A 56715-nucleotide genomic window follows, 5' to 3' on the forward strand; every position below is an offset into this window, starting at 1 on the left:
TCCAAGTCATAAAAAGCTCCGCCAGGGGCTTCCGTAACCCAAAAAACTGGCGAATCGCCATCCTCTTCCATATGGGTAAATTACATCTCTCCCCTTATCATCCTCACCTCTCTTCCCAAGCCGTTTGACGAAGAGGCAGAAGTATTCCCTAGCCAAATTACTGAAGCAATATCCGGGAGATCTCTTGAGGCAGATCAAGGAATTGAAGATCGAGACCGGTGTCTCGGCCTGGGCTGATCCGAGAACTTCACTTTTGATGACGATTTCCGGCATCCCCCGTAGGATCGGCTTTGATCATCAGGCGCAGAATTACTTCGGTTCCGAACGACCTTGGCGTGCGGCAGGACTCAAGAAAGCTCAGATGCTGCAAGGTATCATGCGAGTTCTAGGCAAACCACTGCTTACGGAATGCCTCAAGCGGAATAATTATCTTCAGCATCATGTGGAAGATTGCGCCCAGTTTTACAGGCATCTCGGGGTGGAATGGAAACCCGAATATCCTTGGCTCACACAACCTGCAGCCCTGTTGCCTGAGGAAATACAAAGTTTCGTTCAGGAACATCATGAAGCAGGACGACCGGTGGGAATCGTACATGGTGATGAGCGGACGGAGGCAAAAAGATGGCCTGCTGAGAGATTCCAGGAGTTGGTGGAGCGATATCTCATTCCAAACAATCTCCCCGTCATTCTGCTTGAACTTAAAAGAATTTCATCCCCCGGAGATTCATCATCCGCTAGTGTTTACTTTCAGACCCGAATCTCTGGCTGCCTATGTGGCCCTTTCCGAACTTTGCGACTACGCTATCTACAATGACACCGGTTCAGCTCATGTCAGTAGTGCCACGGGAAAAATCAGTAGTGACGATCTTTAGCAATAGCCGGCCGGAATGGTTCTCTCCCTATGGGAATGAGCAATTTATTGTGCCCGGGGCAGAATGCCCGCATAAGCCATGTCTCGAGCATTGCATGATGCAAAGTTTCATCTGCCGAGATGGGGTGACGGTTAAGTCAGTTGTGGAGAAGCTTAGAAGTTGTCTGCGCGAACTAAATATACAAAAAACAGGATGCGATGAGTGATGTTCTGATTGTCCGCCTAGATCACTTGGGTGATTTGGTTCTGACTACGCCCTTATTTCGCGCCCTTAGCAAGGCGGGGCACCGTGTCACTGTCGTTGCCCGTCAATCCTCACTACCTGTCTTGGAGGGGAACCCTTATATATACAATCTGTTGGCCTCGGAGGATTTAGCGCCCGATTTTCCAAGGGGCTTACTGGCTCTGGGCGGGGCGATTCGCAGGCTCCAACCTGAAGTCGTGATGCTGCCTCACGCGAAGCCGCGAAGGTTGCTCTTTGCTGTGCGGTCTAGTTTTTTCGGGAGAATGATTGTGATGTGGGGTGGCATTCCATCGAGGCTTCTTCTCTGTAACTCCTTGCGTTCAGGATTGCCTGAACGTGTAAGGCACTATTCTGACATTATGCTCGATATGGCAAGGGCATTGAATGTTCCTCCGGATGGAGTGAATCCAGAAATCTTTCTTTCCGATATTGAAAAGAAGAACGCAAGGAATCTGCTCCGCGAGAGGTTCGGTGATCGGAAGGTGTTGGTAATTCATCCCGGATGCGCGGGGAATACCTGCAATCTTCCGATTGATTCCTACACTGCTCTGGCGAGGAGGTTGCTTAGTTCAACAGATGTTGGGATTGTTTTTTCTGGCATTTCACCAGAGAGGGAGGTGTTTGTTGGCAAGCTTTCTGAGTTTGAGGGTAATGAACGCGTCTGGAATACGATGGGTGAGTTTTCATTGCGAAAATATTGCGGCATTATCGAAGCATCTGATCTTGTTGTCACACCTAGCACGGGACCACTTCATCTGGCTAGTGCCTTAGGGAGAAGTACGCTATCCCCCTTTTGCTGCAGAGCAGGTCTAAGCAAGGAAGTATGGGGAAACCTGAGCGCTAAAAGTATTGTGCTTGAGCCTCCAAGTCGTGTTTGTGCAGGACGAAACAAAGGAAAATACTGTGATTTTCAAGGATGTATCAATGTCGAAAAGCTTCTTCAGTCTTGTATCGATCTTCTTGCTATCGCTTGATTCTGATGGCGACAGCAGTTTCTTTAAGTAATTAGGGAGAGCAAAAGGTCTGCAACTTTCTTTGTTGTGGCTTGATCGAGATGGGAGTTTTGTTCTTTAGGAGGAAGAAATTCCATATCAGGGCCTAGGTCGTATTCCGAGTCGGGGCAATAGACCCCGGCTTCCATTCTGGAGAACCACGGATTGCGCACAAAGACAACAGGCACCCCCGCCGCATTGGCAAGATGGCGGGGGCCGGAGTCCGTGCTCAGGACGACATGGCATTTGGTGAGAAAGGCGATCAAGGCCCGAAGCTCCAGACGGCCCGCATTGATGCTGACCGGTAAACTGAGCGAGGATTGCAGTAATTTTAACTTCTCTGCGTCCTGAGCAGCGCCGCAGAGCACGATCTGAGCAGTGCTCGAACTGTGGAGTAGCTCCAGGGTCTCACGGAACTTCTCGAGCGGCCAGACACCAGTCGGTTGGCGCGTCGTGACAAAACAGGCCAATACCGGGCGATCATCTGCCAACTTGAGTTCGGACCAGAGGGCTTCTGCTTTCCTGTGATCCTGCTCAGTCAGAGTGACTTTCGGACGCAAATCCCAGTTGGTTTCTTGCTCAGTGAGTTGAGCCACGAGATCTCGGAAATAGGCAGGAAACGGTTGAGGGTAGTTGATCCTGATTGGATGGGTTACCAATCCGGACCATCCCTTGTGGACGTATCCGACTCGGTTTGGAATGCCCAGAAGCGTTGCCGTCAGCAGTGGGCGGCTGTAGGAGCCGCTGTCGTAGCAGATCGCGACATCATACTGCTCCTGCTTCAATTTCATGAAGTCCTCCGATCCATAGTACGGGATCTCCATCCGGTGGATTTTCCGGAATGCATGATTGGCCTCTAGTACCTGCGCGGCCGGTTCCGGTGCCAAAATATCCCAAGTACAGTCCGGGAAACCCTTCGCCAATTGCATCAGGGAGGATGTGCGGTATAAGATATCTCCGATATGATTCGCGCCGATCAGAAGCCCTTTGCGCCATCTCTCCGGAGAGGTGGAGGAGCCCGACCACCATCTGGAGCCCATTCGCAGCATTGGGGCAAGCGCCTCGGTTGCATGGGCGCAAAGCAGTTGCCTGTGGCTTCGGAAACACTCAGGAATCATCTCTATGGGAGATCCTGCTCGTGCTTTCATTTCCCTGCAAGGAGCGAGAATGGCTTAGGTTATTTAACCGCCTATCGTGATTAATCATGGGTAAGCAATCATTCAATCCGGCTAGCGGGCAATTCATGATCTGGGGAGTGATTGCACTGGGATTGTACGCCGCACTCCAGGCGGGAAATATCATTGCCGATGACGGTTACGGAACGATTCTAATCTATCTCGGAGCCCTGATCGGGGTGATCGCCGTCCTGACCATCAGGCAGTATTGGTGGATTCCCCTTTTTCTGATCACCGCGGTGAGTTTTTCTACCTCGGTCGGATTCAAGCTTCAGGGAACCGATATCGCGGCCATGCTCGCTCTAGCCGCTCTCCTGGCGATGGTCTGCATGGGGCAACTCAAGTCAAAGCATGCCGAGTCGAACTTAGGTTTCTTTTTTTACTTATTGCTGCTCTATGTGGGAATGCATGCCGTGCTCTTCGGCTTGCAGAACTATTACAGCGGAGACACGCAGTTCAAAAACATCGTGAAGGCCTACTACGGGGCGTTTATGCCCCTAGTGATTATTTGGTTGATGGACCGATACGCCCATGAAAAGGGAATAAAGGGAGTGATCCTGACTGGAACGATCCTGAGCGTGATTTTTGGCATCATCGCTCTTGTCATGCACCTTGCCGGGTATTCCCTGCCGATTATTGGCGGGGGAACACTTGATTTCAGCTGGGCAAGCGCGGGGAACGCAATCGGCTATCTCCGATGGGTGATCCTGCCATTCCTGATGCTCGCGATCTGCATGGTATCCTGCAGGTCTCTTTCTGCCGGAAGTAAAATCTTATATAGGGTATCCATAGGAATTCTGATTCCACTCAATGTTTTCGGTGGTGGACGTGTGGCTTTAATCAGCCTTCTGCTTTTTATTGTTATCTGGTTTGGCATCCGGAAGAAGTGGCAGCAGGTTATCATCACCGGATGGATCACCATGCTGGCAGTAATGGCACTAGTCCTGATGGGCCACACCATTGATGCAAGAACTCTCCAGAATATGCCGGAGAGTTTCAAGAATGTGCAACGCGCCGTCTCGATCTTCCTGCCGGCGGATCAGCAGAATGATGACCAGACAATGACCGAGGGGAGCAATGTGTGGCACGAGGATCTGGTGAAGGGATCCTGGGACTATGCCATGAAGAATGCCTCCACAATGATTTTCGGCAACGGCTACAAGGGATGGGATGATTCGATCAACATCAACATGTTCACCTACGGGGCGGCCTATGACTCGGCGGTCCAGATGGCTATTCGAATGGGGATGTCGGAAACAATGTTTTTCAGTGCATTGGCGATTTTCGGATGGCTGGGTGTGGTGCTCTACTATGCCTTCATGATCGAACTGCTTCGCAGAAGCCGGCGGGTCATTCATCTCTGCTCCCAAGGCACGATGGCGAGGAGTCTCTGCGAGTTTTCGTTCTGCAGTATCCTGGTGACCATCATTGTCTCCCCGATCGGAGGGGCGATTCCCTCGTACGGCCTGATCTACTGGATGCTAGGATTCACTGCTGCCGAGCCGTACCTGGTGAGGCGTGCGAGCGGGGCTGTGGCAAAAGGCGCTGTGTATCTAGGATCAAAGCGGGCCATCGCTTAATTGAAGGGGTGCTGCTCATTACGGTGGCCATAAATTTCTTCCAATCCTTTAATATAATTTTCTACACTACGACTCTGTTGCGGCCATCCTAACTTAACGCTCTTAAAGCACCAAAAACCTATTATGTATGATCGAGTTAGCCTGGCTTAACAAACTGCACTGGCGGTTCAAGTATGCTTGGAACCTTGGTCTTGGTTCCACAACGGTCTGTTTTCTACAAAAAATCCGTCAGTCCATCGGTCGTCAAACTCGTCCCTACAAGCTACTTTGTAAATACATTAAGCATCCACTTCTCTGCCGTCCAGGGACAAGCGACAGGAAGGTGTTTTTACAGATTTTTGCTGACCGCGACTATCAATGTCTCGACGAAGTTCAAAGCGCTCAACTTGTGATCGATTGCGGCGCGAACGTCGGATATTCATCGGTTTATTTCCTCAATCGATTCCCCAGTGCAAAGGTTATCGCGATTGAGCCCGATCCCAATAATTTCGCCCTTCTAAAGGCCAATGTCGCGCCTTATGGCGACCGCTGCGAAACTCTACAGACCGCAGTGTGGTCGAGCGAGACTGACCTTGTGATCTCCGAGGTGCCATTTCGCGATGGGCGAGAATGGTCAAAAACGGTGCGTCCGATAAGAACTGGCGAGACCGGCTCCATGAGGGCAATCAGCATCGGCTCGGTTTTGAAAGAAAGCGGCCTCCAGCGAATCTCAATCCTCAAGTGCGATATCGAGGGAGCTGAAATCCAGGTTTTCTCTTCCGGTTTTGAGTCATGGCTAGGCAAGGTGGACAATCTTGTGATCGAGTTGCATGGTGATGAGGCGCGGGCTATCTTTCTAAGAGCAATCTCCCATGAAGGATTTCAAACTTCAGAGTCGGGCGAGCTTTTTGTATGCCGTCGCGCTACCTCCATCCCTTAGAGGAGTGGTTAGCGCCCACCACACAAAATAGGTGCAATAAAGAATCGTGCCGTAAATTCAGTATTACGAAGCAGATTCCGGTATTCTATCAAAATCCTTTTTTAAAATATGATCAGATTTTTCAGTCAATCCACTAATTCAACGATAATTTCTTGCCCCGCATGGTCTTTAGGGTTGATTAAACTTGGAGACCAGCACTCTAAATTAATCAAATCAGCGCGCTCACGACACTCTATTCATCTGAAAAAAGATCGTCCATTCGTTCCCATTCAGCGAAATCTCTTACGAGATTTTACTCATGAGATTGACGAACATCTCCTCGTAGCTGGTGGTGATGACCTCCCAGTCATAGAGACTCGCCACCCGTTCGCGGGCAGCTAGCCCCAGCCGTCGGCGTTCCGCCGGATTGTCAAGAAGCCCTGAGATTGTTTCGCGAAGGCTCTCTATTTCGCGATCCTTTTCGAATACAGCCACCGCCTCGCCTCCCACTTCGAGGTTTGCGGCCGAGTTGCGTATGACGATGCAGTTTCCGAATCCCATCTGATCCAATAGGACGGGTCTTGTTCCGTCGATGCCGCTGGGTAGACAGAAGAGTGACGCCGATCTGCTGATGGCGGCATAGTCGTCGGCAAATACGTACCCGGCAAAGACGACCCTTCCGTCGGCTGCCTCGCGAAGGGATTGCTTGTACGCCTCGGAGTAGGGTGCATCGCCCACGATAACGAGTTTCTTGTCCGTTTTGATTTGCTTGAATGCCTCGATGAGGAGTTCGGCCCGGTTCTCCGGCACAAGTCGGCTGACGAAAAGAACGTATCCGTCCGGCTCTAGGCCTAGCCGCTTGAGGATGTCGCTCGGGGGAGTTTCAGTGGGAATATTAGCCCCGTAGGGGACATAGACCGTCTCGCATCCGTAGAGTTCGCGGTATCGCTTCTGGATGACTTTGGCATCGGCAACGACGATGTCTGCAAAACGAGCTGCCCAGGACTCGCTCCAGAGAAGCCATCGGGAAGCAAATCCGCTCCATTTCTTGCGGGCCCAGTCTTCCCCGTCGACATTGATGATCGTGGGAATGCCAAGCCAGCGGCAAGGGAGGCAGAAGATGGCATTGCCAACGCCGCAGAAGTAGGCGATATCCGGGCGCTGGAAGGGTAGCAAGAGCACGGACAGAAAAGTGTGGACGATGGTGTCGAGGGACTTCTTGTTGATGGTGGGAAGCCTGATGATGCGAACCCCCTTGTAAGTGCGGTCCTTGAAGGGCACGAACGGGTAGCGGTTGAAGACCACGACCTCGTGACCGCGCTTCACAAGCCTTATGGAAAGCTGCTCGTAGAAGGTTTCAAACCCGCTGTAACGGGCCGGTATGCCACGGGATCCGAGGAATGCGATTTTCATGTGGGTCGAGGGGTGGCTTTTAAGTCGTAATTCGTGCAATGCGTTCCCATGCCCGGACCGTTGGTGCGGCAAGTCGCTCCAAGGTGTAGGAAGCCGCGTGGAGAATCCCTTCGGCCGAGAGTGAACTGCGTTTCGTCTCATCTTTCCTCAACATGAGGATGGTCTCTCCGAGGGCCGCTTGATCGGTTACATCGGTGTAGCAAGCCGCTGTCCCACAGACTTCCGCAAGCGCCGAATGTCGGCCGAGGATCACAGGCGTGCCACAGGCCATCGCCTCAATGGGGGGGAGCCCGAAGCCTTCAAATAGGGAGGGATAGACAAAAAGCAACGCTCCCGAGTAGAGGGCGGGAAGATCCTCCTCCGGTAAATATCCGGTGAAAACAATCCGATCGCCCGATGCATCACCGATGCCGGCCTCACTGAGGATCTCATCAAAGAGCCAAGCCTTCTTTCCGGTGATGACGAGTGAAGTCTCCTTCATTTCGGGTCGGTCCATGATTCGTCTCCAGGCGCGGATCAACGAGATGATGTTTTTGCGCGGCTGGAGATTCCCAAGCGCAAGGATGTAGCGTTCGGGAATGCCCAATCTGGAACGGAGGCCCCTTATTTTTTCCGTTTCAGCGCGCTTGTAGTGCGGGGGAAGGGCGTTGGGAGTGACGATGACTTTTTCCGAAGGGATCCCCAGTCGCCGGATAATATCCTCTCTGCAAAATTCGCTGATGGTCATCACGATATGCGAGGTTTTTGCGGATCGGGGGATCGTCGCCCGGAATCGTGCAACCTCGCCTCGGGTGAACCACTCAGGGTTATGTTCATAGGAGAGATCGTGGATCAGCAGGGAGACCGGACATCCCGAGAGCAGGGGGGAGACATACTGAAGATGAATGAGATCCAGGCCGTCACGAAACGATGCCAGAGGGAGGTCTAATCCGAGGCGTTTCAGCGGATTTGGAGAGACTTGATGGCGCTCGGCGCCTTGCAGGAGATCGCCGGCGATACGATTGGCGGTCGAGTGGCTGACGTACAGGACGTAGTCATGCTCTGGATGGGCATTTAAGCCCTGGAGGAGACATCGCAGGTAAGTTTCGTTTCCTCCGAGGTTTGATCCTAGGGCATGGGCGTCAATCCCGATCCTGAGCCGTTTTTTGGAGATGGAAGATGTCGCCATTTGTTGGATAATATATCCACCGTGCAAATAACCATAACCCGTCTATTTTGTCGCTCTCGCATTGCTTGGGGACACAGCTCGGGCGTTTCCAATTCGTGATTGCTCTTCTTAAGAGACTGCTTCTTGCCATGGCCCGCCTGATCGGAGCTGAGGTGACCGATGAGCGTACCGGTGGAAAGCTTGGCAGGGCACTCTGTCTTGCGGGTCCATGGGGAATCTGGATGATCGGACTTCCCCATGCCGTCCGGATGATGTTTATTCCGGAAAAGACAACTCTCTACACGAGGCACCGCATCGGATTCGCCACGCATGAGGAACCAGACTATGCCTCACTGCATGAGGGGGGAGACGTTCGATCCGATTCACTCCTGTGGGCCATTATCGTACACCAGCAACCCGAACAGATAGAGGCACTCCTGGGCTACTGGGAATCGCTCGGATATTCCCGAGATCGGATGCTAATCGTCCATGCAGGCAAAAAGGCCGACTTTGAAGCCATGGACATTCCGAACAAGGTCTTCGTGGAGGATGCCGAGATCAGGACGACCCATCACCCTCTGGAGAGGCAGAGTTACCACGGCGTCTTCCGTGAAGTGACCGCTTGGATGAGCGGAAAGGATTTCGGCGCTGTGGTATTGGTCGAGTATGACCACCTACCGCTTGTTCCCGACTGGGGTGAGAAACTGTGCGGCTTGATGGAGAGGGAACGAGCTGATGTGCTCTGTCACCATCTTACCCGTGTGGATGACACCAATGCCTCGCACTACCTCTACCACCTTCAGGATCGTCGCTTCCGCAATCTCTGGAAGAATTTGTCACTCAGGGAGGAAAAAGCCGTGTTTTTCAATGCCATCATGACCGGATCGGTGTGGCGTCGGGACGCTTTTGAGGCGGTCGCCGCGCACCAAGAGCCATTTCCTGTCTATCTGGAACTCTACCTGCCATCCCTGGCTCATCATCTGGGATATAGGGTGCGAGGACATGGTGATCAGGATCCCTTTATTCAGGTTGTGCCGAGGGAGGATCCCTTTTCGGATCGATGGGTTCAGGAAGGCGCATGGTCGCTCCATCAGGTGAAATCCCTTGTGGGATTCTCTGGAAAGAGTCGGTAAATCCTGCAGACTGATAACAACATGATGGCTCACCCTCTCACCCAGGAATCGTCAGGGAACAACCATGACCTGCGCAGGAAATTGATCGCTGCGGCCTTGGTTTCTCTAGGCATATTTGTCGTGTTTTATACCTTTGTGAAATACACAACGGGTTATGGTCAGACAAGGGGTACCATTTTCACTCAGATGCATTTGCAATGGCAGCTGGAGGAGTGGGGCCACTGCATGATGGTTCCTTTCGCCGCGGGGCTCATTGTGTTTTTGGACCGGGCCAAGCTATTGACCCTTCCCATGGTCGGAGCGGCGTCCGGTTTCTGGATCCTGTGCTCCGGGTTCTTCCTCTACTGGTTCGGCTACAAGGCCGATAACATTTACTTCTCCTATGCGGCAGCGCAGATCCTTCTCGCAGGACTGATCGTCTGGTTTGGCGGGTGGGGATGGATGAGGGAGTTGAGTTTTCCGTGGCTGTTTCTGATCTTCATGTGGCCCCTGCTGTTCCTCGAGAACTTCATCTCCTTTCCGCTCCGCATGCTGGTGAGTCACGCAGGGGTCGTGATCCTGAATCTCACGGGCGTTCCCGCCGTTCTTAACGGTACGGGGATACTTTCTGCGGCTGACCCCCTGCTTCACCTTGCCCAGGGTGAGAGGTTTGCCGTCGATGTCGCTCTCCCGTGCAGCGGGATGAGGTCCCTTTTTGCCCTGCTGATGGTCAGCGCCCTGTACGGGTATTTTTCGATCAAGGGAGCATGGGGGCGCCTGACCCTGTTTCTTGTGTCGATCCCGCTCGCGATTGCCGGGAACATCTGCCGGATCGTCATGCTGACGGTCGGCACCATGATCATGGGATCGGAGAGGGCGATCGGAAGCCTAGAACATCCCAGCTTCTTCCACATGCTGGCTGGTTATGTGGTTTTTCTGGTGGCTCTGGGAGGCATGGTCTTGGTAGCTGGATTGATCAATTGGGGCGCTTCCAGAACTCGAGCTTCCTCGGGGGTGACGAAAATCGCCGCCTCCACCCCGGCATCACCGGAAAATCCAAGCGAGCTTAACTAATCATGACAACCGGAGAAAAGAGCCTCATGTCTCTCACAAACAGAATTCCGTTTTGCCGTGAACTCGTCGTCGTTGTGATGGCGGGAATCACCCTGTTTTTCTGCTTCCATGGGGGGGCTGTCAAGAGCGGTCCAGAATCCGGAGTCATCATGAATCTTCCCGAGGTTCTGCTCGGGATGCAGGGAACCGAGGTGCCGGTTTCCGAGGGTGAGAAAGCGATTCTTCCGAAGGATACCGAGATAGCGAAGAAACAGTATCATTCGGGGGATGACCACTTGCTCTCCGTACAGATCGTCCTTGCGGGGGGCGAGAAAAGGAGCATCCATCGTCCGGAAATCTGCCTGCCCGCTCAGGGATGGACTTTGGATTCGGGGAACATGGTCCCCGTGAAACTTTCCAACGGAAAGAAACTTGAGGTGATGCGTCTTACCGCTAGGCGCCCGATCATGCTCAACAACGGAAGCAAGGCTGAGCTCGAGAGTGTCTTCTATTACTGGTTCGTGGGGCACAACGCCACGACCCCGTATCATCTTAAGAGAATCCTTCTGACCAACCTCGATATGGTCTTTCACAATGTGAATCACCGATGGGCCTATGTGATGGTCTCCGCCCCCGTACTCAAGGGATTGGTCCCCGGCGGCAATGACCTCAATCAAACCGACGAGATGCTGGACAATGCTGTTCGGGAGTTGGCCCCGGAAATCATGAAAAATCTATGAAACAAAGAGATGTCCGCGTGGATTTCATCGGAGAACTGCTCATTCCCACGGCTTACCTTTTTGTTGTTTTGGGCCTAGATTACACATCAAGGCACTCCACCATAACCCCTCTCTTTGCGGTTATAGGATTGATGGTGATGGCATTCTGCCTGCGCCCATCGTGGATGGTTGCTTGGGGCTTTGTGTATTCACTTGTTGTCGCCTGCATCTTTCTGATTCCGACATGGACTTCTTTTTTCAACAGCTCCAATACTCACGCTGAATCACTAACTCCTCTTGTGAGAACAGGGACTTTTGTGGTGGGGGCAACGCTTGCGACGCTTCTTTGCTTCTCTCTCAACCGAGCCAGATCCTTAAGCCGGAATTTGCGCAAGTTGATTGAAGGGGTGCCGACTCCCTTGATCGCTTCCGATGTCAACGGAAGGATCTTTCTGATTAACCGCACTGCGTCCGAGTTGCTGGGACTTGATGACAAGGGAAAAACCACCGAGTCGTACTTTGAACTGCTTGCCCCCAAAAACCGTAAGGGGAAAACCGTTGCCGAATATCTTTTGCGGTTCGAGAACCCGTCAATCAGCGACCCCCTCGTTCTTGAGTGCCTCGGGGTTGTCTATCACGGCTCTACCCTATTAATCGGTTCGAGTGATCCTCCACTTTTGATGACCTCGCTTGAAAGGAAATCCGTTTTGGAATCAACTCCCGAGTAGGCGGGTTGAACGCTCCCCCTGCGACCAGATGATGATGCCCTCGCCGCGAGCGGAAAGAGTCCTTCTGGTCGATGGTCACTACTACCTCTATCGCTCCTTCTTTGCGATCCGGGGTCTGACGAACTCGCGTGGCGAACCAACCAACGCAATCTATGGATTCGTGAAGGCGTTGCGGCGAATGCTCTCGGATCTGAAGCCCGACTACGCGGCTGTCGTCTGGGATGCCGGCCTGCCGGAGCGTCGCACTCAATTACAGCCTGAGTACAAGCAGCATCGGGACGAGATGCCGGATGATCTGGAGGTCCAGCAGGAGCCGATCCAGAAAATCGTTCCCCTACTCGGGGTGGCCAGTGTCTTCCTGCAGAACCATGAGGCGGATGATCTCATCGCTTCCTATGTAGTGGAGGCTAGCCGTCGCGGAATGGAATGTGTGGTGGCAACCAATGACAAGGACATCCTCCAGATGGTTCGCGAAGGGGTCTCTATCTACTCGACCGCCAAGGCCGATGTGGGCGAGGGGAATGGGGGATTCAAACTTCTTGGGATTCCCGAGGTGACAGCGAAGTGGGGGGTGGAGCCTTCGCTCATTGCCGATGTCCTGGCCCTGACGGGAGACTCAGCGGATAACATCACCGGAGTGGCCGGTGTGGGCGGTAAGACGGCAGCCAAATGGATCGCTCAGTACGGATCACTCGACCGCATCCTTGAGGGTAAGGAGCTGGACCCTAAGGTACGTGAGAAGGTGGAGGCCTCCCGTGAGCTGATTCTCCAGAACCGCCAGATGGTGGCTCTTGATCTGGATTTACCGCTGCCGCTACCGATTGCAGAAATGAAGCTTAGCCCTCGTTATCCTGAGCTGATCGAGGCGCTGCGGAATTGCGAATTCCGTTCACTGGTTGCCGAAGTGGAGCGCGAGGCGTCCACAGCCCAACTTCCATCTTCTATCGTCCATCCCCCCTCTCCAATTCCCGATCCCCATTCCCCATCACCTATCTCCCATCACCTATTCCCTCACCCTCCAGCCCAAGGAGAGCTCTTCTGATGAGGAAGAGTCTTGTTTTTGGCGCGGGACAGGGGGCTCGTCTGGCGGTGCTGGATCTCATCAAGCGCTCCGCGAATGGTCTTGGTGTGAAGCAGATTGCGGCTGAATTGGGCATGAGTTACATGGGGGTGAAGGCGCATTGCCTTGCTCTCGCCTCCGAGAAGTATCTGAGCACTTGGAGGCAGCCTGCTCCCAAGGGGCGCCCTCTGATGTTCTATCGATTGACGGAATCTGGAGAGCATCTCTTTGCAGAACCGGGTCTTGAATTGGCGATGGGACTGCTGCGCGATGCTGAAAAACTCTTTGGCTCTTCTGCTCCGCAGAAGCTGCTGACTCTCCATTACCGTTCCGAGGCCGAACGATATAACGCGATGATCTCTTCTCCGGAAGTCACTGAAAGAATAAGGGCCTTTGTCCGACTGCGTGATCGGGAAGAAAGAATGTCAGTGTTCTGGGGCAATGAGACTGGATGGGAGATCCACGAGTATCACAACCCCCACGCTGCTCTCATGCGGGAGTATCCTGCGGCGATTAACCTAGAGGAAGCAATGATCGGCGAGGTTCTGGGAGTGCCAGTTCGCAGAAGCGAGGAGGGAAACCGGATTATTTTTTCAACCTGCTAGGGAATCTCCTGATCGATCTCTTGCAGGCACAAAACTCCTGCCGAGAATGTGGTGGTGAATCAAACGGAGTGCCTCCCGCAGGGGCGCGGATCAAGGCTCAGAGTTTTTGGACTGATTTAAGAAGTGGTAAAGTTTTGCCGAAACAGACGTCGTTTGGGGCATCTGGTCTGCATTGCTCACTCCTCTTTATTTTCTCAGCGCCTCCGCGCCTCTGCGGGAAAATATGCAGTTTTTTCAATAAGCCCTATGCGAAACTTCCTCTGCATCTCCGCGTTTGCATGCATAGCCGGTGATGCGCATCCCTTTCGCCTGCGGGATAACTCGCTACGGAGGGCCTGATCAAGTCTTAGCCGGAAGGTGTTCCCTGCAGAATTCCCTGCCGTCCGCTGTGACGCGGAAATCAATGTCCGGATGGCTGGACTCGGTGTTACCGCATGCCTCGCAGCGATGGAGCGTCTCGACTGGTTGGTTTTTTTTGCTTTGTTTTTGGCCTTGAGGCTTGAGTCGGGTGGGAGCACCGGAGAATCCTGCAACACCCCTTTTCAGAATGCCCAGATGGGATCTCAACTCAGTATTGAAAAACAGAAGGTAGTTGAGAAAAGCCGCTCCCAGAGTCGCGGCTACTATCAGTGGTTGACCCAATGCGGAGAGGATCATGATGAAGGCACTGAAGAGAGCCAACCAGGCGATCCTGACCGGAAGAATGAAGAAAACCAGGACCTTGAAGTCGGGGTAGACCGTTGCATAGGCAAGTAGCAGTGAGAGATTAAGAAAGGTATTGGCCCGTCCGATGGAGGTCCCTTCACCTGACAATCCGAATCCGAAGGAGACCATCGTGCAGAGCAGGATGCCGCACAAATAAAAAGAGGTCAGTCTCGCCGCTCCCATGGCGGTCTCTAGTCCATCGCCTAGGTAAAGCAGGAAAAGGAGTGAGAAAAAAATCCAGAACGGACTCAGTGTCTCCGGAATAAAGATCCAGGTAACAAGTCTCCAAATCTCTCCTCGAAGAACAAGGGCGGGATTGAGCTCCAGAACCGAAAGATATCCCGGGGCCAGAAGATGGAGAATGAAAACCAAGGCGTTGAAGAGAACCACGTAGCGGATCAACCCCGGCACGGCGCAGTATTCCGAGATTCTACGCAGTCGGTCATTGAGTTCGGAACGCATGGGAAAACTCTATCATGACGCAAGCGCACCCCCAGTAAAAGAGTGAAGGAGGTCTCACTGATGTTACGAAATCGAAACAATCTTTTTGATGGCACGCTTGAAAAGAAAGCGTACCTTGTGGCTGTGGGGAATCCAGAGGAGATACCTAATATTGAGCACTTTCCGCTTTCTCCGCGGATGGCACGCCCCCCTGTCCCTTCCTCAGCACGGGAAGAAACAGAGTTAGCCCCCGAGATCACCAAGCGCAGCCTGACGCCCGCTCATAAAATCCAGGTTGAGTTCTGGCATCAAGGGGAGCAGGCAGCCGAGTTAGCAGCTCCCGTTAAGTCCAACCTTTCCAAGCGTTCCAAACGTACACAGAGGCCTGATCAGAGGGCTGATCAGTTGGGGTGGATCATGGGAGTGCTCGCACTCATCGTCATCGCGGTGACGGCTTATGGGCTCCATCTAAACAACAAAAAATATTCCTACAAGGATGGCTTTTCAAAGAAATCGAGCACGCCGACAATTGATTTCTACCAAGGCAACAACGCCTTCGCTAAAAAAGTTCTGGAAGAGAAAGGGGTGGGAAAAGAGAGCTCTGGAGTTGAGGTGCCCTCGCTTCCGGGTGGCAATGATGAGATGGAAATTCCTCTCAAGGATCAGATGGCCAGCATGAATGCGAAGTTGGATAAGGTTCGGGCTCAAAAACTGATCGAGGAGCCTCCCATCCCGATGCCCGAGAAGCTACAAAAGCCGGCATTGCCTCTTGGCGTAAAACCCACTGATCTCAAAAAATTCGACAATCCGCTGGAATTCAACGGCATGTTGCCCAAGCCTCTGCAGCGGACCAATTAAGCCGCCCTTTTCCGGACTAATCCTGTAAGACGCAAGCCGGATCAAGGGTCTTCAAAGACTCGCACGAAGTCAGGTTTTCCATTCCGCAGGAAGAAGGGAATGAGGCAGTTTCCCTCGGCCCCTTCCTGCTCGATTTCCAGAGGGATGCCCTGCCCGTCGATGACGGCCTCATAGCTCACGCACGCGGGCTGGTGCACTAGCAGGACGCTGTTTCCGGGAGCCAGATAGGCAAGCTGCTGGGCCGGCTTGTTCTCGGAGGCGGGGCTTCGGAGTAGGAGTGTTTTCCCCGGCATGGCATTGATGATCCTGTAGTGGCACGGATCAGAGGTGACTAGCGTGTAGGGGATAACATGGAACTGAACGTTGGGAAGGTAAACTCCCCGGGGTGCTGCATCTCCCAGGACCTGAGGTAGTTTTTCCGCCGGTCCGCGCGTGCTCAAATCACCCGTCAGCAGGAGGTATTGGCTCGAGACTGGTTTGAACCGGATGGTTTGGACTGTTGCGAGGCCGCCATTGGTGCTCCGCACGACATAATGAACCTCTGGCGTTGCGATGGCCTTATTGGCTGTCCATTTCCCCTGGGGAAAGTCGGGGTAGGCGATCGGCTTGTTGGTTCCGCCATTTCTCCCAGTGCCAATCCCAAGGGAGATCGAGGGAACGCTGGTGGCGTTCACAATGGTGACCCGGATCTCGGGAGTTGGAGTCGGGGTGGCTGCGGCGTGATGGTGCTGATGAGATGCCCGAGGTCCCTGAGGTCCCTGAGTTGAAAGCGTCGGCGAGGCGGGTGAGGGAGAGAGAGCCGGAACGAGTGTTGTCTGGGCCAGTAAGATAAATGCAGTGAATGTCATCATAACTGAGAAAAGGGATGCGTGGACTTGGAAGGTATGGCCTTGGAATGCACGGACTCAGCGCCACTGCACGTCATGCAGGGAAGGGATGAGTCGGCCTGTGGCATCGGGTTCCAGCCGGAGAAGTCCCTCCATGAGCGAGCGTCCCTTGGTTTTGCCATGAGGATCGAGAGCTTCGCCGATTACGTACAGATGGAAGACGCGGGTTTGCAGGATGCAATGACCGATGATCTTGCCGAAGGCCTCTTCCCTGGCACGGTCGAACACGGCGGCTGTCGGCGGTGAACTGCCTGGGATATTCCTTTGAAGGAAAGGCGTGTAGGTATCCGCGTTGACGAGATTTGTTGTGAGCGGGTAAAGATCGGAGAGTTTCTGGTAGGGACGGTTTGCTTCCACGACGGAGGCCAGATCATCCGCCGCATTGGCGCTAATACGTGAATTCGTAAAACGTTGGTCTGAGGTGACCCCGACTCCGTAGAAAAGTGAAGTGAGCACAGCGTGAGAGGCGGTGTTGACATTGATACGACCGGGAATGCCGGTGTTCGTGCCGAGTTGGTTGGTATCTGCCGAAGTATCCCTGGAAGGGGCGCGGCGTCCTTCGTCCGCTAGGGTGAAGAGATCGAGGAGTTCGATGGCTCGCTTGCCGGGAACATCCCAGTTGTTGGCTCCCGCAAACTGGAACTCCGGCTGCCCGATTCGGAGCGTCCTCCCACCACCACTACAGGTTAAGATGCCGGCCTGACTCGTGTTCACGGCCGAGCCCTGATCATCCACCTGGGCCGGTTCAAAGATATTCCCTAATTCCGCAAGGGAAACCATGGCTCCCTTTCGCATGACATCGGGGGCTGTCTTGTTATCGATTCCCTCACGATAGGAGGAGGGGATCTGATCAGGCATCTGCTCGGCAGTGGCGGGGCGGTTTCCGATCACGGGATTCTCCGGGATCCAGTCGCGGCTTTTCCAAGTGTTCTTGGGATCCAGAATCATGCCTTTGTTGAGTACGCCACCCGGGACAACGCCGTTCCAGAGAGTGTTTTCCTGATAGCTCGCGATCGGAACCCACGTGTAGGAGGTCAGAAAGGTGGCGCGGGGATCTCCGACAAAACGGTATTTCCCTGGATCCAGCGCCTCGGAGGATTCGTCCGGTTCGGTTTCTTTGCCTGAGTAGGTGGGAACCGTGAGGCATTGCCACCGAGGCTGGGAGTTGAGCAGTTGCTGTGCATTATGCTTCAGCCCGCCCTGTTCCTTCTTGGATTCATTCGTAGAACGGCGGGTCAGGTCGACAAGCTTCTCGTTCCAGTAAAACTCGAAGTATTCAGGGGCATTGTTTTCGTTGCCAGTCGGACCCTCCTTCCAGCTGGGTTCGTTGGTGCTTGGAGGGGTGGGTGAGTTCCAAGTCTGGGATTCAGGCTGGAATGCCACTACGGTGAATTCATTCGGACGCAGATCTCTGGTTGAGGAAGCAGTTTCATCATATTTCTTGAAAGGTGTCTCCACACCGGTTCCAAAAGCCACATAAGCCCTGTTCCCGATCACTAGACGAGGAATGCCTCCTCTCACGACGCTTGTTGTGGGGTTCCAGATCTCGACAAAGAACTGGCTTTCGATTGCGGTCATGTTGGTAGTGCTGTTTGTCAGGTAGGCGGTGCGCGTGCATTTTTCGGCAATCTGCGTCACATAGGGGACGAGATCCCTGCCCGATGGCTCACCTCCCGGAGGCCCTGTGGGTCCTGGTGCCGTGGAAATGTAATCGACGATGCTGCAGGCCAACCGTGTCAGGTAGAGGAACGGGTCGCTTCCTTTCTTGGCCAATGAGGGATCACGTTGTTTGAACTTCGGGAGGTTCTTGTCGATGATACGGGCGATATTGGTCGCGCGATCGTAGGATGTGGCGCCCCAGGCTGGGTTTGTGGCCAGATCGTTGAGGTTGTATTTTGGCAATCCACCTTCCGGAAGTGTCGCGGGGATGAGATCCGGCGTTTTGCAAGGATCGCGGGTTAGGAGTGAGCGTTTTTCCCCGTACTCCCGAGAGTCTTGGAATGCGGTTTCGAAGCTTCCCGCTGTCGGGAGATGACTCGCGATTTCGTGGAGATGGGCGGCTTCCTCGGGGCTTGGCAAGAGAGTGCTCCCGTCCGCCAGCGGGAGATCACCAGGACCATGATCCCAGTCCTTGGGATCCGTGCGTGGATTGCCGAGGTGAAGGGCCGGATTCAAACGGGCCGACTCGTCGGTCATGATGAAGGCATAGCGTCCCACAGTTTTTCCCTCGCTGTCATGGAGGGATTGCCAGAGTGCCGGATACACGCCATCGGAAGCGATCATCCCCGACCCCCTCAGCGCGGGCTCATTCGTCCCTTTTGAGTTGTTCTCATTGTTCGTGTCGAGGGAGCTTCCGACGAATGAGGGATCATTCAGGTCCACTGCCACGGAGGGGTTAGTGGAAAGCCGCTCATCAAGCAGTGATTTCAAGGTGTTTTTGGTGAGCTTTGGAAAGAGCGCCGCTTTGGTGAGGTCGAAGGAAAAAAGAGGCAGAATCTCGGTGCTGTTCGTGAGGTTAGATGCACCAAGAAGGAGAGGGGGGACGATATCTTCTTCAGGATCTTCTCCCTCTCCATTGGGTAGGGGTAGGCCGACCAGATAGGCCGGACGATTCGAGGTCGCGATCAGCAATAGCTCGCTTGCCGAGGCAATGCCGGACTCGGCACTCAGTTCCGCCTGTTCCTCTGCCGAGCAGGCCGCGCTACTTGTTCGCTCGATCCGCACGCTTTGGAGAAGGCAGACAAGCAGGAGTGTGAGCAGGCCGATCAGGCTGAGGACAGCAATGATAGCCGACCCCCTTTCCTCTTGTCGGGACTGCAACCTGGATGGAGATTTCGTCATGGCTGGGACAAGACCTCGCGACATGGCGGAAGGTGAATGATAGCCGTTGATCGTTGCAGCCCCTCTCTCAGAAGGCGGCCGTTTCTCTCTACTGCCTTGGGGTCCGAGGCGATGAGGCGAGCGGTCCTTGTATTGATGGCGGAGAGAGTCACCTCCAAAAGCTCCGGAGGAGTGCTTTGTTCAGGAATGGAACGGATCTGAAAGAAAACGATATTTCTCGCCAGCAGTTCCGTGGTAGCGGCGTTCTCCGGGGAGGCTTTTCCATAGAGTTCTTGCAGGGAATCCTCTTCCACCGCCTTGGATACGGGTTCCCCGGAGGCATGGAACCGGTAGAGATTCGTACATCCGTTTTCCTTGGGATCCGCGGCAAGAAAGTAACCTACTGCACAGAGATCTCCCTTGATCTCGGAGTGCCTTCGATCCGCTGGATGCGAAACGAGAAAAAAGAGACCTGAGGATTGTTCCTGTTCGGGCTTTCTGATGTCGAGCGAGTCGGAATTGGTGGTGATGACTGCGGAGTGGAGATCCTCGGTGATGATCTGAAGTGAGGCCCGAAGTTCACGAAGAGCCTCGCGTCTTCCTTCCCCATCGCGCCAGACCTTGGAGGCTCCATCTCCCATACCTAGAAGGAGCAGAATCAGAACGGCTAGGATCGCCGAGGAGACAAGAACCTCCGTGAGCGTGAACCCCTCATGGTTGAGGGGTTTTCCGAAATAGCCGTTTTTGATGTGATAATCGGATCGCATGGTCACGGTATCGCGAGAAGCTTTGTGAAACGATGGAGGGTTCGCCCCGATGCCGGAGCTGAAGGAGGCAAGGCCACTAGGACCTCGGCAATCACGATGCCGGGAGTGGAGCGTTTCGGGCTCAGGGTTAGCCACGCGAGGGCGGTGATGCCCTGCTCGAGGACGGGGTTGGTGGCTTCGGAAGCGGGGATTGCACGAATCGGTTCGCATGAGGAGTCGTAGGCGATACAGCAACTTGTCGGGGATTTGGCGGCGATGTTTTCCCAGACCGGAACGCCGTTGCTCATCGCTGTGGCTAGATGGAGAAGAGACGGATTATTTCCGAATGAAAGGCCCTCCATGATATCGGAGGCAATCAGGGTTGCCTGGGTCTCTTCCTTGGCGTCCCTTTCGGTTTTGTGGGTTACGGAGAACAGGGCGATCAGGGCAAATGCCGTGATGGAAAAAACACCGACGGCAACCAGAATCTCCACAAGGGTGAAGGCATGAGCTGATGAGCAGCTGATCTTCTTTCTCATTGCTTGGGACTCGTGGAATTGTAACTGGCTCGCCCGCTGCCACGGGAGAGCTCGATGGGAGAAGGCAAGGGACCTTTGGGGGATCGTAGGCGCAGTAAGAGTGCCGGGCCTCCCTGTTGAGGAATGCCGATTCTTCCCGAGCGTTGGAACATCACTCCCCCTACCGAGATGGTAGGAGGAACCGGGGCAGCTATTGCGGCACCCATCGCCGCAGCGATCACCTCGGCTAGTGGCTTCTGATCCATCAGGGTATCTTCCCCGACCTGGAACATGATTCCCCGGGGAAGCATGGTCCAGCTACCTGCTGATGTGAATGGCACGGACCCCGTACCTCCTATTCCCTCGCGAGTGACGATGCGAAGGGATGCTTGTTTTAGCTCATCATTATTCCTGAACAGCACCCAGGTCTCCTTTTTACCCGAGACTGCCGCCAGACGCGCCTGCTCCAGGCTCCCCATGACAAGACTCACTGCGGCGTTGTTCGCTTGGGAGCGGGTGATCGCTCCCCATGTCGGAACCGCAAGCGACACGAGGGCAGCGATCACCGCCATGACGACAAGCAACTCAGTCAGTGTGACTCCCGTACGAGTAGAGTTGTTAGGAAGAAGGTCAGACACAGCGCTGAAGCGTGTCTGATTGTCTTGCGACGAGCCACTCCAAATTCGCCCCCGATGATCGCCGACAGCTGAGGTGGTTTTTTATTGGCAGGCCCTGATGACCGAGAAGCCCAGCCAGATGCCGCTCACGCAGAGCAACACGGAGAGAAAGACATTCAGGAATGCCCCAATCCAGTTACCCTGCTCCATGAGTAAGAAAGTCTGGAGGCTGAAGGAGGAGAAGGTTGTGTAGCCACCTAGAACGCCGATCATGAGAAAGGTGCGGGCCCCAGGCGAGAAGATCAATCTTCCCGGTTCTGTTTCGCCATAGCCGGCTAGCAGGCCCATCAGGAGAGCGCCCATCACATTCACCACCACTGTGCCGAAGGGAAACTGGTTGCCCATCCAGCGGGTGACGAGATCCGTCATTCCCGCTCGGGCGACCGATCCCAAGGCTCCGCCAACTCCGACGAGCAGATAAGGATGCCTGAGCAGTAGGGTGATGAACGACATGGATGCACTGAACAGGAAATGGAAACCGGTTAAAAGATGGAAACTTTAGCGGCTTGGAGCGGCTTTGATTGATCAGAGAGCGGAGATTTCGGCTTTCCGATTTTTGTCATCCTCTGATACTCATCCAGGCATGTTCCCCACTTCACGACCCCTCCTTGTCCTTACTTCCTTGCTCTTTGCGGTTGTCCCTCTAGTCGCACAGGACTTCCCGACCACGAAAATTGCGGAGATGGATGCGGCTTCCTACCTGCAACCCCTTCCTGACAATCATGTGGTGCCGCTGAACGTCATCGCTGGGGATTTTGCAAAAAATCAGTCTGCGGCCATCGGAAAATATAATGGTCAGCGCATCACGGTGATCGGCCGGATCTCCGCTCTCAGCCAGGGAAGCAGCGAGAACAAGGTGCTCGTTGTCACCATGCAGGATCCCTCTGCGAATTTGCCCGCAGTGAAGGCCGAATTCCTTTTCGGATCAATCCCTGTAAACTCTGAGATACAGATATCGTCGGATGGTTCGATGGCGACTATTTTGCATCGCGATCGCAGCGGAATCATTCTCTCGCAGGACCCCTATCTTTCTGTCGATCAGCGCGTCGCTATCAAGGGGAATTTCAAGGGAGTTAAGGTAGGTGATATTGTCCTGACGGCCTGCAAGCTGGAACCCAAAGGGAAGTACAAGCAATGATGGGTGAGGGTGGAAACCCTCTTGAAAACTTTCCCAAGCACATACCGGTGGCTTGAATGTCACAAAAAAGAGCTAGTCAAGCAGGGGTGGGAGGCTTAAGAGCTTGAAGATAAATGTCTGATTCTCGTGACCCGATTCCAGATAATGGCGCTTCCCCCGATGTCTCTGGGGAAAATAAACCACTTATGCGTAAAGTGGGGATGATCGATCCAGGATTTCGAGAGCTTGAGGAGACCTCCGTGCTCCGTCCGCGCATTCTCGGGATCAAGACCCCTCAGGACTACCGGGATCGCCGCAATCTTAAGCTCTTGGGGGCTGCTCTCTTAGTAGCGATCGTGATTTTTGGTATACTGGAATACAGGCAGCTTCGTTTGGGCGCCCATGAAGCCAAGCAATCAGCGATGGGATTTTTTGATCAGAAGTAGGCAGCTCCCGACTTCCCCCGTAGCCAAGTAGACTTTAAACCCGAACTCCGAAGTTGAGGAGAGCGATTTGACACAATCTACTGACCGCCAAGAAGTCTTGTCGATTCTCGCCTGTATCAATCGATACGCCCTCGAAATCTCCGCAACTCCTATCGGCCAGCATCTTACGCCAACTCATCTCTTTCATCTTCGGAGTTCGGGTTAAAGGAGTTGCCCGATCAGGGTTTTATCCCTTTGCTCCCGAGATGCCTTTTCGCTCGCTCGGCCTTGATGCCGCTATTCTCAAAGCCGTCCAAGAGACCGGCTACACGGAACCGACCCCGATCCAGTCCGCCGCGATTCCCTTCGTGCTTCAGCGCAGGGATCTGATCGGTATAGCCCAGACTGGCACCGGCAAGACGGCCGCCTTCACGCTGCCGATCCTCTCGCTGCTGGCCGCCTCGCCATCCAAGGGTATCCGTGCCCTGATCATCGCCCCTACCCGTGAACTGGTCGTCCAGATCGAGGAGAATGTCCGGGCCTACGCCAAGCACATGCCGCTCACCGTGGCCACGATCTTCGGAGGAGTCAGCGAGCGTCCCCAGATCAAGGCACTCGAGCAGGGGGCCGACCTCGTGGTCGCCACTCCGGGACGTCTGCTTGACCTGATCCGCGGCAGGGAGAAGGCCTTCGCCCACATCGAGTTCCTGGTGCTCGACGAGGCCGATCGGATGCTCGACATGGGCTTTGTTCCCGCGATCCGCCAGATCGTGAGGCTTCTTCCCCGCAAGCGTCAGACGCTCTTCTTCTCCGCTACGCTCTCTCGTGAGATCGAGAAGCTGACCGGCGAGTTTCTTCAGGAGCCTGAGACAGTCGAGATCGGCCGCCGTTCCAATCCTGCCGACACCGTCACCCAGTCGATCTACGAGATTCCCCAGCATCTCAAGCCGGGTCTTCTGCTTCATCTGCTGCAGAATGGGGCGCTCAACGTGGTGCTTGTCTTCACGCGGACCAAGCATGGGGCCGATCGTATCGCCCGTCGCCTCGAGCAGGCGGGTATCACTACCGGCACGATTCATTCCAACCGTTCCCAGAACCAACGTCTGCGAGCCCTCAATGAATTCAAAGAGGGCAAAATCCGCGTTCTCGTAGCGACCGACATCGCTGCTCGAGGTATCGACGTCGATGGGATCACTCATGTGGTGAACTACGACTTCCCTCCCCACCACGAGGATTATGTCCATCGCATCGGCCGCACAGGTCGGGCAAAAGCCGTGGGCGAGGCGATCAGTTTCGTCTCCAAGGAGGACGATGATGCCCTGCGTGCCTTGGAGCGCTTTACCCGCCGTGGGATCCCACGTGTGAAAGCCGAGGGATTCGATGACAAGGCGCCGGCTCCTCCCCGCGAGAGGGGTGCTGGCGGCGATCGTCGTCCGCCGCGCAAGCCGGGCGAAGTGAGGGCTCCCCGCTCCTCATCCTCCTCTTCTTATCGCAGCGGAGGCCAGCCACGCCAGCGTCGTGCTGATACAGGTGGCGGTTCTGGCGGCACTCAGTCCGGTCAGAAATCCACCGGTGAGAAGAAAGGCGTGATAGGACGGATCTTTGGCCTTGGCCGACGCCGGGACTAGTGCGCCCCCTGCAGGATGATCTCGGTGATGCCGGGATACTGTGAGGTTTTCCCGGGAGTGATCTCGTTGATACTCAGTTCGATGAGATCTCCCTGATTCAGGAGGATGTCGGGGAAGTGGAAGTCTTGCCGGCGCCAGGTATCGGCGAGATAGAGGCGGGCGATCGGCTTTTTATTCAAGAGCAGGGTCATCGTCTTCACGCGGGCAAAGCCTCGGAACTCTTCCAGCGTCCTGATCACACCGTTGGCGATGGTGATCCCGTAGAACGGGGTGTCCCGGCAATCCTTGGGAAGTTTTTTCGGAATGCGGAACTGGATGATCTCTCCCGGTCCCGAGGTGGGTGAGATCCAAGCGGACATGGCGTCATCATCGCAGAGCTCCGATGCGGGCTTAAGCGTGGAAACAGAACTGCCTGCCAGCGTTTCCCAGAAGAAGGCACAGCGGAGAGAGCATCCCCCCATCAGATCCTGAAGGAAAGGCTCGCCCACCTTCGGTTTCAGCAGGGGAGGGGAATCAGCGTGGACTAATGATGATATCGCGGCAAAAGCCAGTAGGCTCAGTGTAATGAAGGAGGGTCTCAGGTGCACGATTTGCAAACTCCGTGGAGAGTGATCTCGTGATCTGTGACCCGGAACCCCGCAGGGACTAGTTTTTTAAGACCTTCCACGCATTTCTCGAGGTCGAAGACCGCATGGCATTCTCGGCAGTGAAAGTGATGATGGTGTCCTTTGTCGGCACGTTCATAGCGTGGCGCCTGTCCAGGGATCTCCACACAGCAGACCTGGCCCTCTTCTTGAAGGGTCTTGAGCGTGCGGTAGACAGTGGCGATCCCGAGAGTGGGGGCGCTCTTCAGGGCAAGGGTCATGATCTCGTCTGGCAGGAGTGGATGTTCCTGCTCGGTCAAGACGGCCTTGATGGCCTCCTTCTGGCGGGTTGTGCGTCGTTCGATGGCCAAGATGTTACTATGCCCGGTAGAGATCGTTATTTCAAGCCGTCGACGATGGCCGCGACATTATGCCTCATCATGGAGTCATAGGTGTTTGCCTCCGACTCACCCAGTCCGTCTGAATAGAGTGTGTATCCCGTCCTGGCCCCTGTTTCCTTGGAGATCTGTTGAACGGCACGGGGGTTCTCGATGCTCTCGAAGAAGACAGCCTTCACACGCTGTCCTCTGATCACTTCGATGATCTCCCTCACATGTCGGGAGGATGGCTCTTCATTCGTTGAGACTCCTTTCAAGGGATAAATGGTGAATCCGTAGTCATGGGCAAAATATTGGAGAGCATCGTGCGAGGTGACGAGTTTGCGCTGATCGTGGGAGAGTCCTGCCAGTTTCACCCGGATCCAACGCTGCAGTTCGTCTAAGGAGGAAAGATAGCTCTGCGCATTCTTTTGGTAACTGGCTGCATTGGATGGATCAGCCTTAGCAAATGCGGCGGCTATCACTCTGGTGGCTATCTTCATATTTTCAACACTGTGCCACCAGTGGGGATCCTCCACTTTCTTTCCATCCTCGTTCATGGTCAGGGAGGGAATGTCTCCGCCGATGTTCAGGAACTTTGAGGAACCGCCGCCAGCAGCCTCTTCGAGTTTTGTCAGATACCCCTCGATTCCCTTCCCAGTGAAGAGGACAAGATTCGCATCGGCTACTTTTCTCACATCACTCGGTGTCGGTTCGAATTCATGGGGATCGATTCCCGACTTGATGACAGCCACCACCTTCACGTGATTGCCCCCGATGTTTTTCGCAAGATCCGTCGTGATCGTGGAGAGCGAGGCCACGGTTATGTCGGCCTGGCCCAAGGAGGTTCCGAGGACGAGCGCGGTCAGGAGCAGGGGAAGGGGGTGGATGATTTTCATGATACTAATGAGAATAGATTATTGACAACGCGGGGATGCTATTGATAAAAGGTAATCACTATCAACCGTCCCATGCAATATCCATCCTCACTCGATACATTACTCGACAGACCACTCCATGCCGCCGGGAACATGAACCCGATGATCCGGTTTGCGGCACTCACACTCATCATGGCCATGATCATGGCATTCGCTCCGGCGCGTGTTCATGCGTGCAGTTCATGCCCCAGCGGCAACACTGGAACGAGCTACAACTTCCCCGATGGCGTGGGAGGGATGGCCTGGATGCAGTACAACTTCGAGTCGCAGAGCCAGAACTACAGCGGCTTCAACAAGGCCCCCGCCGACACCAACCATGACAAGCTGGTCCAGACCTCCACGATGATCGCTGGCTTGCAATATTTCTGGAATGAGAAGTGGGGGTTCCAGGTACTGGTTCCCTCGGCCAACACTCTCTACCGCTATGCTCCGCACAGCGGCGATCATGCCGGGGAGACTGCGGAGGCTCATGCAGAGGAAGCTCATGCCGAAGAGGGGCACGCAGAGGAACACCAGGGAGAGAAGGTTGTCACCAAGCAGTGGTGGGCCATGGGAGATATCCGCCTGAACGCAATCTACACCGGGCTCAGCAAGGATCAGTCGACCGGAATCAATCTGGGTGTGAAGCTTCCTTCCGGAAACTGGACCGAACCCAATGTCGAGCGCTCCGTGCAGGTCGGCACCGGAAGCACCGACATCCTCTTCGGCTTCTACCATCGGCATCGCATCACGAGCGATGCGCTTTGGAGTTGGTATTCCCAGGCCCAGTTGGATGCCCCGGTGATCTCGCAGGGAGGATACACCCCGGGCATCGCCGTGGATGTCGCGACGGGCGTCTACTACTCGGGACTGAGTCTCGGGAAACTGAAGATCCGTCCCATCGGGCAGGCGATTTTCACCACGGTGGGATCGGATTCCGGCCCCAATGCCTCCGGCCAGAACAACGGCTTCCAGCAACTCTCGCTCGCTCCTGGCATCGAATTCGAAGTCCATCCCGTCCGTGTCTACGCGGATGTGGCCCTTCCTGTCATGAACAACGTCTCCGGCAACCAGCTTATTGCTCCGGCTCAGGTGCGCGTGATCGCCAGCTATTCGTTCTAGAACGGTTCCCTGGGCAAAAAGAGCCCGTGCCTCGGTAACTTCCTGTTTTCCTGATTGATATCTTCGGAATCCGGATCTGGGCGCAGGCTGGTCATCCGTCAGGGAAGCCGCTAAACGAAGTGCTTCCCATGAGGATAGTTCGGATCTTTTTCACACTCCTGATCGGTTTGGCTGCCCCGCTCCTTCAAGCGGAACAGCCGCCGATTCTGGATCCGGCGTTCAATCCCCTGCTGAGGGAGAAGATCGCCGGGGATCTCTTCGGTTACAGACCCAAAGTTGAGGAAAATGGGATCTCTCTCTTCGCGCAGTCGGTCACCGATATGCTCTGGAACACGGTCGGTGGTGATTCCATAGGGAGTGCCTGCAACGGATTACTTCAGTTCGGGGCGGAGATTGATCTCGCCAAGGCTGTGGGCCTGCCAGGCGGCCGCTTCAAGAACTCATGGTTCTGGCTCTACGGCCGCAATCCCTCCAACTACGTCGGGGATGTCAACGGAGTCAGTGGCATCTCGGGCCTCCCTTCCTTCCGCTGCTACGAACTCTGGTATGAGCAGAATGTGCTGGAGGATGCCCTCTCCCTGCGCGGAGGTCTTCTCGGGCTTGACGCAGAGTTCTGCTATCCTGAGACGGCACTCCTCTTCATGAACGGCACCTTTGGTATGCCGGCACTCATGTCCCAGAATCTCGTCAACAGCGGTCCCCAGTATCCCATGGCGACACCGGGCATCAGGCTTGCTGTGCGCCCGGTTTCATGGCTCACCCTGCGTAGTTCCTTCTCCCAAGCCAACCCCTTTCCGCAGAGCGAGAACCTTCACAACTTCAACTGGAACTTCGGCCCCTCCGGAGGGCTCCTCAGTATGAATGAAGCCGAGGCCCGATGGGAATCCCTGCTCAAGGAGAGGAAACTTCCTGGCTCCGCAAAGGCCGGCTTTTTCATCCAGTCGGGACAGAGTCCCGCGGTTCCCGACGAATGGTCCTTCGGCCCCCCCGATTCACTCCAGTACTGCACCGGATTCTACGGGATCATCGACCAGATGTTGTACCGTGCGCCGGGTCAGGATGAAGCTCCGTCGAAAAACCCCGTTGCCGGCAAATCGGTCGTGGATGGCAAGGGCACCGACGGCAAAAGCTCCGATGGTAAAAGCACCGCTGGGGAGGCTCCCGTGCGTGGTCTGAAATCCTGGTTAAGGGTTGGTTTCTGCCCCCAGTCCTACAACCCGCTCTCCATCTACACGGATGGAGGTCTGGTCTATACCGGGCTGATTCCTGGTCGCAAGGAAGACAAGACGGGCATTGCCTTCTGCTACGGACAGGTCAGCAGCGGCTACATGAATCTGGGAAATGCCCAGGGAATTCCGGCCCCCTCCTTCGAGGCGGTGATCGAGTTCACCCACTCGATCCGCCTGGCCCCAGCAATCGCTCTCCAACCCGACATCCAGTATGTCATGCATCCCGGCGGAAGCCGCCAGAACGGCAATGCCCTGGTGGTAGGGATGCGCGCCGTGGTGGATTTTTAAGAAGGGACCAGTTAGCCTCTACGGATGGAAACTCAAGAGGTGATCAGTGGGAGCAAACGCGATGCCGTGGCCGTCCGCGATTTCTTCAATGGCTGGACGCTCTACCGCAGGATCGTCGATAACGATTATCTCTATCACCGTTCCGTGGGAGAGGTTTTCTCAAGGTGGCTTGACCGTATGGACGGCACCTTCAGTTTTCTTGATCTGGGATGTGGCGATGCGGAGTTCAGTTCCGGGATCCTGAGTGGAAGGCCGCTTCGTTCTTACACGGGGATCGACCTCTCCCCAGTGGCTCTTGAACTTGCGCTTCAGAACACTGCTTCACTCGGCGTCCCCTGCAACCTGATTGTCGGTGACTTTCTCCTGAGCCTGAGCGCATTACCTGAAGAATACGATCTGATCTACATCGGCCTCTCGCTCCATCATCTTTCCCGTCAGGAGAAGGAATTCTTTTTTGGCGAGCTCCGTCGCAAAGTCTCTCCGGGAGGATCATTGCTGATCTTCGATCCCGTGCTGACTCCCGGTGAGGCGCGTGCTTCCTATCTGGGCCGCTGGTCCGATCACGCCCAGTGGTCGTGGAAGGCATTGACCGTGGAGGAGGTCGCGGGAGCCGTGCAGCATGTCACAACTTCCGATTTCCCCGAGGAGCTCTCCACGCTGAACAGGATGGCTGTGGCTGCCGGATTTCACTCTGCCGAAGTCCTCTTCATGGACCGAACTGATTTCTACGCCTTGATGGCGTTTCAGGCCGCATGAGGCTATCCCCCGTTTGTTCTCTCCAAGCCAGGGCTTGCCTTCCCATTGCTGATGGGGCTAGGCATCTGCCATGCAGATGATGAATCACATGCGGTTTTTGCTTCTAGCCGGTTTTCTTGCGCTGGTTCTTCCTGCATCCATTAGCGCTGATCCGGGTAAGAAACCAGAAACGCCGGCAGTCGTTCCGCCAGCGGGGCCAGAGATCGTCGATGTCGGTGTCTGGCCCACGGTCATCTACAACCTGGATGTCCATTCTAATACCTTCTACATGACCGCCTACGTCTGGTTCATCTGGAAGGGTAACATCGATCCGAGCGAGACCGCCGAGTTAGTCAACAATGTGGAGAGCTGGGGACTGACAAAGGTGAGAACCTACCCCAAGCCGATCACCTTCCCCGATGGCCGCAAGTACCAGTGCCTCAGGATTGAGGGACGATTTTTCCAGCCCTTCAGCTTGAAGCGATTCCCTCTGGAGCACCACACCCTTAGTCTCTCGCTGGAGGATAACACCTACACGGTCGATAAGATTATTTACCGATTGGATCAAAAAAACTCAGGCATCGATCCGGGTATCAATATCCCCGGTTGGAGCGTGAAATCATGGTCGGGCCTCGCCGGTATCCACCACTTCCCGACCAATCTCGGAGACCAGACGGTCGGAACCGAGGGGGTGGACTATGGATCGATAACCTTCAAGGTCGAGGTCACGCGTCCCGTGAACTTCTTCCTCTGGAAGATGATGCTCCCGGTCTTGATTGTCCTGATAGCCAACTGGACGGCACTCCTGCTGCATCCGACTCAGCTGGCCTCACGTGTCGCCATGACGGGAACGGCCCTACTGACAACGGTCTTTCTGGAGCAGGGATACTCCTCGAATCTGCCTGAGGTGAACTATCTGGTCCTGATGGATAAAATATACGTCGTTGTCTATCTGCTCATTATTGCCTCACTGGTTCAGGTCGTGATTCAAGGGGCGCTTGAAAAGAGGCACCTGCTCAATGAATTCAAGAAGGCTCAGTGGGTAGATAAAATCAGCGTGGTTCTTCAGGCAGCAGCCTTCATTCTGGCTCTCATCTTTATCAACGCCACGACGCGTTGATCAGCAATAGCGAATGGAGCTGGGGTGGGAATATCTACGCTCTCAAGATCCCTTGAGATCTTCAAATGAGTGCCTGAGTTGCTCGACCTGTTTCCTGTAGTGCTCGGCGTCTCCGTAATCGAAAAAATACCGGTAGCGACTGTGCGCGGACTTCATGCGGATCGCATGTTTGATGGGGCACCAGTATTGCTCGGTTCGTGCCGCGATCTCCCCGGTCATCGCCAGTACCCCATTGGCATACCCGCAGTATTCGCAGTTCAGTTTCTCGATCCAGTTGAGATAGGCAAGGTGGCGTCTGTCGAGTCGGATGAATTCGTGGCGCCGGACCTTGGGAATGCCATAGATCGGAAAGCAAACAAACTGGTACACAGACAGCATAAGGTCCAGCAGGGCTATCGGGATCAGGCATGACCAGATCACCGGTGCAGTCAGAACACTGACAAGGCGGGAACTCCGGATGAAAGAGGTGAACCGGGTGACCAGCTTGCGGTGCTTGGCGCGGGCTTCCTCCGTGAAGCGTACCTTGCCCTGACGCACTTCATAGAAAAACTCGGCTTCCTTTCTCTGCAATTCATGGAGAATTTCCTTCTCCAGAACATTCATCCGTTCCAGCAAGGCATCGAGTGAAGTGTTCATGGGGGTCGTGACCAGAGGACGCGGCCAACTGATTGATGGCAGGGGATGCGGAACTAAGGAAGAGCTATCGTGTTCCCTGCTGAACCCCACTTGGAACAAGAGATGGCAAATGCATTTTTGCAAGTCAGTTTGCAATCCCTGAAATAGAATCCCACCGGAGTTGACGGGGCTCGAACCCGCAACCCCCGCCGTGACAGGGCGGTGCTCTGACCAATTGAGCTACAACTCCAGGGATCTCTCGGCAAATTACCGAGGGCTGGTAATCATCCATGCAATCGCGTTCCCGGCAATCTTTTTTGTGACTTTCCTGCAGTTGCCGGTCATTCTTGCTAGCACAAGACTATGGCTTATACATCCTATGCTGCCTTCCTGAAGGCTCTCGAAGAAGCCGGTGAGCTCCGGCGCATCTCTGAGCCCGTGGCCACCGAACTCCAGATCACGGAGATCGCCGACCGTGAGATGAAGTCGCCGGGAGGAGGGAAAGCGCTGCTCTTCGAGAGACCGACGATCAACGGCAAGGTCTCCGCCTTCCCTGTAGCGATCAATGCCTTGGGCTCCAAGCGCCGCATGGCGATGGCTCTCGGACTCGACTCCGTCGATGAGCTTGCCGGACAACTTGAGTTCCTGATGAAGGCGAAGCCGCCGAAGAGCTTCAAGGACGCCCTCAAGCTCCTGCGCAACGGCATCGATCTCATTCATGCCCGCCCTCGCTCCGTAAAGAGCGCTCCCTGTCAGGAAATCGTGAATCGGATGGGGGAGGGGAATAATGGAGAGCCTTTTTCCTTGGATCAACTGCCGATCCTGAAGTGCTGGCCACAGGATGGCGGACGGTTCATCACACTGCCAACCGTCTACACCAAGGACCCCGACACGGGTGAGCGGAATGTCGGCATGTACCGGATCCAGATCTACGACGGCAAGACTACAGGGATGCACTGGCAGGTTCATAAGGTCGGAGCCCGCCACGGGAAGCGCTACTACGAGCGCGGCGAGAAGATGCCCGTCGCCATCTGCCTCGGCGGCGACCCCGCCTTCACGCTGGCCGCCACAGCGCCTCTCCCAGATGGCATTGATGAGATCCTCTTCGCCGGATTCGCCCGCAAAAAATCTGTCGACCTTGTGAAATGCGTGACCCAGCCGCTCGAGGTCCCCGCGGAAAGCGACTTCGTGATCGAGGGATATGTGCAGCCCGGCGAGATGCGGCCCGAGGGACCGTTCGGCGATCACACCGGATTCTACACACCCGTGGACGACTATCCCGTCTTCCATGTCACGGCCATCACCCACAGGAAGGAGGCTGTCTACCCCTGCACGATCGTCGGGATTCCGCCGATGGAGGACTTCTACATGGGAGAGGCGAGCGTCCGGATCTTCCTACCGATTTTCAAAATGAACTTCCCCGAGATCGTCGACATGGCACTTCCAGCCGAGGGGACATTCCACAACCTCGTCTTCGTCTCGATCAAGAAGCAGTACCCGTGGCAGGCCTTCAAGGTGATGCATGGACTCTGGGGCATGGGCCAGATGATGTTTGCCAAGTATATCGTCGTCGTGGATCAGGACTGCGATGTGCAAAACACTTCGGAAGTTCTTTTCCGCTGGATGGCCAACACCGATCCCCAGCGCGACAGCATCCTGACCAAGAACCCACTGGACAGCCTCGACCATGCCCCGACCGTTCCCAACATGGGCGGACACATGGGCTTCGACGCCACGAAGAAGATCCCCGGCGAAGGGTACATGCGCGGCTGGCCCGACTTGGTGAAAATGGATGAGGCGACGAAGGCATGGGCGGATGGGTTTCGGGGATAGGCTCAGGGAGCAACTCACCATGCCGCCGACACTCATGGCGGAATCCGAGAATTGCTCTCTTGAGGAGCTGAAAACTATGATTAAATCCAGATGAAGTCCTCAGTTAAAAAATCCGAGAGCGATTTCATTCTCTCTGCAAAGAGGGCCTTCGGCCGTGTCAATCGCTCACTACGTGCCGAGAACGCCCGTTTGGGACTCCCTCTCATCCAGGGCGTGAATGGCAAGCTAACTCTTGTGAAGCTAACGGCATTGGCTCTTTCAGAGAAAAGAAGGTAAGGAAAAGCCAAAATTCCACGGGCTGCACCAAGTGGCAGGCCTGACCTAGTGAAAATGGACGAGGCGACGAAGGCATGGGCGGATGGATTCAGGGGATAGGGAATAGGGAATGGGGGATAGGGGAGGAACTACTCGTGATGCGAGCGACCTTTCATTCCTCGTCCATCATTCGATGGTTCCGAGATTCCATGACGGGCCCATCGCAGATACCTTTCAAAACGGGTTGACGGGTGTGTTGGGCTATCGTTCAATCTTTGAAATTCCACTCCCCCTACTACCCCCCACAGACCATTTTAAAACCTCATGAAGAAGATCCTACTCGCCACAGCGATCCTTGCTGGCGCAAGCCTTACCACCAGCGCCCATGCCGATACCTTCGGAACGGGGGCCAATCAGTTCACCCTCGATTTCACCACGATCGGTAATACCAATAACAGCGCCGACACCACCGGCTACGGCTCGGTCGGTTACGCCTACCGGATCGGAACCTACGAGATCTCCCAGAACCAGATCGATAAGGCCACAGCCTCCGGACTCCAGAATGTCACGGCGGGAGAATGGACCGGTGACAGGCCTGCGGGCCGCATGACTTGGTATGAGTCGGCGGCCTTTGTGAACTGGCTCAATACGAGCAAAGGATTTGCCCCCGCTTATAATCTGTCATGGAGTGGCAGCACCTGGAGCATGGCTCTCTGGACAGCCACAGACAACGGGTATGATGCCAATAACCTCTACCGCAACTCACAGGCGAAGTATTTCCTCCCAAGCGAGAACGAGTTCTACAAGGCGGCTTTCGGCAAGAGTGACGGGACTGGCTACTACCTGTATCCGACGGCCAGCAATTCTGCCCCCACGGCTGTTACAAGCGGAACCACCTCAGGAACAGCTGTCTATAACCAAGGTTGGATACCACCAGGACCCGCTTCTATCTATCAAGCTGGAGGACGCAGCTCCTACGGGACGATGGGTCAGGGAGGGAATATGCAGGAATGGCAGGAAAGCTCCTCGGATGGCACGAATAACAATGTGGGTGATCAACGCATGGTTCGAGGAGGTTACTGGTATGGTTCCTCCAGTGATGCTCTAGATTCCTCGACCCGCTCCAGCTTCGGTCCGAGCACTGATATCGTAAATCTTGGGTTCCGAGTTGCCAGCGTGAGTGGAATTGTTCCAGAAAGCCCTGCTATTCCCGAACCCTCCACCTACGCGCTATTCGGCCTCGGTGCGCTCGCGTTGGTGATCGCCTACCGCCGGAAAATGGCCTGAACTAATTAGCTAAGCAGCAAACAATCTGAAAGGCCCGTCTCCCGAAAAAGGGTGACGGGCTTTTTTGTCTTCTGAATCCTCTGCGCCTCCGCGATTGCTGGCCCGGCCGTTGCTTCGCATCCGTTACGGCTGCGGGAGAAATCTGCAGGCTGAGTCGGCTTCTCCCCTGCCGCTATCTCCCATCTCCTATCTTCTGCCTCCCCAATGCCCTCTCAGTTCCTCGCCGTCATCACCCGGAGTAGGGTCAGAAGCTTTCTGAATGTGGGAACCCGGTATCGCTTCGCAAAGACATCGTAGCGGTCTCGGTGCATCTGGAGCAGGAGATCGCGGTAGAGGGCGCTCATGAGTCGGGCTGGGCGCATGAGGCGCCGTTGATTGATGGTCATTTCCGACCAGGCGATCTCAGCCTTGGCGAACCACGAGTCGGCCCGCTCTGCCTGATAATTCAGAAGGTGAGTCATTTCCGGAGAGAGACGTGACTGGAGAATGTCCTTCTTACTGACTCCGAAGCGCTTGAGATCCTCACGGGGGATGTAGATCCGGCCCATCGATGCATCCTCGGCGACATCCCTCAGGATGTTGGTGAGTTGCAGGGCTATCCCCAACTGCTCCGCATAGCTCTCCACGGCTTCTCCCTGAGCTCCAAAGATCTGAGCGCTGGTCAGTCCCACAGCCGAGGCGACGCGGCGGCAGTAGATTTCCAAATCCTTGAAGGTCGCGTAGCGGTTCTGCTCACGATCTCCCGCGTCCATGAGCATGCCACGTACGATCTCCGAGAGCAGGTGGCGGTCGAGATGCCGCCTCTGGATTATGGCCTCAAAATCTTCCGGGAGTCTTATAGAAGTCTTATTTCTAAACTCAATCGCACTCAGCCAAGACTCCAGTGCCTTCTGCTTCTGAGTAACCTCAAGGGAACGGCTGTCGGCGATATCATCCACAAGGCGGCACCACTCCGCGAATAGGAGTGCATCGGAACGCCGACCCCCGGGTAGCAGAAGAAGTGCCGGGATCAGGTTGGAAGAACGCCGAGGCCGCGAGCCCCGAATCCTGCGCGGGATGCTGAGTGCGGGGGTTGATGATTCCATGGGGCTGATGAGTACCACTATCCATCATTACTGAATCTTTCAGCTTTTAACTTTTTCCTCTGAAGCGGAGTGTGAGGGAAGGATGACTCTCCCCAACCAGATCACCATCGCCCGGATCCTACTGATCCCGGTATTTGTCGTGCTTGCGATCTATTACGGGAAGACAGCCGCTTCCGGTCACCCCGACGAGAATCTTCGCTTGGCAACCATTGCCGTTTTTCTTGCGGCCGCCCTGAGTGACGGGATCGACGGGTGGCTCGCCCGCCGCTTTCACCTCAAGTCACGCCTAGGCGCCATCCTGGATCCGATCGCCGACAAGGGGCTGATGCTGACGGCGATCATCACTCTAAGTGTCACGAAGTGGCCCTACGAACTCCCTGTGTGGTACCCGGTGCTCGTGATCGCCCGTGACATCATTATTGTGGTCGGGTGCGCCATCCTGCGTCTGCTCAACGATCATCTGGAAGTGAGGCCCTCGCATTTGGGCAAGGCCTCCACCTTCCTTCAGATGCTGACGGTTGCCGTCGTCATGTTGCAGTGGAGCCACTGTGATCCGGTGGTCTGGGTCTCCGGAGCGGTGACTCTTCTGAGTGGTATCGGCTATGTCGCCTCCGGCATCAAGCAACTCCAGGATGGCGGACACACGGTTCCCGTGACACCCTCGGATAAACCCGCTTCCTAAGCAGGGCCAACACTTTATTTTTTCATGAGACGAGTCGCTATTGTCGGTCGCCCCAATGTGGGTAAATCCTCCCTCTTCAACCGTCTCATGGGACGGAGGGTCGCTATCGTCCATGACCAACCGGGCGTGACTCGCGACCGTCTGGCCGGGATCTGCAAGACAGGTTCGGTGCCCTTCGAAATCATTGACACCGGTGGCATCGGCGATGCACCCGATCCCGACTTCGCGGAGGCGACCCATGTGGCCGCTCAGGTCGCGATCGCAAGTGCCGATCTGCTTCTCTTTGTCGTGGATGGGAGGGCTGGACTCACACCCCTGGATCGCGAGCTGGCCCGGATGCTGCGATCCGGAGGGCGCCCCCTCATCCTAGTCATCAACAAGATCGATCAGGAAATGCATGAGTCGTTGGTCGCGGATTTTTTCCAGCTCGGCTTTCCGGAGGTGCTAACAATCAGCGCCGCCCATGGACGCGGCACCATTGATCTGCTCGAGATGATCTGCGGCAAGCTCGGAGAGATGGCTTCCATCACCGTCACCGAACCCGAAGATCTCTCGGCGCCCCGACTGGCGATTGTGGGCCGTCCGAATGTTGGGAAATCCTCACTCTTGAACCGGTTGCTCGGCGAAGAACGCAGCATCGTAAGCGATATCTCCGGCACCACCCGCGACGCCCTCGATGTGCGCTGTGAACTGGGCGGCGAGCCCTACATTCTCGTGGATACGGCCGGACTCCGTCACCGTTCCAAGCCCGACACCTCGGTGGAGATCTTCAGCGCGATGCGTTCCGAGGAGGCGATCCGACGGGCTGACGCGGGGCTGCTTGTGGTCGATGCGACTGAGGGAGTCACCACCCAGGACAAACGCATCGCCGGCATGCTTCAGGAATCGTACAAGGCCTGCATCATCCTTCTCAACAAATGGGATCTCGTCAGCAAGGAGGACGGAGGGCGCGCCTCCCAAGGCGAACAGTCCGACGTGATCCGGAAGGACCTCTTCTTCCTCGATTACGCTCCAGTGGTCTGCATCTCGGCCAAGACGGGCCAGGGGTTTAGCCGGATTTTCACCGCGCTCAAGAGCGTCCGCCAGGAAACTGAAACCCGGATCTCGACGGGAGAGCTGAACAGATTCTTTCGAGATACCTTCGAGCAGCACCCTCCTCCCTCCAAGTCGGGCAAGCGCTTCAAGCTCCTCTACGCCACCCAAGTGTTGCCGGCGATCGTACGGCCGTTCAGCCCGCCCGAGTTCCTGCTCTTTGTTAACGATCCCGATCTCATCACGGATGCTTACCGAGAGTACCTCTTCAACCAATTCCGGGCACGCTGGCCCTTTCCCGGTGTTCCGATCCGCCTCCGCATGAAGGGACGCGATAGCCGTGAGGTTCAGGATCGCAAAAAGGAGGGCCGCACGATCACTAATGCCGCCATCGCCGCGGAGGATGCAGACTCACTCAGGGAGAATAAAGAGCATAAGGAGAACGGGGGTGCTAAGGAGAATAAGGGAAAAAAGGAAACTCAGGAGAAGTCCCCGCGTCGCCCACTCCTCAAGGCAGTGCCACGTCCCCGTCGCGCCCCCTCGCACAAGCCACAGAAGCGTCTCGGTGGGAAAAAGACAGCAGCTCCCCGCAAGGGAAGGGCCCCCCGTCGGTAGATCTCTTCAATCAAATATTTATCGCGCAGAGGCGCGGAGAAAGATGAAAAGAAAAACAGGAATCCATTGGCCTGCCTTTGCTGACCGCGCCTCGCCTGTCTGTCCATAAAGCTGCTTTCCATGAAATTCTTTTCCACTCTGCGTCTCTGCGCCACTGCGGGAGAATATTCTTTCAGCCTTTTTCTTTAGCGTGATCGTTTGAAAGTTGAGGCATTGACTCTAGGTCCGGCTCCCGATACTTCAGTTCCCATGAACAGTTTTCCTTTTCCCGCTGAGCCTTCCGAGAAGCAGAATATCATCGAGAGCGCCATCGGGCGCTGGCTTCTCGTGGTACTACCAGTCGTCCTGATCGGGCATCTTTTAGGAGCCTTGGCAATTGTTGCGGCGCTCATGTCGTCCAATTTCAATATCCTCGGCTGGCTGGAGTAACAGTCGTGGGTGATTGGTGATCGGGAATGGGTGATCGGGTATAAAAAGCTGGAGTTTTTTTTACTCCCTATAACCCATAGCCTATTCCCTACCCCCCAGCCGTCGCTACGCGACGGCTACGGCTCCGGATGGTCGTCTCCCGTTGTGCGCGTCCCGATCTGGCTGTGGTTGACATAGGCATGGCCCTGGAGATGAGCCATCGCGGCGCAGAGACATCCCCCTCCGATGATGATCACCCCGGCGATGTAGACCCAGAGTAGCAGGAACATCATGCCACCCATCGCCCCGTAGATGGCGCTGTAGTTGATGAGCTTCGGGACAATGTTCACGAAGAAGGCCTGGCCTACCTGGAGGAGAATGGCGACGAGCAGGGCCGGGATCCAGATCTGGACAAAGCGGATCTTAAGACGCGGCGCCAGCATGAAGAGCACTGTGAAACAATAGAAGAGTACCAGGGTGCCTCCGACATAACGGCTGAAGTCCACAACGGCCAGCGCATGGGCGACGTTGACCATGGGGAAGTATTCGGTGATCACTCTCTCCAGGGAGTGCAATAGTCGCGCCACCCCCTGCAGTAGTGCTGGAACGATGGTGCCGATGAGCAGGGCTCCCGACATGGCCAGAATCAGGAGGAGATTTTTCACCGGCATCTGCCACCAGGGGAGCCGGCGTGTTCCCCAGGCGTGATTGATCGAGAGCACGAGTGAGTGGAAGAACCGCAGGGAGGCCCAGGTTAGGATAAGGATGGAGGCGATGCTGACACTGCCGCGCGCTTTTTCCAGACCGCGCACCATGCTCCAAAGAAGCTCCTGCTGTTCCTCCCCAATGGGAACGAAACGGTGGATGGTGGTCAGGGCCGTGTCCCCGGGGAAGAGATAGGAGCCGATGGTCAGCAGGAGAGCGACAAGAGGAACAAGCGAGAAGAGGGCGTAGTAGGCGAAGGCTGCTGCGTTCTCACCGCCGCTGATCCGCCCATAGATCGTCGCGGTCTCGCGGATCAACCGCCAGAGATAGAGTGCGGATGTGACAACGTGCCGTGGAATCAATCTTTTTCGCTCACCATCGTGCGTTGTCATTGAGCAGGTACTTGGGAGACCGAGGGTTACGGACTCAGGCGTTCGATGATCCAGGCCGTGCCTTCGGCTGACTTCCCCTGCTTGGGGCGTCTATAACGGAAGCGGTCGTGGAGGCGGTTTGGTCGACCCTGCCAAAACTCGATCGTACGAGGGGAGACCTGATAGCCGCTCCAGAAATCGGGCACAGGGATCTCCTCTCCTGAGTAGCGCTCTTCCAGTTCCGTTGCCTGTCGATCAAGCGTCTCGCGGTCGGGGAGCACCATGCTCTGGCGGGAGGCCCATGCTCCGATGCGACTACCCCGCGGACGGCTCGCGAAGTAGGCCTCCGTCTCCGAGCGGGGCAGGAGCGAGGCAATACCGTTGATCTGAATCTGACGCTCGAGGGGCTCCCAGTAGAAGAGCAGGGAGACAAAGTTATTGGCCGCAATCTGCAAGGCCTTGCGGCTGCCAGTATTGGTGAAGAAACGGAATCCGGTCTCATCGTATCCCTTCAGCAGCACGACACGGGAGGAGACTTCCCCCTCCGGGGAACTCGTAGAGAGGACCATGGCGGTCGATTCCAGAACGGAGGGGGAAGACTTCGCCTCATCCAGCCACGCATGGAACTGGACGAACGGATCGGGAGCGAGGTCGGCACTCCTGAGTTCGGCATGATGGTAGTCACGCCGGAACGAGGCCACGTCGAGAAGGTCTGGGCGCTCGGATTGTTCCATTGAGTGATCATGCAACAGGCACCGCCACAGAGGCACCCCTAAAATTGAACGCAAATTGCTTTTGACAGAAGAAGGTCCGCGAATCATTCTTCTAATCCGCTTTTTCTCGAAAAGCATCGTTGCATCGTCGTCGCTATTAACTAGTACCGGCTGGTGTGACGGTCATTGCTTTTAAGGAGCTGCGGAAACGACCCTAGCATCCCGAAGGTCGCTGTTCTTTCAACAACTTGGCCGGTCTTAGGACCGGGCAGGCCCATGTAGCTCAGTTGGTAGAGCACGTCCTTGGTAAGGACGAGGTCACCGGTTCAATCCCGGTCATGGGCTCCAGAGGAACGAATCACCAAAAAACAAAACAACCAGCACAACCCAACATTATGGCAAAAGAAGCCTTCAAACGCGAAAAAGATCACGTGAACATCGGCACGATCGGGCACGTTGATCACGGCAAGACCACCCTCACCGCCGCCATCACCACCGTGCTGGCCAAGACCGGAAAGGCCCAGGCACGCGCCTACGACCAGATCGATGCGGCTCCCGAGGAAAAGGCACGAGGCATCACCATTTCCACCGCTCACGTCGAGTACGAGAGCGACAAGCGCCACTACGCCCACGTCGATTGCCCGGGACACGCCGATTACGTCAAGAACATGATCACCGGTGCCGCCCAGATGGACGGTGGTATCCTTGTCGTCAGCGCTGCAGACGGCCCGATGCCCCAGACTCGTGAGCACATCCTGCTCGCCCGTCAGGTCGGCGTTCCTTCCCTTGTCGTCTTCATGAACAAGGTGGATCTTGTTGATGATCCGGAGCTCCTCGACCTCGTCGAGATGGAGGTCCGCGATCTCCTTACGTCCTATGACTTCCCAGGTGACGAGATCCCCATCATCAGGGGCAGCGCCAAGAAGGCCCTCGAGGGAGACCCCGAGCAGGAGAAGAACATCCTCGCCCTCATCGAGGCCGTTGATACCTACATCCCGATGCCTGAGCGTCCGAAGGATCAGCCCTTCCTCCTCCCTGTCGAGGACGTGTTCAACATCGAAGGTCGTGGCACCGTGGCCACCGGCCGCGTCGAGCGTGGTATCCTGAAGAAGGGTGAGGAAGTCGAGATCGTTGGTCTCAAGGACACCCAGAAGACCACCGTTACCGATATCGAAATGTTCCGTAAGCTCCTCGACACCGCAGAGGCCGGCGACAACGTCGGAATTCTGCTTCGCGGTATCAAGAAGGAAGATATCGAGCGTGGACAGGTCATCGCTAAGGTCGGCTCCATCAAGCCCCACAAGAAGTTTAAGGCCGAGATCTACGTCCTCAGCAAGGAGGAAGGTGGTCGCCACACCCCGTTCTTCACGAACTATCGTCCTCAGTTCTACTTCCGCACCACCGACGTCACCGGCTCTGTCAAGCTGCCCGAGGGTGTTGAGATGGTCATGCCTGGTGACAACGTCGCCATCGAGGTCGAACTCGGTAGCCCGATCGCTATGGAGAAGACAATCCGCTTTGCAATCCGTGAAGGCGGCCGTACCGTCGGTGCGGGTCGTGTCTCCGAGATCATCGAATAACACATCGCAAGAGCCTAGGCCAGTAGCTCAATTGGTAGAGTAGCGGTCTCCAAAACCGTTTGTTGGGGGTTCGAGTCCCTCCTGGCCTGCTCTGCATCCTTCGCTCTTCTTCCGCACTTCCTCATCCCCTTGTATGGCAAATAAATTATTCTCCTACTTCGGTGAGGTCCGTACGGAACTGAAGAAGGTGCAGTGGCCTTGGGATGACAGCGAGCGCGGATTCCGCAAGTACAAAGAGCTCTGGGATTCCACGTTGGTTGTCATCATCGCCATGCTTCTGGTCGGCGGTTACATCTCCTTCTTCGATTTCATCACCATCAATGTGGTCGGATTCCTGACCAAACCCTAACCGGCACACTCCCGGTTTTTACCAAATTATCTGATCATGGCATTAGCCCCGAAAGACCAGTGGTTCGTCGTTCACGTCCTCTCCGGACAGGAAAAGAAAATCCACGCCAACATCGTCAAGAGGATCGCCACCGAGGAGATCGGCGACCATGTCTTCGAGGTGCTTATTCCCACCGAGCGGGTGCAGGAGATCAAGCGCGGCAAGAAAACCGAGACCACTCGCAAATTCTTTCCAGGATACCTTATTGTCAACATGCACCTCCTCGATGAGAACAACGAACTCATCGACAAGTCCTGGTACTTCATCAAAGACACCACCGGTGTCATTGGATTCGCCGGCACCAAGGACAAGCCTATTCCTATGCGGCAGAAAGAGGTCGATGCCATGCTTTCCCAGATGAAAGAGCGCGAGGACACCGTCACCGCCAAGGTCATCTACGAGGTCGGCGATAAGGTCAAGGTCTCCGACGGTCCCTTCCAGAACCAGCAGGGCATCGTCGAGGAGGTCGACCCCGAGCGCGGCAAGCTCCGCGTCAGTGTCAGCATCTTCGGACGCGACACGCCTGTGGAGCTGGAATATTGGCAGGTCGAAAAGGCTTAGTCTTTGGATCTTGTGATCGCCGCCCGCCGCAAGCGCACGGCATAACACTTCTTCTTTCACAAAAGCCCCGCTACCGGCAAACGGAGCGGGGCTTTTTGTTGCACCGGTTTCTCGGTCAGGAGCGCAGAAGATGGAAGATGGAAGATTGGAGATGGAGGATTGGAGACTCCCGACCTTCGGCTCGGTCTTCAGGTTTCATCCCTACATCCTACTTCCCATCTCCCGCCCCTCCGGGGCGCCCCCCTCACTTCGGGCTTAAGACGTCGGCTAGCATTTTCCTCGCTAGGACGAGGTCGCTGTAGGGAGTGCGCTTGCGTTGGTACTTCCGCTCGAGGACTTCGATCAACGACTCGACATCAGCCGCCGGCGGCTTGGTCTTCTTGTTGTCGTAATAGGTCCAGACTTCGGCATCGGACCGCTTGGTCTGGAAGCGGAAGAGACTGGCTTCCTTGATGACACGGAGTTCCCGTTTCACTCCGTCCTCATCGCGAACTTTCCATTCATGGTTTCCTCTCATGGTTTGAGCTGTTAGCTTCCTCTGCGTGCGCTCTCTCGGGAAGATCTTTCTCTACCTTCTACTCGTCCTGATCGGCGGGGCTCTTGCGGCACCCCTGGCCTGGCATCTGATCCAGATGCTCCCGCCCCATCTTCTTGGTGGTCTGATCGGAAAGATACAGGGTATGCCCTTCCACCGCTATCTCTCACGCAGCCTACAGGTCGCCGCCATCCTTCTGCTTGTGCCACTGCTGCGGTCCCTGCGGATTCGTTCGTTTGCAGAGCTCGGTCTGCATGGCAGTGGCCGGTCTCTGAAGGATCTGATGGTTGGTTTGTTTTCCGGAGCCTTCTGCATCCTCCTTCTGGAGTCGGCTGCTCTTTATTCCGGAGCCTTTGTTATCCATCCCGGCTGGAGTGTGGGGTTGATGGGTGCTCTTCCCCGTTTGCTGCTGACCGCCGTTGTGGTCGCTACGTTGGAGGAGTTTCTTTTCCGGGGCGTGCTTTTGGGATTTTTCCGACAGGTGATGGTTCCGTCGGTGGCCATCATTCTCTCGGCCATGATCTTTGCCGGGGTTCATTTTTTGAATCTCCCCACGGCGGCATCGGGTGAAGCATCTCCTGACTGGTGGTCCGGACTGTCGGTCCTCGGTTCCCTCGGGAGTTCGTTGCCACCGTTGCCTATTCTCGGCTGGGCGTTTGCGACCCTCTTTGTGGCGGGGATCATTCTGGCCTGGATGACTGTGCACACGGGTTCTCTCTGGGCGGCGATTGGACTTCATGGAAGCTGGATCCTCGGGCAACAGGTATTCAACGCGGTCGCCGGCTTCCGAGTGCAGCCTCCGGATGGTCTTTTGCCGCTGTTCGGTCCTCCCCAGTGCCACGGCATGGTGCCCGTAGGGCTTATCCCGCTGGGTGCATTGCTGCTTGCGGGCTTTCTGGCAGTGATATTGCTCCGTCACCGCAGGCAACCGCCACTTTATCCCCTTGGGAACCGGTGATTATTCATTGCTCCGTCGAGCCGAGGCGTCGGTTCTGAGTCCACTGTTGAGCCTGCTTTATCCGGCTCATTGCGCATCCTGCGGGTGCAGCATTGCAGATAGGGGCACCCGGGATGAGTTCCTTTGTGGGGAATGCAGGAATGGAATTCTGGCTCCACCGGAACATCTTTGCCCGATGTGCTCCCATCCAATGCTCGGTTTGGTGACCTGTCCGAACTGCGATGATCGCAGCTGGCACCTCTCCGCTATCGTGGCTGCTTGCCGCTATGATGGACTAGCGGGAGAGTTAGTGAAACGTTTCAAGTACGGCCGCGACCGGACACTGGCGCCTCTTCTGGGTGATCTCCTGTTCGGGGCGATGAACGATCCCAGACTGGCAGGCAAAGAATTCGACATCATCGTCCCGGTACCTCTTCATCGCCTGCGGGAGCGCGAACGCGAGTTCAATCAGTCAGATCTTCTGGCCGCTAGGCTTGTGAAGCATTTTGGTTGCCCTATGAAAAACCTGCTGAAGCGTACCCGTGCCACGGCCCCTCAGGCCGGTCTCAGTCGTGAGGAAAGAATGGAGAATCTCGAGGGAGCCTTCGAAGTCAGAAAGCCTCCACGGGCAGGAGTTTCCCTGCTTCTGGTTGACGATGTCACCACGACGGGGGCCACGCTGGATGCCTGTGCCGCCGTCCTGATGGAGGCCGGAGCCGCAGAAGTCTGCGCGGTGGTGGTGGCGAGAGGCTGATCGGCAATGGGGAATAGGATATAGGTGATAGGGAAAAGGGGGATTCACCTGGATCTCTTCTTTTGTATTCTCTCCCTATTACCTATCCCCTAGACCCGATCCCCTATCAGGCTTCCCATCAACCGCTGATTTGTTGCAGAATTGTTCCCCATGACGATGTTCAAAAAGCCGACGCTTAAGTTTTCAGAAAAAAAGCGGCGCGAAATGCCCGAAGGCCTCTGGACGAAGTGCCCTGGATGTTCCGAGATGGTCCATCATCTCGCGGTTGAGGAAAATCTGCGTGTCTGTCCCAAATGCGGCCATCACTTCCCCATGGGAGGGCAGGAGCGGATCTCCACACTGGTGGACGAAGGGACCTTCGTGGAGACGGATGCCACGATGTCCTCGGTGGATCCTCTCGGATTCAGGGGAGTCGCCACCTATGAGGATCGTCTCAAGACCTATCGGGAGAAGACCGGACTCGTCGATGCCGTGATCACCGGTTCGGGGGTCATGGGGGGGCATCCCGTCGGGTTGGCTGTGATGGATTTCTCCTTTCTGGCGGCCACCATGGGCTCCGTAGTCGGCGAGAAGATTACCCGCATCATTGAGGCCTCCACCAAGGCCAAGCAGCCTGTCATCATCGTCTGTGCCTCGGGAGGCGCACGCATGTACGAGGGGATGCTCTCCCTCATGCAGATGGCCAAGACCAGCGGCGCCCTGGCCCGCCACAGCGAGGCAGGACTACCCTATATCGCCGTTCTGACTAATCCTACAACGGCCGGTGTCATGGCCAGCTTCGCCACGCTCGGTGATATAGCCCTGGCGGAACCGAAGGCCATGATAGGCTTCGCCGGCCCGCGGGTGATCCGTGAGACAACACACCAGGAATTACCCGAGGGATTTCAGACCGCCGAGTTCCTGCTCGAGCATGGCCTGATCGACGAGATCGTCCCCCGCGCGAAAATGCGCGAGACTATCATCACGATCATCGCGAACCTGATGGGCAAGTAGTGGGAGGAAGAGGGATGAAAGCTGAAGGCTGAGACCTGAAGGTTTCGCCGCCGTCTTCCGAACGTCTCGCCCTGAGGGGTTGCTTCGCAGGCCAAACGGCAACACCCGCCACTTGGTTTTTGCGGGTGTTACCTATGTCCTGACCCGTTCCCTGTGCCCCGGCTTGTTTCAGCTTTCATACTTCAGGTTTCAGCTTTCATACTTCAGGTTTCAACATGTCCCCTGATTCCTCTCTCCTCGATTGGCTGATGGCCACGCAGTCCCGGGGTGTCCATCCCGGACTCGAGCGGATGGAGCGCCTGCTTGTGGGGCTTGGGAATCCCGAACGAAATCTGCGTTGTCTCCATGTAGCGGGCACGAACGGGAAGGGCTCCGTCTGCGCCATTGCCGAATCGATACTCCGGAGTATGGGGATCCGGACCGGCCTCTATACCTCACCCCATCTGGTGGAGTTCTCTGAGCGGATCCGGATCAACGGGGATAATATTGCTGATGCCAAGATCGATGAAGGGATTGCGAGGATACGAGAGATCACAAAGGCGTGGAGAGAGGAGGAGCAACCTACGTTTTTCGAGTTGGTGACGGCCCTCGCCTTCGATCTCTTGGATCGTGAGGGCTGCGAGGTTGTGGTTTTAGAAACTGGACTCGGTGGTCGCCTCGATGCCACCAACACGGCCGCCAAGCTTGCTTGCGCTATCACGCCGATCGCGCTCGATCACTCGGAGTGGCTGGGAGAGACATTGGGTGAGATTGCAAGCGAGAAGGCCGGGATCCTCCGGGAAGGCATTCCCGTTGTCATAGCCCCTCAGGATCCCGAGGTCTCGAAGGTCCTTGCCAGGGCGGCTCAGGCGATCGGTGTCCCCTGCGAGTGGGTCACAGCGCCGATTCCCGCAGACATTCTGCTTGGTCTTGCTGGATCTCATCAGCGCTGGAATGCCTCGGTGGCTCTCTCGTTGATTCGCGCCGCCGGATTCGAGCCCTCCCCCGATGCCCTTGCGAGGGGGCTCTGTGAGGTTTGTTGGCCCGGCCGTTTCCAGCAACTTGTCCTTTCCGGAGCTAAACTGATCCTGGATGGAGCCCACAATCATCATGCGGTCCGCCAGCTCGTGGTTACATGGAGGGAGAAATATGGAGAGCGCCCTTGCAGGCTTATCTTTGGGGCGCTTGCGGACAAGGATCCCGCGGCGATGCTCTCCGAATTGATGCCTCTGGCTTCGGAGGTTTTTCTCGTGCCTGTGCCCTCTCCTCGATCGGCTGATCCCTGGAAAATAGCTTCGAGGGAGTACTTTAGCGGTTGTTCACAACCCATTCCCAAGGTCTTTGGGTCGCTTCGGGAGGCCTTGGAGGGACTCAGGCACCATCATTCTGACTCGGAAGCCCCTGTCCTACTGACTGGATCGCTCTTCTTGGTCGGAGAGGCCCTTTCCTTGGTTTCCGGGGGAGAGGTCAAGCCGCGCAGCCAATAAGGAAGAGCCCCCTGAAACTGCCCGAGCGGGGCAATCTTTTTCCAAGTTATAGTTATTCACAAAGCGCTCTTGTGCTTGCTGAGATGATTCTGGGATAGGAAAATCATGGTTCGCCCCTGTTTTTCACCAACTCAAAAGAGAAAAAAGAAAAAGAAAAACTTTTCTGCAATTCTCGTTGACCCAATGTCGCTACATAATCTACAAATTGCGGTCATCTAGTCCGCGAGACACAACATATAGTGTATAATGGACCTTTTCCCAAAAACCCCCAAGCCTCTCACTAAATCTATGGAACCACTCTCCGGACAACTCTCCCTGAGCGGAGTCGACCCCCTGCATGGTCGCGAATTCATCGTCCGCAAGCGCGATGGCCGCAGCGAACCCTTCAACGAGGAGCGGATCCGACTTGCCGTGGAGAGCGCCTTCAAGGCCGACCGCGATATTCCCAGCGACTATTCCCTTTCCCCGGAGGATCAAGCTGCCGCTCTTTCGGTGACGGTAGCCGTCGTACAGCGCCTCCTCAGCCGTGCAGCCCGTGGTGAGGAACTCGAGATAGAGCGTGTCCAGGATGCCGTGGAGGAGGCCCTCATGGTGCAGGGACACGTCCAGGTGGCCCGCCGCTACATCATTTACCGTGAGGATCGCCGCAAGGCCCGCGCCCTGCGCGGCGACCGCGATGTCTCGGGCCATGTCCAGGCCGAGCTTCATGTCACCCTTCGTGACGGCAGCAAGGAGATCCTGGAGCCTCAGCGCATCCGCCGCACCCTGATCCGCGCCTGCCGTGGGTTTGAGGACCGCTGCGAGGCCCGCGAGATGTCCGACGAGACGATGAGGAGCCTCTACGACGGCGTCCGCATCGACGAGATCGAGAAGGCGATGATCTTCGCCTCGAAGTCCCGCATCGAGCAGGATCCGGCCTACGGCTACGTAACGGCCCGTCTCCTTCTGGATGTGATCTACGGCGAGACCCTTCCCGGCTACGAGCACTACCATGATGTCACAGTCGCCCATACATCCCGCTTCCAGGCCTACCTCGAGGAGGGTATTGCCGCAGGACGCCTCACTCCGGGGCTACTGGAGTTTGATCTTGTTAAGATCGCAGCAGCCCTCAAGCCCGAGCGCGATCTCCTCTTCAACTACATGGGACTGCAGACCATTTATGATCGATACCTGATTCACATCGGCGGCCACCGCCTCGAGTCACCCCAGTTCTTCTGGATGCGCGTCTGCCTCGGTCTTGCCATGAATGAGGGTGAGCAGAAGAACGAGCGGGCCATCGAGTTCTACGAACTCCTCTCTAGCTTCCTCTTTACCTCCTCCACGCCGACCCTCTTTAACAGCGGCACCCTGCACCCCCAGCTCAGTTCCTGCTATCTGACGACGGTGATGGATGATCTCGACCATATCTTCAAGTGCGTCAGCGACGACGCGAAGCTCTCGAAGTGGGCCGGCGGACTTGGCAATGACTGGACCAATGTCCGCGCCACTGGCTCCCTCATCAAGGGTACCAACGGTGAGAGCCAGGGTGTCATTCCCTTCCTCAAGGTCGCCAATGATACCGCCGTCGCCGTGAACCAAGGCGGCAAGCGCAAGGGGGCGATGTGCGCTTACCTGGAGACCTGGCACCTCGACATCGAGGACTTCCTCGAGCTTCGCAAGAACGTGGGCGACGAGCGCCGCCGCACCCACGACATGAACACCGCCAACTGGATTCCCGACCTCTTTATGAAGAGGGTCAAGGAGAATGGTCAGTGGACCCTCTTCAGCCCGAGCGATGTTTCTGACCTGCACGATCTCTACGGCCGCGCCTTCGAGGAGCGGTACTGCGAGTATGAGGCCATGGCCGACCGCGGCGAGATCCCACTCTTCAAGCGGATCGAGGCCTCCTCCATCTGGCGCAAGATCCTGTCGATGGTCTTCGAGACAGGCCATCCCTGGATCACCTTTAAGGATCCCTCCAACATCCGCTCCCCGCAAGATCATCAGGGAGTCGTCCATAGCTCCAACCTCTGCACCGAGATCTTACTGAATACTTCCGCCGAGGAGACGGCCGTCTGCAACCTCGGTTCCATCGGCCTTCCCCTCCATGTCAACGAGCGCGGACTCGATCTGGTTCTCCTGGAGAAGACCATCCGCACGGCCATGCGGATGCTCGATAACGTCATCGACATCAACTACTATCCAACACCGGAAGCCAGGACCGCAAACCTCCGTCACCGCCCCGTCGGTCTCGGACTCATGGGATTCCAGGATGCCCTGTACAAGCTGAAGATAAGCTACGCCAGCAAAGAGGCCGTCGCCTTTGCCGACTCCAGCATGGAGGCGATTTCTTACTTTGCCATTCTGGCCTCCACGGAGCTTGCCTCCGAGCGCGGGGCCTACGAGAGCTACAAGGGATCAAAGTGGGATCGCGGCCTGCTGCCGATCGACACGATAGATCTTCTCGAGCAGGAGAGGGGGATGCCCGTGAGCATGGATCGCTCCTCCAGCCTCGATTGGAGCGTCATCCGCACCGCCGTCCAGAAGCACGGCATGCGCAACAGCAACACCATGGCAATCGCCCCGACCGCCACGATCTCCAACATCACGGGTGTCTCCCAGTCGATCGAACCGACCTTCAAGAACCTCTTCGCCAAGGAAAACCTGAGCGGTGGATTCACCGTCATCAACAGCTACCTCGTCGAGGATCTCAAGGCACTCGGCATCTGGGATCGCAAGATGCTCGAGGAACTCAAGTACAAGGATGGTTCCATCCTCGGCATCGACCGCATCCCGGAGAAGATCCGCGAGATCTACCGTACCGCCTTCGAGGTCGAGCCAAATTGGTATATTGAGTGCGCTAGCCGCCGCCAGAAGTGGATCGATATGGGTCAGTCCCTGAACCTCTATATCGCCGCCCCGAGCGGCAAGAGACTCAATGACATGTATCTCCATGCCTGGGAGACAGGTCTCAAGACCACCTACTATTTACGTGCCACGGCCGCTTCCACGGTCGAGCAGAGCACCAGTCAGGCCCGTCCGAACTGGGTTAATCAGCCCCAGGCCAAGGAGAAGGAATTCACCGCCGAAGAGGCCGCAGCTTGCAGCATCGAGGCGATGCGCAACGGAGGCGAGTGCGAAGCCTGCCAATAAGCGGAAGCCTGAAGTCGATAACTTTAAGATTCCCCACCCCACCCTGTCGTAACCAAGCCAACAACACACCAACGCTGGGAAAAACGACAATCCGCACGTAACTTAACCAAACCCCACGAATACACCGCCATGTCCTGCTGCTCCTCCACTACGCAACCCGCCACCTTCCACGACCTCACCAAGCGGATCGACTCTGATCAGAAACGCCTGGTCAACTGCAAGCAGGTCGATGTGAACCAGCTCATGCCCCTCAAGTACACCTGGGCCTGGGACTACTACACCAAGGGCTGTGCCAATCACTGGATGCCGAATGAGGTTCCGATGCAGCGTGATATCGAGCTCTGGAAGTCCAACAAGCTCACCGCTGACGAGCGCCAGGTCATCATGCGGAATCTCGGCTTCTTCAGCACCGCGGAGAGCCTCGTCGGGAACAATATTGTGCTCGCAATCTTCAAGCACGTCACCAATCCCGAAGCCCGTCAGTACATGCTTCGTCAGGGCTTCGAAGAGGCAATCCACACACACACCTTCCAGTACATCGTCGAGAGCCTATCGCTGGACCAGCGCGAGGTCTTCAACATGTACCACGAGGTGAATTCCATCAATGAGAAGGATGCCTTCGAGATGAGCCTCACCGCCTCCATCATGGAGGATGGGTTCTCCACCGAGACCACTGAGGGACTCCAGACCTTCCTCAAGAACCTGGTCGGCTTCTACGTCATCATGGAGGGGATCTTCTTCTACAGCGGCTTCGTGATGCTCCTCTCCTTCAAGCGCCAGAACAAGATGGTCGGCATCGGCCAGCAGTTCGAGTACATCATGAGGGACGAGTCGATCCATCTGAATTTTGGCATCGACCTCATCAACGGCATCCGCGAGGAGAATCCCGAGGCCTGGACCCCAGAGCTCGAAGCCGAAGTGCGCGCCATGATTCTGAAGGCCGTCGAGCTCGAGATTGCTTACGCCCAGGATTGCATGCCCCGTGGCATCCTAGGACTGAATGCCGGCCTCTTCCGCGAGTACGTCCAGTACATCGCCGACCGCCGCTTTGATCGCCTCAACATGCCCCAGGAGTTCGGAAGCGCCAATCCCTTCCCCTGGATGAGCGAAGTGGCCGACCTCTCTAAGGAAGCCAACTTCTTCGAAACCAAGGTCACCGCTTACCAGAACGCCAGCCAGCTCGAGTGGTAAGTCGTCACTAAACGAATCAAGGATTTCCTCCCCGAGACCCCGTGGTTTTTCCATGGGGAAATCCACCCAGAGGCAGCCCGCGACTGAAAAGTCGTGGGCTGTTCTGCGTCTAGGGTGCTTCCTTGTCGCCAACCGCTAAAACCTCTTAGTTATCCCAAAGATCCCCATAGCTTCTATCCCCTTCATCCCTGTGAAATTCCTTCTGCTCTTCTTCTGCCTCGCTGGGGTGATTAGTGCCGCCGATCAGCCCGGGGAAGTAACGCTCTCGATCGATACCAATCATCCGACGGCGAGCTTTGACCCTAGCCGGGCTTTCGGGGCCGGTATCGACGGGCACGAGCAGGGGGATTGCCTGCAGATGCTTTCCAAGGGGAGCGTGAAGCGGATGCTAGGGGCTGGATTGGGCCCGGTTTCCGTGAGACTGCGGACCGAGCTGGCCGTGGAGGCCTGGCATTGGAACCCCGCTGGGAGTTGGAGTGATCCGAAGCATCAGCAAGGTTATTGGACCTCCAGTTCCAAGCCAGATCCGGAACACTCAATCCAAGTTTCCTATGGCTACAAGCTTCCAAGAAGGGGCGACACGCTGGATGAAGCGAACGACGACGGCTATTCGCGTCTCGACGATGGGGATCCGAAGACCTTCTGGAAGAGCAATCCCTACCTGTGCAAACCGTACACGGGGGTTGATGATTCCTGTCATCCTCAGTGGGTGGTGTTGGATTTCGGCAAGCAGGTGCCGCTCAATGCGATCCGGATCCAGTGGGCGAATCCTTACGCCACAAGCTTCCGTATCGAGTACGCCACCCATGGCCGAGTTTATTACGGCGGACATCCCGGAAACATTCTCTCTCCTGTCTGGCACTCATTTTCCCATGGAAGCACGAGTGTAGGAAAGGGAGATGACCAGTTCATGAAACTGTCTGATCATTCCGTGAAGGCGCGCTATCTCAGGATCTGGATGACAAAGAGTTCGGGCACAGCCCTGCCTGGGTCTACCGATCTACGGGATCATCTCGGCTATGCGATCCGTGAGATCAGAGCAGGGGAGGTTGGGCGATTCGATTTCGATGATCATGTGGTTCACTCAACTGGTAAGGGACAAACCATCACCTATGTTTCCTCGACCGATCCGTGGCATCGGAGGTGTGATCGGGATCCGAAGGTCGAGCAACCCGGGATCGATCTGCTCTGCCGTTGCGGCATCACTCGGGGCCTTCCCCTGATGCTGGCTCTTCCTGTGCTCTACGACACCCCGGAGAATGCCTCGGGCTTGGCCACATACGTCCAGCGCTCGGGTTATCCTGTCAGTCGCCATGAGCTCGGAGAGGAACCCGACGGCCAGCGGATCGATCCCCGTGATTTCGGAGTGCTCTACGCTCAAGTAAGCAGGAGAGTCAGAAAAGCAGTCCCGGATGCCGTCATGGGAGGGCCAAGCTTTGTCACGCTGGATGTCGAGTCGGGTGATGACCAGACCTACCGCTTTGATAAGCGCTGGTGGATCAGGGATTTCCTTGGGGAACTCAAGCGGCGGAATCAGTCACAGGACTTCCGCTTTATCTCCTTCGAGTGGTACCCCTTTGATGATGTGGACGATGTGGATGGAAAGGAGTCGAACCAGCTTCCGAAAGCCTCCGGGATGCTCCGACGCACCTTGCGCTTGATGAGCTGTTTCCATCTGCCACTCGTGATAGGGGAGAGCAACTACTCCGTGTTCCCTTGTAGGCAGGAAGTCGATCTCTCTGGCGCCCTGCTGAATGCTGAGACGGCTGCCCAGTTCCTCTGCGGGGGAGGGGATGCCTTCTACTACTACGGCTACGAGCCGAACAAACTCGATGGCAGCAGCGGCTCCTGGGGCAATCAGCTTATGCTTCTGGAAGGCAAGGATGGGATAGTGCCTGTCGCCACGTACCAAGCTCTGAAGATGATGAATAGGGAATGGTTCGATCCCAAGAAAGGAGCTCATCGAACCTTCCCCGTCCATCTTTCCGGCAACAGATCAAAAGATCTTCTGAGTGCCTTTGCGCTCCAGCGTCCGGATAACAAATGGTCCTTGCTGCTAATTAACAAAGATCCAGTCCATGAAGTGAGAATCGTTATCCGAGGAAGAAATCCCTGGCCGGGTTCAGCACGACTCGTGACTTATTCAGCTGAGCAATATTACTGGCAGGCTGACAAAGCTGCGGGGCATCCGACCCGGAACGCCGCCCCCTCTCGAATCATTGTGCAGGGTAATCAAAGCTTCACACTCCCTGCCTGGTCCCTCTCCATTCTGCGATCAGAGTAATGCGAGTGATCCGGAGAGGAATTTCCGCTCCGAATCATTCTGGCTGTCCTTTTTGAGTATCGATCAGGAGACCTTGATCTCGATCTGTTTCGGGCGGGACTTCTCGCTCTTGGTGACATGAACCTTCAGGGTGCCGTCGCCGAACTTGGCATCGACCTTACCGGCATCGGCATCATCAGGCAGGTCGAAACTCCTGACGAAGCTACCGTAGGAGCGCTCTATGCGGTGGTACTTCTTACCCTTCTCCTCCTTCTCAAACTTCCGTTCGCCAGAGATCGTCAGGATGCCGTTTTCCACGGTCACCTTGACCTCCTCTTTCTTGATCTCAGGCAACTCCGCAGTGATCACGTATTCCTTCTCATCCTCGATGATGTCCACAGCCGGTGCCCACTGGGCCACGGTCATGAGTTCCTTGTCCCCGTTGTGTCGGAGTGAGGAGGGAAGGATGCTGGAGAGACGTGACTGCACTTCCTCGAGTTCGCGGATCGGATTCCATCGTGTCAGTGTCATGTTCATAGTTTTAGTTTGTGTGGCATCGATTTCATGGATCGCCGGGATTACCTGCCGTGTGAACCGAGCGATAGAGCCGAATTTAATTCCCGGCGCATGAGAGAAAAATAATGCAGCGGGACCGTACCCGATAGATGGGAAAACGCTTATCCGGCGCTAACGAAACTGCGTAGGGCTATGACTACCCCCAACTTCTCACCTGGGTTCTATCGCAGGAAGCCCCAGCTGATCAAGCCCGCCACGCCCATCATGAGCACGGGATTGATCTTTGTGAAGAGCATCAGGCAAAGCGCCGCGAGGCCCATGACGGCCGTCGGAAACGAGTGGATCGAGGTCTTGGCGATGATCCAGGTCGCGGCCAGGATTAGGCCCGTGGAGACAGGCATCATGGCCCGCTCGACAGTGTGACGCCAGGGGGACTCTTTCCACCCGTCCCAGAACTTACTGACCACAAGGACCAGGATCGAGCTTGGCAGGAACATCGCGATCGTAGCGATCAGCGCGCCTAGGATTGCAATCGCCGTTCCGTAGGGAAGGCAGGCCTTCAGACCGACCAGCGAAACCACCATCATCGAGGGACCAGGCGCCGCCATGCTGATCGAGAAGAGATCGACGAACTGCTGGTTGCTCATCCAGTGATATTCGCCGACCGAGGCCTGATGCATCGAAGGGAGTACCACCTTCCCTCCGCCGAAGGCCGAGATCGAGAGAGCTGAGAAGAGGGCTGTGAGGTGGAGGAAGGTCTTGATCATGGCTTAATTCCCTCCGTTGTTTTCTGGGGCCGGGGCCGATGCCACCAGATGGCCAAGGGAGCCATGATTAGGATCACATAGGGGACATGCAGATGGGCGAACCGAACCAGAGCAAAGGTCAGAAGAATCAGGACGATGTCGAAGGCCCCTCGGATCGCCTTCTGACCAGCCTCGAAGACCATGCTCGCCATCAGACCGCAGGCGGTTGCCGTGATTCCGGCAAGCACAGCGCGCGTGTCGGTGGTCTTGCCGGCATGGAAGTAGAGAAATCCCAGGATGCAGACCAGGACGAAGGGCGGCACCAGGATCGAAGTGAGCGCAACCGCAGCGCCTAGGGGGCCGCGTAGGTGATTGCCGATATAGATCGAGAGTCCGGCCACGTTCGCACCCGGAAGGATCTGGACTAGAGCTAGGCCCGGAAGGAATTCCTCATCGGTCAGCCACTGCTTCTGACCCACCACCAGCCTGCGGATATAGGCAGTCAGTCCTCCGCCGAAGCTCGTGATCCCGATGAAACCGAAGAGGCCGGCGATCTCCAGAAGGGATACCTTGACCCTTATGAATGAAGCCTGAGCCTCTTCCTGATCAGGATTTGGGGCTTCCACCGGCATTGCCTTCTTTTTGCTCGGCCAGCACCTTGGCGGCGTGCTTTTCCTGGTCGGCCTGGATGCCTGCATCGGTGAGGTCCATCTTCTTGGAGCTTTCCCAGTCCGATTCGAAGATCTTCACCAGACGCTTGATAAGATCGGGATCGCTGAAGCGGATGCCAAGTTCACGACGTTCGTTGAAGCACTTCGGATAGATATTGAAGGAGCTCAGCAGCGCACGGTGCTTGTCGGCCAGGATCAGCTTCGCATGGAGGTGGACACCATGGAGCTTATGGACATGGATCCCGAGATCCTCGAGCAGCCTGAGGCCCGCGACCCCCTCGAGGATGTAGAAGTCCCTGAGGGAATGGACCGGCAGGGCCGTGGCGTGGACCTTCACATCTCGTTTCATCTTGGCGCGGACCAGCGCCTCGATGACCGGCGTGTCGACATACTTCTCATGCTGGATGTAGAGCGTCTTGTTGGCCCCATCGATGAAGTTGATCACTTCCTGGCGCGCGCGTCCGACGCTCCAGATCAGGTTCGAGACGGCCGGCGGGACGAAGTCCTCGCGATTCCAGTCGGCCTCGAAGCAGCCCGCGACCTCGGAGACCTCCTCAGGATCATTCGTGACCAGACCATAGTCGCGGGTC

General features: G+C 56.0%; 55 protein-coding genes and 3 tRNA genes (1 of these 58 only partly in view). 35 read left to right on the top strand and 23 right to left on the bottom strand.

Annotation, left to right across the window (positions count from 1 at the left end):
• Nucleotides 1-1474: 1474 nt before the first annotated feature.
• Nucleotides 1475-2089 (top strand): hypothetical protein, encoded by a 615-nt coding sequence (locus K8R57_05100; GenBank protein MCE9587673.1) that lies wholly within the window; start codon nt 1475-1477, stop codon nt 2087-2089.
• A 23-nt stretch (nt 2090-2112) separates the two neighbouring features.
• Here K8R57_05100 and K8R57_05105 read toward each other — a convergent pair whose 3' ends face one another.
• A complete protein-coding gene (locus K8R57_05105; protein MCE9587674.1) occupies nt 2113-3225 on the bottom strand; it encodes a glycosyltransferase family 9 protein in 1113 nt (370 codons plus the stop codon).
• Nucleotides 3226-3311: 86 nt separating this feature from the next.
• On the opposite strand from K8R57_05105, the gene K8R57_05110 reads away from it, so the two are divergent.
• Both K8R57_05110 and K8R57_05115 read left to right on the top strand, forming a co-directional pair.
• Complete coding sequence (locus K8R57_05110) at nt 3312-4862, top strand: hypothetical protein (GenBank protein MCE9587675.1); 1551 nt, start codon at nt 3312-3314, stop codon at nt 4860-4862.
• Nucleotides 4863-4989: 127 nt separating this feature from the next.
• On the top strand, nt 4990-5781 hold the full coding sequence (locus K8R57_05115; protein MCE9587676.1) for an FkbM family methyltransferase: 792 nt from the start codon (nt 4990-4992) through the stop codon (nt 5779-5781).
• 282 nt (nt 5782-6063) lie between these two features.
• On the opposite strand, the gene K8R57_05120 is transcribed toward K8R57_05115, so the two are convergent.
• Complete coding sequence (locus tag K8R57_05120) at nt 6064-7173, bottom strand: glycosyltransferase (GenBank protein MCE9587677.1); 1110 nt, start codon at nt 7171-7173, stop codon at nt 6064-6066.
• A 19-nt stretch (nt 7174-7192) separates the two neighbouring features.
• Nucleotides 7193-8341: a glycosyltransferase family 4 protein gene (locus tag K8R57_05125; protein ID MCE9587678.1), complete on the bottom strand. Its 1149-nt coding sequence runs from the start codon at nt 8339-8341 to the stop codon at nt 7193-7195.
• Nucleotides 8342-8436: 95 nt separating this feature from the next.
• On the opposite strand from K8R57_05125, the gene K8R57_05130 reads away from it, so the two are divergent.
• From K8R57_05130 to K8R57_05155, 6 genes are read left to right on the top strand one after another with little or no spacing between them, the layout of a single operon-like run.
• Complete coding sequence (locus tag K8R57_05130; protein ID MCE9587679.1) at nt 8437-9453, top strand: hypothetical protein; 1017 nt, start codon at nt 8437-8439, stop codon at nt 9451-9453.
• Between the two features lie 21 nt (nt 9454-9474).
• Entirely contained in the window at nt 9475-10506 is a 1032-nt protein-coding gene (locus K8R57_05135; GenBank protein MCE9587680.1) for an exosortase/archaeosortase family protein, read from the top strand.
• 26 nt (nt 10507-10532) lie between these two features.
• Nucleotides 10533-11225, top strand: coding sequence for an EpsI family protein (locus K8R57_05140; protein ID MCE9587681.1), 693 nt, complete (start codon nt 10533-10535; stop codon nt 11223-11225).
• A complete protein-coding gene (locus K8R57_05145; protein ID MCE9587682.1) occupies nt 11222-11932 on the top strand; it encodes a PAS domain-containing protein in 711 nt (236 codons plus the stop codon). Before K8R57_05140 ends, K8R57_05145 begins: the two co-directional genes overlap by 4 nt.
• Nucleotides 11933-11966: 34 nt before the next feature.
• Entirely contained in the window at nt 11967-12974 is a 1008-nt protein-coding gene (locus tag K8R57_05150) for a flap endonuclease (protein ID MCE9587683.1), read from the top strand.
• Nucleotides 12974-13597, top strand: coding sequence for a hypothetical protein (locus tag K8R57_05155; GenBank protein MCE9587684.1), 624 nt, complete (start codon nt 12974-12976; stop codon nt 13595-13597). Before K8R57_05150 ends, K8R57_05155 begins: the two co-directional genes overlap by 1 nt.
• Nucleotides 13598-13936: 339 nt before the next feature.
• Here K8R57_05155 and K8R57_05160 read toward each other — a convergent pair whose 3' ends face one another.
• On the bottom strand, nt 13937-14764 hold the full coding sequence (locus K8R57_05160) for a rhomboid family intramembrane serine protease (GenBank protein MCE9587685.1): 828 nt from the start codon (nt 14762-14764) through the stop codon (nt 13937-13939).
• 177 nt (nt 14765-14941) lie between these two features.
• Here K8R57_05160 and K8R57_05165 point away from each other — a divergent pair, with 177 nt between their 5' ends.
• Nucleotides 14942-15601 carry a hypothetical protein gene (locus K8R57_05165; protein MCE9587686.1) on the top strand — a complete coding sequence of 220 codons (660 nt, stop codon included), beginning with the start codon at nt 14942-14944 and terminating at the stop codon, nt 15599-15601.
• A gap of 41 nt (nt 15602-15642) precedes the next feature.
• Here K8R57_05165 and K8R57_05170 read toward each other — a convergent pair whose 3' ends face one another.
• The 6 genes from K8R57_05170 to crcB form a co-directional block, all read right to left on the bottom strand.
• On the bottom strand, nt 15643-16452 hold the full coding sequence (locus K8R57_05170) for a hypothetical protein (GenBank protein ID MCE9587687.1): 810 nt from the start codon (nt 16450-16452) through the stop codon (nt 15643-15645).
• Between the two features lie 54 nt (nt 16453-16506).
• Nucleotides 16507-19329, bottom strand: a complete 2823-nt coding sequence (locus K8R57_05175; GenBank protein MCE9587688.1) for a hypothetical protein — start codon at nt 19327-19329, stop codon at nt 16507-16509.
• A complete protein-coding gene (locus K8R57_05180) occupies nt 19326-20075 on the bottom strand; it encodes a prepilin-type N-terminal cleavage/methylation domain-containing protein (protein ID MCE9587689.1) in 750 nt (249 codons plus the stop codon). The genes K8R57_05175 and K8R57_05180 overlap by 4 nt, the downstream gene beginning before the upstream one ends.
• Nucleotides 20076-20077: 2 nt before the next feature.
• Nucleotides 20078-20593, bottom strand: coding sequence for a type II secretion system GspH family protein (locus tag K8R57_05185; GenBank protein MCE9587690.1), 516 nt, complete (start codon nt 20591-20593; stop codon nt 20078-20080).
• The gene (locus tag K8R57_05190; GenBank protein MCE9587691.1) at nt 20590-21210 is read right to left on the bottom strand and encodes a prepilin-type N-terminal cleavage/methylation domain-containing protein; all 621 of its coding nucleotides are present in this window, start codon (nt 21208-21210) and stop codon (nt 20590-20592) included. Before K8R57_05190 ends, K8R57_05185 begins: the two co-directional genes overlap by 4 nt.
• A gap of 81 nt (nt 21211-21291) precedes the next feature.
• Nucleotides 21292-21702 (bottom strand): fluoride efflux transporter CrcB, encoded by a 411-nt coding sequence (gene crcB / locus K8R57_05195; protein MCE9587692.1) that lies wholly within the window; start codon nt 21700-21702, stop codon nt 21292-21294.
• 130 nt (nt 21703-21832) lie between these two features.
• On the opposite strand from crcB, the gene K8R57_05200 reads away from it, so the two are divergent.
• The 3 genes from K8R57_05200 to K8R57_05210 all read left to right on the top strand — a co-directional run bounded on the left by K8R57_05200 (nt 21833) and on the right by K8R57_05210 (nt 24419).
• Nucleotides 21833-22387 (top strand): OB-fold putative lipoprotein, encoded by a 555-nt coding sequence (locus K8R57_05200; protein ID MCE9587693.1) that lies wholly within the window; start codon nt 21833-21835, stop codon nt 22385-22387.
• Between the two features lie 185 nt (nt 22388-22572).
• Nucleotides 22573-22812: a hypothetical protein gene (locus K8R57_05205; GenBank protein ID MCE9587694.1), complete on the top strand. Its 240-nt coding sequence runs from the start codon at nt 22573-22575 to the stop codon at nt 22810-22812.
• Nucleotides 22813-23057: 245 nt separating this feature from the next.
• Nucleotides 23058-24419 carry a DEAD/DEAH box helicase gene (locus K8R57_05210; GenBank protein MCE9587695.1) on the top strand — a complete coding sequence of 454 codons (1362 nt, stop codon included), beginning with the start codon at nt 23058-23060 and terminating at the stop codon, nt 24417-24419.
• Here K8R57_05210 and K8R57_05215 read toward each other — a convergent pair.
• The 3 genes from K8R57_05215 to K8R57_05225 are packed head-to-tail and all read right to left on the bottom strand — an operon-like array spanning nt 24416 to nt 26279.
• A complete protein-coding gene (locus tag K8R57_05215; protein ID MCE9587696.1) occupies nt 24416-25015 on the bottom strand; it encodes a hypothetical protein in 600 nt (199 codons plus the stop codon). The genes K8R57_05210 and K8R57_05215 overlap by 4 nt on opposite strands.
• The gene (locus tag K8R57_05220) at nt 24997-25368 is read right to left on the bottom strand and encodes a transcriptional repressor (GenBank protein ID MCE9587697.1); all 372 of its coding nucleotides are present in this window, start codon (nt 25366-25368) and stop codon (nt 24997-24999) included. The genes K8R57_05215 and K8R57_05220 overlap by 19 nt, the downstream gene beginning before the upstream one ends.
• A 32-nt stretch (nt 25369-25400) precedes the next feature.
• On the bottom strand, nt 25401-26279 hold the full coding sequence (locus K8R57_05225; GenBank protein ID MCE9587698.1) for a metal ABC transporter substrate-binding protein: 879 nt from the start codon (nt 26277-26279) through the stop codon (nt 25401-25403).
• A 72-nt stretch (nt 26280-26351) separates the two neighbouring features.
• Here K8R57_05225 and K8R57_05230 point away from each other — a divergent pair, with 72 nt between their 5' ends.
• From K8R57_05230 to K8R57_05245, 4 genes are all read left to right on the top strand, one after another.
• Complete coding sequence (locus tag K8R57_05230) at nt 26352-27419, top strand: hypothetical protein (protein ID MCE9587699.1); 1068 nt, start codon at nt 26352-26354, stop codon at nt 27417-27419.
• A gap of 128 nt (nt 27420-27547) precedes the next feature.
• Nucleotides 27548-28936 carry a carbohydrate porin gene (locus K8R57_05235; protein ID MCE9587700.1) on the top strand — a complete coding sequence of 463 codons (1389 nt, stop codon included), beginning with the start codon at nt 27548-27550 and terminating at the stop codon, nt 28934-28936.
• Between the two features lie 24 nt (nt 28937-28960).
• Nucleotides 28961-29692, top strand: coding sequence for a class I SAM-dependent methyltransferase (locus tag K8R57_05240; protein ID MCE9587701.1), 732 nt, complete (start codon nt 28961-28963; stop codon nt 29690-29692).
• A gap of 76 nt (nt 29693-29768) precedes the next feature.
• Nucleotides 29769-30791, top strand: coding sequence for a hypothetical protein (locus K8R57_05245; GenBank protein MCE9587702.1), 1023 nt, complete (start codon nt 29769-29771; stop codon nt 30789-30791).
• A 42-nt stretch (nt 30792-30833) separates the two neighbouring features.
• Here K8R57_05245 and K8R57_05250 read toward each other — a convergent pair whose 3' ends face one another.
• Together K8R57_05250 and K8R57_05255 are read right to left on the bottom strand one after the other, a co-directional pair.
• On the bottom strand, nt 30834-31427 hold the full coding sequence (locus K8R57_05250) for a hypothetical protein (GenBank protein ID MCE9587703.1): 594 nt from the start codon (nt 31425-31427) through the stop codon (nt 30834-30836).
• Nucleotides 31428-31582: 155 nt separating this feature from the next.
• Nucleotides 31583-31656, bottom strand: a tRNA-Asp gene (locus K8R57_05255).
• 113 nt (nt 31657-31769) lie between these two features.
• On the opposite strand from K8R57_05255, the gene K8R57_05260 reads away from it, so the two are divergent.
• From K8R57_05260 to K8R57_05270, 3 genes are all read left to right on the top strand, one after another.
• Entirely contained in the window at nt 31770-33239 is a 1470-nt protein-coding gene (locus tag K8R57_05260; GenBank protein ID MCE9587704.1) for a menaquinone biosynthesis decarboxylase, read from the top strand.
• Between the two features lie 90 nt (nt 33240-33329).
• On the top strand, nt 33330-33515 hold the full coding sequence (locus K8R57_05265; protein MCE9587705.1) for a hypothetical protein: 186 nt from the start codon (nt 33330-33332) through the stop codon (nt 33513-33515).
• Between the two features lie 303 nt (nt 33516-33818).
• A complete protein-coding gene (locus tag K8R57_05270) occupies nt 33819-34781 on the top strand; it encodes an SUMF1/EgtB/PvdO family nonheme iron enzyme (protein MCE9587706.1) in 963 nt (320 codons plus the stop codon).
• Nucleotides 34782-34993: 212 nt separating this feature from the next.
• On the opposite strand, the gene K8R57_05275 is transcribed toward K8R57_05270, so the two are convergent.
• Nucleotides 34994-35866 (bottom strand): squalene/phytoene synthase family protein, encoded by an 873-nt coding sequence (locus K8R57_05275; GenBank protein MCE9587707.1) that lies wholly within the window; start codon nt 35864-35866, stop codon nt 34994-34996.
• Between the two features lie 82 nt (nt 35867-35948).
• Between K8R57_05275 and K8R57_05280 the strand changes: the two genes are divergently transcribed.
• The 3 genes from K8R57_05280 (at nt 35949) to K8R57_05290 (ending at nt 38624) form a co-directional block, all read left to right on the top strand.
• On the top strand, nt 35949-36548 hold the full coding sequence (locus K8R57_05280) for a CDP-alcohol phosphatidyltransferase family protein (GenBank protein MCE9587708.1): 600 nt from the start codon (nt 35949-35951) through the stop codon (nt 36546-36548).
• A 24-nt stretch (nt 36549-36572) separates the two neighbouring features.
• On the top strand, nt 36573-38195 hold the full coding sequence (der, locus tag K8R57_05285) for a ribosome biogenesis GTPase Der (GenBank protein ID MCE9587709.1): 1623 nt from the start codon (nt 36573-36575) through the stop codon (nt 38193-38195).
• A 249-nt stretch (nt 38196-38444) separates the two neighbouring features.
• Entirely contained in the window at nt 38445-38624 is a 180-nt protein-coding gene (locus K8R57_05290) for a hypothetical protein (GenBank protein MCE9587710.1), read from the top strand.
• Between the two features lie 116 nt (nt 38625-38740).
• On the opposite strand, the gene K8R57_05295 is transcribed toward K8R57_05290, so the two are convergent.
• Both K8R57_05295 and pdxH read right to left on the bottom strand, forming a co-directional pair.
• A complete protein-coding gene (locus K8R57_05295; protein ID MCE9587711.1) occupies nt 38741-39700 on the bottom strand; it encodes a YihY/virulence factor BrkB family protein in 960 nt (319 codons plus the stop codon).
• A gap of 26 nt (nt 39701-39726) precedes the next feature.
• Nucleotides 39727-40413 (bottom strand): pyridoxamine 5'-phosphate oxidase, encoded by a 687-nt coding sequence (pdxH, locus tag K8R57_05300; protein ID MCE9587712.1) that lies wholly within the window; start codon nt 40411-40413, stop codon nt 39727-39729.
• Between the two features lie 251 nt (nt 40414-40664).
• On the opposite strand from pdxH, the gene K8R57_05305 reads away from it, so the two are divergent.
• The 5 genes from K8R57_05305 to nusG all read left to right on the top strand — a co-directional run bounded on the left by K8R57_05305 (nt 40665) and on the right by nusG (nt 42921).
• A tRNA-Thr gene (locus K8R57_05305) sits at nt 40665-40740 on the top strand.
• A gap of 47 nt (nt 40741-40787) precedes the next feature.
• On the top strand, nt 40788-41972 hold the full coding sequence (gene tuf / locus K8R57_05310; GenBank protein MCE9587713.1) for an elongation factor Tu: 1185 nt from the start codon (nt 40788-40790) through the stop codon (nt 41970-41972).
• A 16-nt stretch (nt 41973-41988) separates the two neighbouring features.
• A tRNA-Trp gene (locus K8R57_05315) sits at nt 41989-42061 on the top strand.
• Between the two features lie 44 nt (nt 42062-42105).
• Nucleotides 42106-42321 (top strand): preprotein translocase subunit SecE, encoded by a 216-nt coding sequence (secE, locus tag K8R57_05320; GenBank protein ID MCE9587714.1) that lies wholly within the window; start codon nt 42106-42108, stop codon nt 42319-42321.
• 36 nt (nt 42322-42357) lie between these two features.
• Nucleotides 42358-42921 (top strand): transcription termination/antitermination protein NusG, encoded by a 564-nt coding sequence (gene nusG, locus K8R57_05325; GenBank protein MCE9587715.1) that lies wholly within the window; start codon nt 42358-42360, stop codon nt 42919-42921.
• A gap of 244 nt (nt 42922-43165) precedes the next feature.
• Here the strand turns inward: nusG and K8R57_05330 are convergent, their stop codons facing one another.
• Complete coding sequence (locus tag K8R57_05330) at nt 43166-43438, bottom strand: hypothetical protein (protein MCE9587716.1); 273 nt, start codon at nt 43436-43438, stop codon at nt 43166-43168.
• Nucleotides 43439-43463: 25 nt separating this feature from the next.
• Here K8R57_05330 and K8R57_05335 point away from each other — a divergent pair, with 25 nt between their 5' ends.
• The 7 genes from K8R57_05335 to K8R57_05365 all read left to right on the top strand — a co-directional run bounded on the left by K8R57_05335 (nt 43464) and on the right by K8R57_05365 (nt 54213).
• On the top strand, nt 43464-44414 hold the full coding sequence (locus K8R57_05335) for a CPBP family intramembrane metalloprotease (GenBank protein MCE9587717.1): 951 nt from the start codon (nt 43464-43466) through the stop codon (nt 44412-44414).
• A 7-nt stretch (nt 44415-44421) separates the two neighbouring features.
• Nucleotides 44422-45147, top strand: coding sequence for a ComF family protein (locus K8R57_05340; GenBank protein MCE9587718.1), 726 nt, complete (start codon nt 44422-44424; stop codon nt 45145-45147).
• A 150-nt stretch (nt 45148-45297) separates the two neighbouring features.
• Nucleotides 45298-46140, top strand: coding sequence for an acetyl-CoA carboxylase, carboxyltransferase subunit beta (gene accD / locus K8R57_05345; GenBank protein ID MCE9587719.1), 843 nt, complete (start codon nt 45298-45300; stop codon nt 46138-46140).
• Between the two features lie 215 nt (nt 46141-46355).
• A complete protein-coding gene (locus K8R57_05350; GenBank protein MCE9587720.1) occupies nt 46356-47606 on the top strand; it encodes a bifunctional folylpolyglutamate synthase/dihydrofolate synthase in 1251 nt (416 codons plus the stop codon).
• A 288-nt stretch (nt 47607-47894) separates the two neighbouring features.
• Nucleotides 47895-50738 carry a ribonucleoside-diphosphate reductase subunit alpha gene (locus K8R57_05355; GenBank protein ID MCE9587721.1) on the top strand — a complete coding sequence of 948 codons (2844 nt, stop codon included), beginning with the start codon at nt 47895-47897 and terminating at the stop codon, nt 50736-50738.
• Nucleotides 50739-50867: 129 nt separating this feature from the next.
• Nucleotides 50868-51929: a ribonucleotide-diphosphate reductase subunit beta gene (locus K8R57_05360; GenBank protein ID MCE9587722.1), complete on the top strand. Its 1062-nt coding sequence runs from the start codon at nt 50868-50870 to the stop codon at nt 51927-51929.
• A gap of 190 nt (nt 51930-52119) precedes the next feature.
• Nucleotides 52120-54213: a discoidin domain-containing protein gene (locus K8R57_05365; GenBank protein ID MCE9587723.1), complete on the top strand. Its 2094-nt coding sequence runs from the start codon at nt 52120-52122 to the stop codon at nt 54211-54213.
• 63 nt (nt 54214-54276) lie between these two features.
• Here K8R57_05365 and K8R57_05370 read toward each other — a convergent pair whose 3' ends face one another.
• The 4 genes from K8R57_05370 to K8R57_05385 all read right to left on the bottom strand — a co-directional run.
• Complete coding sequence (locus tag K8R57_05370; protein MCE9587724.1) at nt 54277-54723, bottom strand: Hsp20/alpha crystallin family protein; 447 nt, start codon at nt 54721-54723, stop codon at nt 54277-54279.
• A gap of 206 nt (nt 54724-54929) precedes the next feature.
• A complete protein-coding gene (locus K8R57_05375) occupies nt 54930-55475 on the bottom strand; it encodes a chromate transporter (GenBank protein MCE9587725.1) in 546 nt (181 codons plus the stop codon).
• Nucleotides 55472-56086 (bottom strand): chromate transporter, encoded by a 615-nt coding sequence (locus tag K8R57_05380; protein MCE9587726.1) that lies wholly within the window; start codon nt 56084-56086, stop codon nt 55472-55474. The genes K8R57_05375 and K8R57_05380 overlap by 4 nt, the downstream gene beginning before the upstream one ends.
• Nucleotides 56061-56715, bottom strand: partial view of a phospholipase gene (locus K8R57_05385; GenBank protein MCE9587727.1) — the 3' portion only. It continues 365 nt past the right edge of the window; only the last 655 of its 1020 coding nucleotides appear in the window; the start codon falls outside the window, past its right edge — the gene reads right to left on this strand; the stop codon is at nt 56061-56063. Before K8R57_05385 ends, K8R57_05380 begins: the two co-directional genes overlap by 26 nt.

The organism is Verrucomicrobiota bacterium (assembly GCA_021413925.1).
Taxonomy (GTDB): domain Bacteria; phylum Verrucomicrobiota; class Verrucomicrobiia; order Chthoniobacterales; family UBA6821; genus UBA6821.

Bases quoted from the DNA above. Each gene is read 5' to 3' on its own strand.
- K8R57_05100 (MCE9587673.1), top strand. From the start codon at position 1,475: ATGCTCGATATGGCAAGGGCATTGAATGTTCCTCCGGATGGAGTGAAT.
- K8R57_05105 (MCE9587674.1), bottom strand. From the start codon at position 3,225: ATGATTCCTGAGTGTTTCCGAAGCCACAGGCAACTGCTTTGCGCCCAT.
- K8R57_05110 (MCE9587675.1), top strand. From the start codon at position 3,312: ATGGGTAAGCAATCATTCAATCCGGCTAGCGGGCAATTCATGATCTGG.
- K8R57_05115 (MCE9587676.1), top strand. From the start codon at position 4,990: ATGATCGAGTTAGCCTGGCTTAACAAACTGCACTGGCGGTTCAAGTAT.
- K8R57_05120 (MCE9587677.1), bottom strand. From the start codon at position 7,173: ATGAAAATCGCATTCCTCGGATCCCGTGGCATACCGGCCCGTTACAGC.
- K8R57_05125 (MCE9587678.1), bottom strand. From the start codon at position 8,341: ATGGCGACATCTTCCATCTCCAAAAAACGGCTCAGGATCGGGATTGAC.
- K8R57_05135 (MCE9587680.1), top strand. From the start codon at position 9,475: ATGATGGCTCACCCTCTCACCCAGGAATCGTCAGGGAACAACCATGAC.
- K8R57_05140 (MCE9587681.1), top strand. From the start codon at position 10,533: ATGTCTCTCACAAACAGAATTCCGTTTTGCCGTGAACTCGTCGTCGTT.
- K8R57_05145 (MCE9587682.1), top strand. From the start codon at position 11,222: ATGAAACAAAGAGATGTCCGCGTGGATTTCATCGGAGAACTGCTCATT.
- K8R57_05150 (MCE9587683.1), top strand. From the start codon at position 11,967: ATGCCCTCGCCGCGAGCGGAAAGAGTCCTTCTGGTCGATGGTCACTAC.
- K8R57_05155 (MCE9587684.1), top strand. From the start codon at position 12,974: ATGAGGAAGAGTCTTGTTTTTGGCGCGGGACAGGGGGCTCGTCTGGCG.
- K8R57_05160 (MCE9587685.1), bottom strand. From the start codon at position 14,764: ATGCGTTCCGAACTCAATGACCGACTGCGTAGAATCTCGGAATACTGC.
- K8R57_05165 (MCE9587686.1), top strand. From the start codon at position 14,942: ATGGCACGCCCCCCTGTCCCTTCCTCAGCACGGGAAGAAACAGAGTTA.
- K8R57_05170 (MCE9587687.1), bottom strand. From the start codon at position 16,452: ATGATGACATTCACTGCATTTATCTTACTGGCCCAGACAACACTCGTT.
- K8R57_05175 (MCE9587688.1), bottom strand. From the start codon at position 19,329: ATGACGAAATCTCCATCCAGGTTGCAGTCCCGACAAGAGGAAAGGGGG.
- K8R57_05180 (MCE9587689.1), bottom strand. From the start codon at position 20,075: ATGCGATCCGATTATCACATCAAAAACGGCTATTTCGGAAAACCCCTC.
- K8R57_05185 (MCE9587690.1), bottom strand. From the start codon at position 20,593: ATGAGAAAGAAGATCAGCTGCTCATCAGCTCATGCCTTCACCCTTGTG.
- crcB (MCE9587692.1), bottom strand. From the start codon at position 21,702: ATGTCGTTCATCACCCTACTGCTCAGGCATCCTTATCTGCTCGTCGGA.
- K8R57_05200 (MCE9587693.1), top strand. From the start codon at position 21,833: ATGTTCCCCACTTCACGACCCCTCCTTGTCCTTACTTCCTTGCTCTTT.
- K8R57_05205 (MCE9587694.1), top strand. From the start codon at position 22,573: ATGCGTAAAGTGGGGATGATCGATCCAGGATTTCGAGAGCTTGAGGAG.
- K8R57_05210 (MCE9587695.1), top strand. From the start codon at position 23,058: ATGCCTTTTCGCTCGCTCGGCCTTGATGCCGCTATTCTCAAAGCCGTC.
- K8R57_05225 (MCE9587698.1), bottom strand. From the start codon at position 26,279: ATGAAAATCATCCACCCCCTTCCCCTGCTCCTGACCGCGCTCGTCCTC.
- K8R57_05230 (MCE9587699.1), top strand. From the start codon at position 26,352: ATGCAATATCCATCCTCACTCGATACATTACTCGACAGACCACTCCAT.
- K8R57_05235 (MCE9587700.1), top strand. From the start codon at position 27,548: ATGAGGATAGTTCGGATCTTTTTCACACTCCTGATCGGTTTGGCTGCC.
- K8R57_05240 (MCE9587701.1), top strand. From the start codon at position 28,961: ATGGAAACTCAAGAGGTGATCAGTGGGAGCAAACGCGATGCCGTGGCC.
- K8R57_05245 (MCE9587702.1), top strand. From the start codon at position 29,769: ATGATGAATCACATGCGGTTTTTGCTTCTAGCCGGTTTTCTTGCGCTG.
- K8R57_05250 (MCE9587703.1), bottom strand. From the start codon at position 31,427: ATGAACACTTCACTCGATGCCTTGCTGGAACGGATGAATGTTCTGGAG.
- K8R57_05260 (MCE9587704.1), top strand. From the start codon at position 31,770: ATGGCTTATACATCCTATGCTGCCTTCCTGAAGGCTCTCGAAGAAGCC.
- K8R57_05265 (MCE9587705.1), top strand. From the start codon at position 33,330: ATGAAGTCCTCAGTTAAAAAATCCGAGAGCGATTTCATTCTCTCTGCA.
- K8R57_05270 (MCE9587706.1), top strand. From the start codon at position 33,819: ATGAAGAAGATCCTACTCGCCACAGCGATCCTTGCTGGCGCAAGCCTT.
- K8R57_05275 (MCE9587707.1), bottom strand. From the start codon at position 35,866: ATGGAATCATCAACCCCCGCACTCAGCATCCCGCGCAGGATTCGGGGC.
- K8R57_05280 (MCE9587708.1), top strand. From the start codon at position 35,949: ATGACTCTCCCCAACCAGATCACCATCGCCCGGATCCTACTGATCCCG.
- der (MCE9587709.1), top strand. From the start codon at position 36,573: ATGAGACGAGTCGCTATTGTCGGTCGCCCCAATGTGGGTAAATCCTCC.
- K8R57_05290 (MCE9587710.1), top strand. From the start codon at position 38,445: ATGAACAGTTTTCCTTTTCCCGCTGAGCCTTCCGAGAAGCAGAATATC.
- K8R57_05295 (MCE9587711.1), bottom strand. From the start codon at position 39,700: ATGACAACGCACGATGGTGAGCGAAAAAGATTGATTCCACGGCACGTT.
- pdxH (MCE9587712.1), bottom strand. From the start codon at position 40,413: ATGGAACAATCCGAGCGCCCAGACCTTCTCGACGTGGCCTCGTTCCGG.
- tuf (MCE9587713.1), top strand. From the start codon at position 40,788: ATGGCAAAAGAAGCCTTCAAACGCGAAAAAGATCACGTGAACATCGGC.
- secE (MCE9587714.1), top strand. From the start codon at position 42,106: ATGGCAAATAAATTATTCTCCTACTTCGGTGAGGTCCGTACGGAACTG.
- nusG (MCE9587715.1), top strand. From the start codon at position 42,358: ATGGCATTAGCCCCGAAAGACCAGTGGTTCGTCGTTCACGTCCTCTCC.
- K8R57_05330 (MCE9587716.1), bottom strand. From the start codon at position 43,438: ATGAGAGGAAACCATGAATGGAAAGTTCGCGATGAGGACGGAGTGAAA.
- accD (MCE9587719.1), top strand. From the start codon at position 45,298: ATGACGATGTTCAAAAAGCCGACGCTTAAGTTTTCAGAAAAAAAGCGG.
- K8R57_05350 (MCE9587720.1), top strand. From the start codon at position 46,356: ATGTCCCCTGATTCCTCTCTCCTCGATTGGCTGATGGCCACGCAGTCC.
- K8R57_05355 (MCE9587721.1), top strand. From the start codon at position 47,895: ATGGAACCACTCTCCGGACAACTCTCCCTGAGCGGAGTCGACCCCCTG.
- K8R57_05360 (MCE9587722.1), top strand. From the start codon at position 50,868: ATGTCCTGCTGCTCCTCCACTACGCAACCCGCCACCTTCCACGACCTC.
- K8R57_05370 (MCE9587724.1), bottom strand. From the start codon at position 54,723: ATGACACTGACACGATGGAATCCGATCCGCGAACTCGAGGAAGTGCAG.
- K8R57_05375 (MCE9587725.1), bottom strand. From the start codon at position 55,475: ATGATCAAGACCTTCCTCCACCTCACAGCCCTCTTCTCAGCTCTCTCG.
- K8R57_05380 (MCE9587726.1), bottom strand. From the start codon at position 56,086: ATGCCGGTGGAAGCCCCAAATCCTGATCAGGAAGAGGCTCAGGCTTCA.